Source organism: Mammaliicoccus sp. B-M6, from assembly GCF_022386965.1.
Taxonomy (GTDB): domain Bacteria; phylum Bacillota; class Bacilli; order Staphylococcales; family Staphylococcaceae; genus Mammaliicoccus; species Mammaliicoccus sciuri_A.
On record NZ_JAJNHJ010000004.1, the window covers coordinates 57,672 to 115,342 of the forward strand.

Consider the following 57,671-nt stretch of genomic DNA (forward strand, 5'->3'; position numbering starts at 1 on the left):
CTGAGTTTGAACCTACATCAAATGCTAATCCTGTCTGATGTTCTGATTGTCCTGGTTTAGCACTATATTGGTTAGCTGCTTCTTCACCATCTCTTGCTACATAATCATTATATAGTTGTTTTTGATTTTCATAAGAACGATATCCGCTTCTAAATACTAAGTCTAAACCTTCATTCGTTCCATCTTGTATTAGTTTATTTAATTGATTTCTTGCAGTACTATTTTCACCTGGGGCATAATCATGTGGTAAGCCTACTTTTTTATTTACAAAAACATGCCCATCAACATAAGTGATGCCATCTTTCTTTGTAACTTTATGTTTCTTCTCTTCTTGCTTTTTAGATTTTTGTGCAGTCTCTTTTTTATCTTTTTGAGTATGTTCTTCTTTAGTAGATTGCTTATCTGTATTCTGATCATCACTACATGCGCTTAATACTAAAGTAGATATGCCAATTATTAAAAATAATTTCTTCATGCGTAAAGCTCCTTATTTCATAAAATTTACTATTTATATACTATTTTAACCAATTAAGGCTGAGACATCCATTAATGTCTCAGCCCCTCATACATATTTATGATTATTTTTCGAAGTCAATATTCATTCTTTCAAGAATCATCGTATATGCATCATTACCCCATTGCAATGAGCGTTTAACTCTTGAGATTGTTGCAGTTGAAGCACCTGATTCTTTTTCTATATGAGCATAAGTGTATCCTTGTTTAATCATTTTAGCCACTTGTAATCTTTGTGACAATGACTGTAATTCATTTACTGTACATAAATCATCAAAAAATTGATAACATTCTTCTCGAGTTTCTAATGTAAGAACTGCATCAAATAGTTCATCTAATGCTTTTCCTCTTAATTTTTCAATTTGCAAAAAATCAACCCCTGTTTAATATAAGTTCATTAATTGCATTTTAACGCACTAACCTATTAAAGTACAGTAAAACGTGTCTTATTCTATACCCGCTCTTCTGAATATTGTATCGACTTGATTTAAATGATGTTTCTCATTGAAGCATTCATCTAATTCTTCAGTACTTAACAAGTTTGTAATTTTTTCATCTTGTTCTACTAATGTTCTAAACGGTGTTTGAGTTTCCCATGATTCCATTGCTTTTGGTTGAACGATATCATATGCTTCTTCTCTTACCATACCTTTATTAATTAACGTTAACATAACACGTTGTGAATAAATTAAACCAAATGTTTTATCGATATTACGTTTCATATTTTCTGGATATACTGTTAAACGATCGATGATATTCGTAAATCTGTTTAATGCATAATCCAATGCGATTGTTACGTCTGGTAACATAATTCTTTCAGCAGATGAATGTGAAATATCTCTTTCATGCCATAATGGTACATTTTCATAAGCTGTCGTAATATATCCTCTAATCACACGTGCTAAACCTGTAACATTTTCTGAACCAATTGGATTACGTTTATGAGGCATTGCTGAAGAGCCTTTTTGACCTTTAGCAAAAGCTTCTTCAACTTCACGTGTTTCAGTTTTTTGTAAACCACGAACTTCTACTGCAAATTTTTCAATAGATGTTGCGATTAAACCTAATGTCGCAATGTAATACGCATGACGATCACGTTGAAGTGTTTGCGTAGAAACTGGCGCACAACCTAACCCTAATTCTGTACATACATGCTCTTCAATTTCTGGTGGAATATTTGCAAATGTACCAACTGCACCACTCATTTTTCCAACTTCAATTTCTTCACGAACTCGTTTAAATCTTTCTAAGTTACGTTTCATTTCTGTATACCATAGTGCCATTTTAATACCAAATGTTGTTGGTTCAGCATGTACACCATGTGTTCTACCCATCATTAAAGTTGTTTTATGTTCAATTGCTTTATTTTTTAATACTTCTAAAAATCTTTCTAAGTCTTTTTCAATGATTTCATTTGCTTGTTTAATGACATAACTTAACGCTGTGTCAACAACATCAGTTGAAGTTAAACCGTAATGTACCCATTTACGTTCTTCACCTAAAGTTTCAGAAACTTGTCTTGTGAATGCCACAACATCGTGACGTGTTTCTTGTTCAATTTCTTTAGCTCTATCAACGTCGACCTTAGCATTTTGTCTTATAAGCTTTACATCTTCTGCAGGAATGTGTCCTAATTTACTCCATGCTTCACAAGCTAGTATTTCAACTTCTAACCAAGCTTCAAAACGATTTTGTTCTGTCCAAATATTAGCCATTTCTTCTCTTGAATAACGTTCAATCATTGATAAATTCTCCTAACATATTTTAGTCATTTATAGTATAACAGACTTCTTCGAACACGTACATTGTTTATAAAAAATACAAAATTGTTCGTGATTTATAATTTTATTCCTAATATCTTTCATTATATATTGTAACAGTATGAGAATAAACTAAAAGCAGAAAAAAATCTGGGCCACATTCTCATGTCCCAGATTTATTTTCATTCTTTGTTTTTCTTACCTACGAATTGTATTTCTTGTTTAAGAACTTCGATGTCACCATTTTCTTTCTCAATAAATACAGGTTTTTCAAATCTTTTTACAGGTGTATAACCTTGAGCTTTCATTCTTTTGAGACACATTTCAATTGTTTCATTGTCTTCTACTCTAAACTTCATCCGTATCATACGCCTTTAACTTTTTGCTTCGTACACCTTTAACCCAGAATCCACCGTGTATGTTCTTAGGTTCATAAGCGATTACAAAGGCTTTAGAATCCAATTGTTTAATTGTATCCATTAATTTCAATTCAAATCTACGTGGTGTTAAAATTTGCATCACTAAGCGATCTCCATCTCGTCCTTTAGCAACGTAATGTGTTACACCATAACCTAAATCTCTTAACGTTCTTGGTAAATCCGTTTCATATTCAGCTGTCGTAACATTTACAACGATATATCCTAATGCAATTTTCTCTTCAATTTTCATGCCGACAATGATGCCTGCAGCAAATCCAAGCGCATAAGCTAATATATTCTGAATTTGGTCAAGACTATTGATAACTAAACCTAATCCGATAACATAAACAACTACTTCAAGTACACTAACAGCAGCGGCCACATATCGATATCCTTTTAATGTTAAAATTGTTCTCATTGTTAAACAGGATACATATACTATATTAATGACAAATATAGATAGTACCATTAACCATGGATTATCTAATATAGCTGACATTTAAACCCTCCATAAATCAAAATACTGGAATCATTTTATCAAGCAAACTTATGAAAGTCACGAATTATTTTGGCCATGTGTAACGGTTATAAGGCATTTCTCGTTTATGCGCATTTCTTACATAGTGATTTTGAATAATTTCTTGATCTATTTCACTGATTTTTTTACCTTCTAAGAAGTCATCAATTGCATCATAAGTCACGCCTAATGCTTCTTCATCTGGTAAAGCCGGTTTATCTTCTTCTAAATCAGCAGTTGGTACTTTATTGATTAAATGATCTGGACCACCTAAATATTTTAAAATTGCTTTGCCTTGGCGTTTATTAAGTCCGAATAACGGTGCAACATCACAAGCGCCATCTCCAAATTTCGTATAGAAACCTGTAATATTTTCAGCAGAATGATCCGTACCAAGTACAATTCCACTATTAGCAGAAGCAATTGAATATTGAACTTTCATTCGTTCTCTCGCTTTTTCATTCCCTTTTTGGAAATCAGTTAATTCTACACCCGCTTCTTTCAACGATTGAATACTCGCGTCCACTGCAGGCTTAATATTGACTGTTACACGTTTACTTGGATTGATAAAATCTAATGCATCTTGTGTATCTTGTTCATCAAATTGTTCGCCATAAGGTAATCTTACAGCAATAAATTCATATTGATGATTCTCTTCAGCATTTAATTCATCTACTGTTAATTGCGCGATTTTACCTAATAATGTCGAATCTTGCCCGCCGGAAATACCTAACACTAAAGATTTAACAAAACTATGTGCTTTAACGTAAGATTTCAAGAACCGCTTGATTTCTTCAAATTCCTTTTTGGGATCGATTGATTTTTTAACATTCATTTCTTTGACAATGATTGATTGTAAATCTCTCATGACTCTTCCACATCCTTTATCGCTTCTGCAACTCTTTCTGCCACTTCGAATATTTTTTTATTTTTATTATCCCAACATGCTTTACTTAAATCTACTGGATATTCTTCAGGATTTAAATAACGTTTATTTTCTTCCCATAGTATATCTAGATTGTTAAAAGCAAATTCCCTAATTTCATTTATTTCAGGAAGTGTGTACACACGTTTACCGTCTTTAAAAATGTCTTGATGTAAATCGACAGCTTTAAAATGCTTGATATATTTCATTTTATAAGTATGAACAGGATGGAACATTTTTAATCGTTCTTCTTTATTCGGCTCTTCATCTTCTAAAGTAATATAATCGCCTTCAGATTTATTCGTTTTAGTATTGATAATTCTATAAACATTTTTCTTACCAGGTGTTGTAACTTTTTCAGCGTTGTTAGAAATTTTGATGCGATCTGATAATTCGCCATTTTCTTCTTCAATTGCTACAAGTTTATATACAGCACCTAACGCTGGTTGATCATATGCTGTAATCAGTTTCGTACCGACACCCCATGCCGTTACTTTAGCACCTTGTGCTTTTAAACTTGTAATCGTTTGTTCATCTAAATCATTTGAAGCAAAGATTTTTGCTTCTGTAAAGCCAGCTTCATCTAACATTCTTCTTGCTTCTTTAGATAAATAAGCAATATCTCCTGAGTCTAGTCGAATACCGATAAAATTAATTTTATCTCCTAATTCTTTCGCTACTTTAATCGCATTCGGCACACCCGATTTTAAAGTATGGAAAGTATCTACTAGAAACACACAATTTTTATGTCTTTCAGCATATTTTTTAAACGCTGTATATTCATCATCGTATGTTTGAACCATTGAATGTGCATGTGTTCCTGAAATCGGAATACCAAATAATTTACCAGCTCTAACATTACTTGTAGAATCAAATCCACCAATCATCGCTGCTCTAGCACCCCAAATCGCAGCATCCATTTCTTGCGCTCTTCTAGTACCAAATTCCATTACTATTTCATCACGAACAACTTGTTTAATTCTACTTGCTTTAGTCGCAATTAACGTTTGGAAATTCACGATATTTAAAAGTGCTGTTTCAATAAGTTGAGCTTGAATAAGTGGCGCTTCTACTCTAATGAGTGGTTCATTATTGAAACAAAGTTCCCCTTCTTTCATTGCTCTAATGTTCCCTGTAAATCTCAATGATTTTAAATAATCTAAATAATCATCTTGATATCCAACTTCTCTTAAATACTCAATATCTGATTCTGTGAATTTGAAATGCTCAATAAATTGCACAATTCTTTCTAATCCACTAAAAATAGCATAGCCGCTATTAAATGGCATGCTTCTAAAATACAAATCAAAAATAGCAGTACGCTCATGAATACCATCATTCCAATAAGTTTCACCCATATTGATTTGATATAAATCCGTGTGTAACATCAAACTATCGTCTTCATATTTATACATTATTCAATACTCCTCAGGTTATCTAATTTTATATTATTTTATCATACTTTTTAAATTAAAAATTAAAAAGTAACTTAAATATATCAAGTCATTTACCTCTGTGATAAAATACTAAAGATGTAAAATTTAGAAGGAGGCATACAAATGAAAAATTCTTCATTCAAAAAATTATTTATTATACTTTCAATTATTGTAGCTGTCTCTGGTTTTTCACAAGGAATGCTCTTACCACTTATATCGGTCATCTTTGAACGAAATGGTATTTCAAGTTCATTGAATGGTTTACATGCAACTTCATTATATATAGGTGTATTTTTATCATCATTCTTTATCGAAGGGCTTGTTAGAAAGTCTGGGTTTAAATATATGATATTAGTTGGTGGAGCCATAGTTGCCTTATCTTTATTGTTATTTCCAACTTTAAAGACATTATCTATTTGGTTTATTTTAAGACTATTAATTGGTATTGGTGATAATATGTTACACTTTAGCACGCAAACTTGGTTAACACATATTACACCTAAAGAAAAATTAGGAAGAACGATTTCTGTTTATGGTTTCAGTTTCTCAGCAGGTTTTATGTTAGGGCCCCTTTTAGCTAAACTTGTAGACGTTTCGGAAGCTTTACCATTTATCCTTTCAGCAATACTTTCATTAATAACAATTTCATTAGTCCTTTTAATACACAATGAATTCCCTTCATCAAATGTTAGACCAGTCAGTATATTAAATACGTTAAAAAACTTTGGTGATGTTATAAGAACATCATGGATAGCGTTTATGTTTCCATTATTATATGGATTATTTGAAGCAGGATTACATAGTAACTTCCCTGTTTATGGTTTAAGAAATGGACTTGATGTCACAAGTATTACATTAATCTTACCTGCATTTAGTCTTGGTGCTATTCTTTTCCAAGTACCATTAGGCATGTTTAGCGACATTCATGGTAGAAAGAAAGTATTAACAGGATTAACATTAATCGGCAGCATCGTGTTTATGTTAGGTGACTTTTTACCAACGAGTACATTTATTATGATGGGATTATTCTTAATCGCAGGATTATTCACAGGATCTTTTTATGGATTAGGTGTAAGCTTTATGACAGATTTAACACCAAAGCATAATCTACCTGCTGGTAATTTAATGATAGCCATGTCATTTAGTGTCGGTAGTATCATTGGCCCAATGCTTGGAGGAACGATTATACAATTATCAAACGGCACAATATTCTTTACGATGATTGCTGCGTTTGTATTTATCGTCTTTATTCTATTACTTATTCATAGAACACCTACAAAAGTTGAAGCATAATTTAAGCTATTAATAAAAATTAAAATCGCATCGTTAAAATATAATGAGAACCCATAGACTTTGATCAATTCAAATGTCTATGGGTTTATTTTTTATATATTTTTTTGATATTTTAAATATTCAGAACTTTCAATTGATATGTTTCGTTATGCATGTTATAGTATCATTTATAATTAAATAAATACTTTAACTTGGTAGAGAGTAAAAGCGAGGTTTATAATATGGATTATGTAAAATACAGAGATGACGTTATTCAAAAGAAAGAAAAAGAACTTAAATTTCTAAAATATTTTAGTACTCGAGATTTCGAAGTGATTGATATGAGCTTCATAGAGAAACTTCATTGGAAACAATTAACACAAGATGATTTGAATAGTTTAGATACTAGAAGTATTTGGAAAAATGGCGATGCATTTTATAGTTTAAGAAATGATTGGACGGATCAAATCCAACATTATAGTCGTGAATATAACCTTGATGCACGTTCCGTAACATATGCTGGCCCTATCGCAATTAATGAACATATATATACAAATTTAGGTGTTGAAATTTTCAATCCTAAAAGGAATGACATGTTGCAATGTTATGAATATATACATGACTTTATCCAAAATGAACTTGATTTAAATGTTGATTTTGCTGTTATTGGGCATTATCAATTATTTGATCTTTTACTTTCTAAAGAAGAACAAAACGAAGAATTATTTACGGCTATTAGTGAAAGAAATATTTCAAAAATTTCTAAACTACTTTCACAAAATCATTCACTCGTACAATTACTTAAAACACCTACTCATCAACAATTAGACTTTTTAACAACTTTTGCTGATACTGACCATCCAACTTATAAATCTTTACAATATTGGAAAGCGACATTAGAAGCATCAGGTATTAACCATATACATTTAGATATAACAACAATGCCCCCAAAATCATATTATGTTGGGAGCTTCATTCAGCTTTACGAAAATAACAATAGAAATCCAATCGCTTCAGGCGGGCACTATAACGGTACGTTAGAAGGTTTTGGATTTGGTATTCAACTATCATAGGAGGTCATTATGTTAACAGTTGCATTAAGTAAAGGACGTTTATTAAAAGATTTCATAAAATTTATTGATGAAAATGGTAACCCAAAATGGGCAGACGCCTTAAATAATAGAGAACGTAAACTTCAAATTGAAGTTGCGAACGTTAGATTTATTCTTGTTAAAGGAAATGATGTATCAACATATGTTGAAGAAGGCATTGCTGATATTGGTATTACAGGCAGTGATATTCTAGATGAAAAAGATAAACTCAATGTAAACAACTTAGTTGATTTACCTTTTGGTTATTGTCACTTTGCTGTTGCAAGTAAACCTGAAGTAACAGAATATAAAAAAATTGCGACGACTTATGTTAAAACGACGAAAGCGTACTTTAAAAATAAAGGACAAGATGTCTCAATTATTCCATTATCAGGATCTGTAGAATTAGCAGCAGTAGTGAATATGGTTGATGCTATCGTTGATATCGTCCAAACGGGTACGACATTAAAATCTAATGGACTCGTTGAAAAAGAATCTATTGGTGACATCAATGCTAAACTTATTACAAATAAACATGCATTTTTTAGTAAATCAAATATGATTGAATCATTTATAGAAGAAATTGGGGTGTCGATGAATGCTATCTAAAACGGAATTCATAAATAAATTTGAACAAGATAGATTAACAGACGAAAGTAATACTGAAGATGTTAAAAAAATTATCCAAGATGTTAAAGAACAGCAAGACCAAGCTTTATTTCGCTATAACAAGAAATTCGACAATGTTGATTTAGAGCAACTTGAAGTCCCACAATATGATATAAAAAACAGCATCAACCTTATATCAGATACTTTAAGATCAGCACTTGAAACAAGCTTTGAACAAATTAAAAATTTCCAACAAAAAATTAAACATGAAAATGTAACAACAGGTCAAACTTACCAACTTTATCATCCTATTGAAAAAGTCGGCATCTATGTACCAGGTGGAAAAGCAAGTTACCCATCAACAGTTCTGATGACAGCTACACTTGCTAAAGTAGCAAATGTTCAAGAAATTATTGTTGTTACCCCACCTCAAAAAGATGGTATCGATCCAGCTATACTTGCTGCATGCCATATTACGGGTGTTGATCGAGTATTCCAAGTTGGTGGCGCTCAAAGTATCGCTGCATTAGCTTTCGGTACTGAAACAATTCCAAAAGTAGATAAAATTGTTGGACCAGGTAACCAATTTGTTTCACTAAGTAAACAGTTATTATATGGTGTAGTTGGTATTGATCAAATAGCTGGACCAAGTGAAATTGCACTTATTGCTGATGAAAATTCAAATGTAGATTACATCATTCAGGATATATTAGCGCAAGCAGAACATGATGAACAAGCTAGAACATTTCTAGTATCAACAGATTCTTCTTTCTTAACAAAAGTTCAACAGAAACTACAACAAGCTATAGATCAAGCACCAAGAAAACAAATTATCGAACAAAGTATTAAAAATTATCATTATCCAATTTTAACGCGTGATATTCACGAAACGATAGAAGTCATTAATTATATTGCGCCAGAACATTTATCCATTCAAACGACTGATCCAAGTAAATATATTGGTAAAATTAAATACGTCGGAGCAATGTTCTTAGGTCAATACTCACCAGAAGCAATTGGTGACTATGCTGCTGGACCGAGTCATGTATTACCGACTGATAAAACAGCAAGATTCTCGAATGGCTTAACAGTTAATGATTTCTTAACGAGTCATTCTGTCATTCATTTAGATGAACACACTTATCAAAGTATTGCACCTAGTGCCATAGCTTTGGCTGAACAAGAAGGTTTATATCAACATAAACAATCTTTAGAAGTGAGATTAACAAACAACGAGGAGTCGTGAAACATGATTAGAATAAACAAGAATGAAAGTCCTATTCCTGCATTAGATGATGCAACTTTAAAAAATATTATCGCCAATTCAAATTTTAATTTTTATCCTGATGAGGAATATGATGCCTTTATCAAGTCTTATGCAGACTACTATCAATTATCACCTAACCAAGTTTCTGCAGCTAATGGTTCAGATGAGTGGATTCAAAAATGCATGATTGCATTACCAGATGGACCAGTACTAACGCTTAATCCAGATTTCTTCATGTATACTGCATATGCTCATCAGATTAATCGCCCTATTCACTATGTAGATGCAGAAGATGACTATACATTCTCGTTAGATAAAATTAAGCAATCAATCCAAAAATTAAAGCCAGCATTTTTCATTATGAGTGTGCCTCATAATCCATCAGGCATTCAATATCCTAAAGCATTTTTAGAAGAAATCGCGAATGAAATGAAGGCAATTGGTGGTTATTTTATTATTGATGAAGCTTATTTAGATTTTGGAGATGCATATGATATTGAATTACAAGACCATATCATTCAAATGCGTACGTTAAGCAAAGCATTTGCAATAGCTGGATTAAGAGTCGGCATCGTCATTTCTACTGAGAAAACCATTCAAACTTTAAATCGTATCGCGCATCCTTATCCATTAAACACATTAACTTTAAATATTGCGACTGAAATTTTCAGTAATAAAGAACTTGTACATTCATTATTAAAGCAACAAAGACAATTGAGTATTCAATTAAGAAATATTTTCGAACAACATGTGAGCGATGTTATCCATGTTATACCTTCAAAAACAAATTTCGTCTTAACTTATGGAGATTTAGCAGAATCATTAGGTCAATATATTTATGACCATGGCTATTTACCAAGATTTTATGATGAACCAAACATGCAACAAACTGTTAGATACTCTATTGCTACAGAATCTGAATTAAATGAACTTGAAAAAATCGTTAAAGAATGGAGACAAGAATATGACTTATCAAAAAGAAAGATCAACTAAAGAAACAGATATCAAAATTCAACTACGATTAGATGGAGAAGATTCAAACATTAATACAGGTGTTGGTTTCTTAGACCATATGTTGACGTTATTTAGTTTTCATAGTGGTATTGCATTAAATATAGAAGTTGATGGAGATACACATGTAGATGATCATCATACTGTTGAAGATATTGGCATTGTAATAGGTCAATTACTTCTTGAAGTCGTTAAAGATAAAAAATCATTTACGAGATATGGTTCATTCTATATACCAATGGACGAAACTTTAGCACGTGTTGTAACGGATATAAGTGGCAGACCATATTTATCATTTAATGCGACATTTTCTCGTGAAAAAGTTGGCACGTTTGATACCGAACTTGTAGAGGAATTCTTTAGAGCACTTGTGATTAATGCAAGATTAACGACACATATTGATTTAATTAGAGGTGGCAATACACACCATGAAATCGAAGCGATTTTCAAAGCATTTGCTAGAAGTCTAAAAATCGCATTAACACAAGATGATTATGCAGGTATCCCTTCTTCTAAGGGTGTGATTGAATAATGATTGCAATCATTGATTACGGACTTGGCAATATTAAAAATATTGAACGTGCCCTCTTACATTTAGGATATGATGCCATATTAACTTCAGATGAAGAAACTATAAAAAATAGTACACATGTTATTCTTCCAGGTGTCGGGCACTTCAAAGATGCTATGAAACAATTGACATCAAGTGGTCTAGACAAAGTGATTAAAGATATTAAAGATACACATAAAATCATTGGCATTTGTTTAGGTATGCAAGTTCTATTTGAATACAGTGCGGAAGGTTCAACAAAAGGATTAAATTTATTGCAAGGGAACGTTATACCTATAGAGAGTCCCTACCCTGTTCCACATTTAGGATGGAACAATTTACAAAGTGAACATCCTCTACTTGATGGTGATGTTTACTTTATACATTCTTATCATGTCTCTACTGATTTACCTATAGTTGCTACAGCAGACTATGGACAACCAATCACTGCAATCGTGCAACAAAAAAATATTATCGGTATACAATTCCACCCAGAAAAAAGTGGTGATTACGGACTCAAAATACTAGACCAAGCATTGAAAGAAGGTTTTTTAAATGATTGAAATTTGGCCAGCAATAGATTTAATAGACTCCACTAGCGTGAGATTAACTGAAGGTAAATATGATTCTAAAGAATCTATGCCTAGAACTGCAGAAGAAGCAATTGCTTTCTATTCAAAATTTAAACAAGTTTCTAGAATTCATGTCATCGATTTAATCGGCGCAAAAAATCAACAACCAACAGAAGCAAATTACATAGAACAACTCGTCAATTTAACTCATTTACCAATTGAAGTTGGTGGCGGTATTCGAAGTGTTGAAACAATTGAATCATATTTAAATAAAGGCGTTGAGTACATTATCGTCGGCACTAAAGGCATACAAGACTTAGACTGGTTAAAAGAAGTGACTAATAGGTTCCCTAACAAAATATATTTATCTGTCGATGCATATGTTGAAAAAATCAAACTAAACGGTTGGCTCGATGATGCCGGCATAAACCTATTTGATTTCATTGAAAAAATTAACACATTCCCTCTCGGCGGAATTATCTATACAGATATTTCGAAAGACGGTAAATTATCTGGACCAAACTTTGAATTAACAGGCAAATTAGTACAATCAACATCTATACCTGTCATTGCATCTGGTGGTATAAGAAATAAAGATGACATCAATCAACTGGATGCATTAAATGTTCACGCTGCTATTGTTGGAAAAGCAGCAAATACGGATGCATTTTGGGAGGGTATTGAATGATCAAAAAAAGAATCATCCCATGCTTAGATGTTAAAGATGGACGAGTCGTTAAAGGCATAAAATTTAAAGGTTTGAGAGATATTGGACATCCAGTTGAATTAGCTGAATATTATAATCAAGAAGCGGCAGATGAGCTTGTGTTCTTAGATATTTCTAAGACAGAAAATGGACATCAAATGATGTTAGATATCATATCAGAAACAGCTTCAAAATTATTCATTCCACTTACAATAGGTGGTGGTATTAGTACACTTGAAGATATTTCGGTATTACTTAATCATGGTGCTGATAAGATTTCTTTAAACTCAAGTGCATTGCGTAACCCAGCATTTATTCGTGAAGCGAGTGATAAGTTCGGAAAACAATGTATCTGTATCGCAGTTGATGCTAAATGGGAAGAAGAACATCAAGATTGGTACTGTTATACACATGGTGGTAAACAGCGAACAGATAAACGCGTGTTAGATTGGGTTCAAGAAGTTGAAAATCTCGGCGCCGGTGAATTATTAATTACCAGTATGGATTACGATGGTGTTAAACAAGGATTTGATCATCGTTTATTAACAGAAATAAACCAACTGGTGTCTTTACCTGTTATTGCATCAGGTGGTGGCGGTAATAGTCAGCATTTTGTTGATTTATTTAAACAAACAGATGTATCTGCAGGTCTCGCTGCAAGTATTTTTCACGATAAAGAAACAACGATACAAGCAGTCAAAACACATTTATCTAATGAAGGAGTGAATGTACGATGAGTGAATTAGCACCTGATTTTTCTAAAGGTCTTGTACCAGCAATTTTACAACATTACCAAACTGGACAAGTATTAATGTTAGGTTATATGAATGAAGAAGCTTATAACTTAACCATTCAAGATAAAGTCTGTTGGTTTTATTCAAGAAGTAAAGATCGTCTATGGAAAAAAGGCGAATCGTCCAATCATATCCAGCATGTTATCGATATACAATTAGATTGTGACCAAGATACAATTTTGTTACAAGTCAATCCTGATGGCCCTACTTGTCATACTGGATCTGTTAGTTGTTTTAATACTGAAGAACCATACACGCTTGAATCTTTAGAAATGACTATTCAAGAAAGTGTTGATTCTAATAATCCAAAATCATATACAAATTATTTACTTAATAAAGGTATAGATAAAATTTCTAAAAAATATGGAGAAGAATCATTTGAAGTCGTTATCGCAGCGATGAAAGATGACAAATTAGAACTCACAAATGAAGTCGCTGATGTACTTTATCATTTATTCGTATTACTACATGATAGAAGCGTTAAATTTGAAGATGTGATATCAGTATTAAAAGAACGTCATAAAAAGTCAGGTAATTTTAAAGGTGAACGACAAGACATTAATAATTGGTAAATTGTCATAATTCATATATTGTCAAAAATTAGCAGTCGCTTATACTAGTACATAGAGGTGTATTTATGTTACGAGATAAAGCGACTGCTTTTATTAAAGATATGTATAAAGAATTAGAAATATCAGAATTACAAATGAATAAAAGAATACAAGAAATAGAACATGAAATTTCTAAAACTGGTACTTATACCCACACTACCGAAGAATTAGAATATGGTGCGAAAGTAGCTTGGAGAAATTCAAATAGATGTATTGGTAGACTTTTTTGGGATAAATTGACGGTTAGAGATTTAAGACATATTCAAGATGAACAAACATTTATCGCTTCAATTGAAGATCACATTAAAGACGCTACAAATGACGGAAAAATCAAACCAATGATAAGCATATATAATAACCAAATAGAAATTATGAATGAACAATTGATTAGATATGCAGGATACGAAAATAAGGGCGACCCTAAATCTATCAAAATGACGAAATTAGCACACCATTTAAATTGGCAAAGTCCTCATACTGATTTTGATGTGCTTCCATTAATGTTTCGAATTAATCAACAACGCCCTAAAATCCATCAATATCCACAAGGACTCATTAAAGAAATTAACATCACTCATAAACAGTATCCTAAGTTAGCATCACTACAACTAAAATGGTATGCAGTACCCATCATTTCAAATATGGATTTAGAAATTGGTGGTATATATTATCATACTGCCCCATTCAACGGGTGGTACATGGAAACTGAAATTGGCGTTAGAAATTTTACAGACGAATATCGCTATAATAAATTAAAAGACATTGCAGAAGCATTTGATTTTGATACAACGACAACATCAAGTTACTGGAGAGATAGAGCTTTAGTAGAGTTTAATTATGCTATTTATCATTCGTATAAAGAAGCGGGTGTTGCGATTGTTGATCATTATAATGCCTCTAAACAATTTAAGAAATTTGAAGAAAATGAATGTAAAGCCAATAGAAAAGTGACCGGAAAATGGAGTTGGCTCGCACCGCCCCTTTCACCTTCACTTGTACATAATTATCATAAAGGCTATGATAATGAGATGAGAAGTCCAAACTTTTTATATAGACAAAATCAACAAGGTTGTCCAATGCATTAGAAAGGAAGTCATTTATGAAGTTATATTATTTAGGACCATTAGGTACATTTTCACATATGGCAGCACTTAAATATAAGCCAGATGAAATCAATGAATATATTCCTAAGTCAAATTTATACGAAGTGGTTAAAGCAATTGAAGCTGACCCACAGAACATTGCAATTGCCCCAATTGAAAATTCTATCGAAGGTACAATCAACATCATTGCCGATTCATTAACAGAGCAGAAAATCCACGTTATAGACGAATTACATCTAGATATATCATTTTCTCTTTATGTTCAAAAAGGCGCAAAATTAGAAGATATTAAAGAAGTTGTTTCTATTGCCCCAGCGATCAATCAAACATCTAAATTCATTAAAAATCATAACTTTGCATACAGATATTCTGACAGTACTGTTCAAAGTTTAGATGAAATAGATGCACATACTGGCGCTATAGCACCAATTGGTTTAGAAAAATCTAATGACGATGTTGAAGCATTACATGAACACATCGAAGACTATCCACATAATACAACAAGATTTTTAATTTTATCAGCACAAGAAAAACATGTTGAAAAAGCAACAGATAGTATTTTGTTAATTACACCTGACCAAGATAAACCAGGCTTATTAGCAAGTATATTAAATACATTTGCTTTGTTTAATATTAACTTATCATGGATTGAATCAAGACCACTCAAAACGCAACTCGGCATGTATCATTTCTTTGTTCAAGCAGATTGTAGCGCTGAAGATGTAGAAATGAAAAAAGTCATCACAATCCTAAAAACTTTAGATTTTAATGTAAAAGTGCTAGGTAATTTTGATAAGCGAATTACATAAATAAAGAGTTTGAGACATAATTCCTAACTCAAATTAAATAACACCTCATTATACTGATTTATTCAGTAATAATGAGGTGCTTTTTTATAATCTACGATTTTATGCAAAACACTAATCATTCTCGTATAATTTAAGTAAAAATCACAAAAACTATTATTTTTGATTTCTATGTCCTGATTCATATTTTTGTATCCATTCATCTACAGTGACTTTTTCACTCAACTCACCTATTAGAGTAAAGGGTATGTTTTTATTGTTTGTGAATCTAATACAACTTTTCCCCATATTTAATTTAGTTGGTACTTGTTCTTTGTATCTATTCTCAAACCAATCTTTCAATTCATGCATCCCATATAACCTCATATGATATAAGGCAATATGATTTTTTTGAGCACCAACACTAATGAATGGAAGTGGTTCGTCTACTCTATTTAAATAACCTTTTGGATATTTATCTAAAGGTACTACAAATGTCGGCATACCGTATTGCATGACTAGTTCCTAGCCTGGTGGTAAATGTGTTTTGATTGTATTTAGCAAATGAATATATGTTTCTTTTTTCTTTTCATCAATTTGTTCAATATAACGGTCTATGCTATTCATCATGTCCTCCATTATAATTAAATATGAATAAGGTTCTCAACTTGATCTTGTTTGATATTACTTAAATTACGGTTATTGTATAAATAAATATCTGTCGTCTTAATGAATTTAATATTATTTGAAGACTCTCCTTCAAAATGATTATTATAAATATAAATATCTTTATTCATAACGTCTTCATAACTTTTAATTAAAATACTTGGTTTACTTTTAATATCTTTAAATGTATTTTCACCTATCAATATAGTTGACCCTGCTTGTCCGCCTCTATTTAATTTATGGATATCTAATGAATATTTACCTGTGGGTACAGCTAAATATCTTACGCCACCCTCACAATTTATAAATTGATTGTGTGTAACAGATGAATCTTTTGCTTTTAATAGAGTAACTGCGAAATCCCCTAACCCTTCAAAAGTATTATGTTGAATATTTATATTCTCATAAAATACATCATACATACTTGCATGAGACCCAACTGCTCTATTCCAAGGTAACATGTTTGGATCACCTGAATTTCCAAAATAACAGTTTTCGATTAGTGCATTTTTAGTTATCGTACCATCTGTTGCCCCAAATTTAGGAAATGCACCGTCTGTTTGAATATCTATTTGAACTGCTTCACTAAATAATCTCGTTCCACTATCGTCACGGAATCCAAGAAACTTACATTCATTTACATAAAAGCCATCTAAGCCACATGCATCAATCGCATGTCCACCAACAACATTCTTAAATGTCACATTATGTATTTGAATATTGCGTGCATGACCAATAGACATGATTGTGTTATTTGTATTATTTGTATGTCCATACGCATCAAATGTCCCACCGATAATATTGATATTACCGTGACCATCGTAGCCATAGTATTTTTTTAATCTATGACCGTTTTTCAGCATAGCTGTAGGCGATTTTCTGATTAATACAGCTTCATCATGTAAAATAAGCGTTGTATTCTCATATATCACTAATTCATAAATAATATGATAAACACCTTTAGGTATATAAACTGTTACTGGTCCTTTCTTAGCTTGTAATAAAGCTAATTGAATACCAACTGTATCTGTTATTCCACAACCACCTTTAGCACCATAACGATTTACATTAACAATATGCTTCATACTTCATAACCACCTTAATATAGCGTATACTTGCATGTATATTTATATTACACTGAAAACATTTTATAAACAATTAGGGGGAGTATAATTGAAGAAAGCACTCATTATCGTTGATTATTCAAATGATTTCGTTGCGTCAGATGGTAAGTTAACATGCGGAGAACCTGGTCAAGAAATTGAACAAAATATTCACCATAAAATCGAAACATACAACTCGAATGAAGATTTAATTTTTTATTTAATGGACTATCACCATGAGAATGATCCATATCATCCTGAAACAAAATTATTTCCACCTCATAATATCGTAGGTACAGAAGGTAGAAATTTATATAACTCATTAAAGCCTCAATACGATTCAATCAAGCATTCTAATCATGTATTTTGGATAGATAAGACAAGATATAGTGCATTTTTCGGTACAAATCTTGATAGTTTATTAAGAGAACGACATATTGATACTGTTGAAATTGTCGGCGTTTGTACAGATATCTGTGTGTTACATACTGCTGTCGATGCTTACAATTTAAATTATCAAATTATTATTCCTAAGAATTGTGTCGCTTCTTTTAATCAAGCTGGGCACGATTGGGCGCTTACACATTTTGAAAATAGTATAGGCGCAGTTGTAGAATAGACAAGGTGTTCATGTTAAAATAAAGTGACAGAATATTCAAAGCAAAAGGAGAAATTACATTGGTAAACACATTTATATTTGGACATAAGAATCCTGACACAGATACAATTGCTTCAGCATTAGTAATGGAAGATTTACAAAAAGAACTTGGAAATGACGTTCAAGCAGCAAGACTTGGAGACGTTTCAGACGAAACACAATTCGCATTGGATTATTTCAAAGTTCAAGCACCTGCATTATTAGAAACACCTTTAAAAGGTAAAGACGTTATTTTAGTCGATCACAACGAATTCCAACAAAGTGCTGATGATATTACAGATGCTACAATTACTATGGTTGTTGATCACCACCGTATCAGCAATTTTGAAACAGCAGCTCCATTATATTACAGAGCTGAACCAGTTGGTTGTACGACTACAATCCTAAAAAAAATGTACGAAGAAAATGGTATTGAAATTAAACCTGAAATTGCTGGTCTTATGATTTCAGCTATTATTTCTGATACATTACTATTTAAATCACCAACATGCACAGAACAAGATAAACAAGCTTGTGAAGCATTAGCTAAAATTGCCAATGTTGATTTAAATGAATATGGTTTAGAAATGTTAAAAGCTGGTGCTTCAGTAAAAGGTAAATCACCTGAATTCCTTTTAAATATGGATGCTAAATCATTCAACATGGGTGATAAAGTCGTACGTATTGCACAAGTTAATACTGTTGATGTAAACGAAGTTCTTGAAATTCAAGAAGACGTTGAAAATGAAATCAACGCAATTATTGCTAAAGAACAATATGACTTATTTGTATTTGTTATTACAGATATCTTAAACAGTGACTCAACTGCTATTGCTTTAGGTAAAGAACAACAAGTCGTAACAAAAGCGTTCAACACTGAATTAAATGGAAATGTCGCTGTATTACCTGGCGTTGTTTCTCGTAAGAAACAAGTCGTTCCACCTATTGATGAATTATTAGGTAAATAATTTATAAGGAGTGTGCTTTAAATGGAAATCAAACAAGGTACAAACAAATTTTATGTAGGCAATTCTGAGAATGATTTTGAAGCGGAAATCACGTATCAAGACTTAGATGGCAAGACACTTGTGGTCGATCATACATTTGTAGATCCTTCACTACGTGGACAGGGTATTGCTAGAAAATTGGTTGATGTTGTTATTGAAAAAGCAAGATCTGAAGAGAAAGTAATTGATCCAGTTTGTCCGTACGTTAAAGATGTTATGACTAAAGATGAAAGCACACACGATGTATTAAAGAAATAATCAAAAAATCCTGACGAAATGATATTATTTCGTCAGGATTTTTTATATTTCTGTACTTTCTAATAACCGTTTAAGCAATGATTTATATTGAGGCTTTGCCTTTTCTTCTGTGCACGTATTCATAGGCGGATATTTTAAATCTTGAGCATCTTTATATGTTACTTCATCAATATAATTTGATGCTTTTTCGTAGTCATAACAACTCGGAAATGCATACTTATGATTAAAGTGATCAACGACCACTCTTGATGTCGAAGATGGATTTTGTTTAAACGGCACAAATGCCACGACTAACAATAAAACGATAATAATCACAGCCGTAATGATGAAGTACTTTTTAGACATTAAATTGAACTCCAATTTGCTGTCTAATTTCATCTAATACTTTAATCGTTTCTAATGATCTTTGATGTGTATTAATAGATGACTCTACCTTATGATTCTGTACACAATTAATAAATTCAATTATTTCATCTTTCATTGTTAACGGTGAATCATTATTATATTCTTTCTGTAATACACCTTCTCTATTAAATACTTTTATATTTGAAGGTGCACTTATTTTATCAATTAATACATAACCATTTTCCCCTACTATTTCTGAAGGGCTGGGGCGGTCACATATTTTCGAATAACTAATCGTTGCTTGGAAAGTATGATAATCCAATATCGCATTACCTTGTCCATCTGCACCAGTATCTAATTTAAAACCATTTGCTTTAATACTTTGTGGCATACCAAACAAATGTATCATCGGTGCTACAGCATAAACACCTAAGTCCATTAAAGCGCCGTTACCTAACTCAGGTTTAAACGCATTTTCTATGATGCCTTTTTTATAGTTATCGTATCTTGAAGAATATTGGTGATAATGAAAATCAGCATATCTAATTTCACCAATATCAATTTGATCATTTGTAAATTCTACAAATGGTGGTAATAATGTTGATTTCATCGCTTCCATAACAGTAACATTATATTCATAAGCAAGTTTAGATAATGCTTCAAATTGCTCTTGCACAATTGTCGCTGGCTTTTCGATTAAGACATGTTTTTTATTTTTAATCGCTATTTCTGCTTGTTCAAAATGAAACGCATTTGGTGATGCTATGTATACCGCTTCAAAATTAGGTGATTGACAAAATACCTCTAAATCTGTGAACGTTTCAGTAAGTTGATGTTTCTCCTTATAATAGTCTGCTCTTTCTTCAGTACGTGAATAGACAGCATAAGGTTCAAACGCTTCAACTTCTAAACCATTCTCTATAAATTTATCACTTATCCAATTGGTACCTATAAATCCAAATCTCATATTATTTCACCTTTTCGTTATTTTTTTAAAAATAAAAATTTCATAAATAAACACTTCGCTTTTAATTATAACTATTGTTAAAATATAAACAATAGAAGTATAAAGGAGACATCCATATTGACTATCGCGACTCAATTCGAAAACTTACAATCACTTTTTGATAGTGATGTAACAAAAGATATTAAATTTAGAAAAAAACAGTTAAGAGCACTGAGAAAATCTATTAAATCAAATGAAAGTGCCTTAATTTCAGCATTGCAACAAGATTTAGGCAAAAATTCTGTTGAATCTTATGCTACTGAAATTGGTTACATTTACAAAAGTATCTCTTTCATGCTAAAAGAAGTCAAGAGTTTAGCAAGTAAAAGAACCGTGAATACACCTGTGTTTTTATTTCCAGGTAAAAGTTACACAATTAATGAACCATATGGCACAGTCTTAATCATCGGTCCGTTCAATTATCCGTTTCAACTTGTAATAGAACCTTTAATTGGTGCTATTGCTGCAGGGAATTGTGCAGTTATCAAACCTTCAGAACTCACACCAAATGTTAGTGTTGTGATAGAAAAAATTATACATGAAGCATTTAATCCTGCATATGTATCTTGTATAACTGGCGATCAAACCGTAACTGAAGAACTGTTAACTTACCCATTCGACTTTATATTCTTTACTGGTTCTACTAAAGTAGGACAAATCGTTTACGAACAAGCTAGTAAACAACTGATTCCAGTAGCACTTGAATTAGGTGGAAAGAGTCCAGCAATTGTAGATAAGACTGCAAATATTAAAGTAGCAGCAGAAAGAATCACATTTGGTAAATTCATTAATGCCGGTCAAACATGTGTAGCACCAGATTATGTCATCATCGACGCATCGATTAAACAACAATTTATTAAAGCAATTCAAACAACTATTCGAGAGTTTTATACGTCATCAGCACAAAATAGTGAAGATTATGGCAGAATCGTAAACGAACGTCATACAGATCGATTAGTGAATTTACTTAATCAAACTAATGGTGACATCGTTTACGGTGGTAGCTCGGACAGAGAGAATCGCTATATAGAACCGACTATTGTCGATAATGTTAAATTCGATGATATTCTAATGGAAGATGAAATCTTTGGTCCAATATTACCTATTATGACGTATGAAGCATTCGGCGACGCCATTCAATTTATCAAGAATAAACCAAAGCCACTATCATTATATTTATTTAGTGAAGACGAAAATCATACTGATGAAGTCGTAAGAAGAATATCATTCGGTGGCGGTTGTATCAATGATACACTTTTACATTTAGGTAACCATAACTTACCATTTGGTGGTGTCGGTCATTCAGGAATTGGTAAATATCATGGCAAAGCTTCATTTGAACTCTTTAGCAATGAAAAGAGCATCATGTTTAAAACTACCAAACTAGAAACTGGCGTTCTTTTCCCACCTTATAAAGGAAAAGCTAAATATGTGCGAGCTATGTTTAAAAAGTAATGCAGAAGTGTTACTAACGGCGACATAATTAAATTTAAGCATATAAAATAAGCATATGGTATAGACATTCATTAACGTCTTAACCACATGCTTATTTTTATTTATATTGACTTTCAATGAGCTGCTGCTTTTTATTAAATAAAGTTGGATATGATAAGAAACCTAAAATCACACTCGTCATTGTAGCGCTTGTTAATAACATAAATACGATTAATATTTGAAAGAGTACAGCTTCAATTGGATCTGCCCCACCAATGATTTGACCACTCATCATACCGGGTAATTGGACAAGCCCTATTGTCTTTTGTTGTTCTATTGTTGGTATAACACTAGACTGTATAGAAGTAATAAGTTGCTTATGGATAGCTTGTTTAGGCGTGCCTCCCAAACAAAGAACAAGCTCTATCACATTTTCATTTTGTTTAACTTCTGACATAAATCTATTTAAGAACAATATACTTAATACCATCGCATTACCAACAATCATGCCACTTATCGGTATGATGTATTGTGCTGTTGGTGGTGTTATTTTAAATCCTAATAAGATACCTTGTGTAATGACTTCTATTGCTACAAAAGCCAACAATAATTTCCATGTAATACCTGGTATTTCCAAACCTTTTTTTCGCGCATTTTGTGTTGCCGCACCTATTATGAGCATGATCATTAAAATGATAAAAATATGGCTTTCTTGATCAAATATAAATTGTAATATATACCCTACAATTAACAGTTGAACAAATGATCGAATAGCTGCAATTAATGTATCTTTCTCTAATCCTAAATTAAAACTTTTCGAAATAACTATCGGAATAATTATAAAAATAAACATTAACACAATTGATGTTATACTCATATTAATTTTTCTCCTATAAAGCTTCTGACGTTTGGTTGTTCTGAATTTTTAACATTTTCAGTTGTATCAGCTTGTTCAACTTCTCCATTGATCATGACCCATATGTAATCGCTCATTCTAAAAGCTTGATTAATATCATGTGTAATCCATATCATGGTAACTTCGTGTTCTTTAATAATTTTTTGCAATAGCTGTTCAATTGCACGCTTTGAGTTTCTATCTAATGCCGATGTCACTTCATCTAGCAATATCACTTTAGGTTTATTAACGAGTGAACGTGCTAGTGATAACTTTTGTTTTTCTCCACCTGATAATTCTTTACTATTTTTATTCAAAAAAGTTTCTGGCAAATCGACTATCTTCAAATAATATTTAGCTTCTTCATCTGTCATTTTTTTATTTTGTAGTATTAATGGCAGTTCTAAATTATCTTTTACAGTTCCTTTAATCATCGTTGCTTCTTGAGAAACCAATTGTACTTTTCTTCTAAGTTCCATTGGATTATATGTTTGAATAGATTGTTGATCTATTAATATTTCGCCACTTGTACTTGACTTTAACAAATTAATTAAAGAGAGCAGTGTTGATTTTCCTGCACCTGATGGCCCGATTATAGAAGTGAGTTTACCTTTATAAATGTCACCTGTAACACCTTTTAAAATAAGAGACCGTTCTATTTCATATTCTACATTTTTAAATTGGACTGCTATACTACTTTCCAAATAAATCATCTCCATGCCTTTACAATTTTCTGTCTTATAATTGATTTTATACTTTTTCTAAAAATGTTCAATATGACATTTGTAAGATAATAAGAAGAGACTGGGACAAAATGTAATGTCTCAGTCTCTTTCCACATCTTCCTAATATAAATCTGTTCTTAAACTATTGAAAATAGGAATGGCTTCTCGAATTTTTTCTTGCGAATCAAAGTCTATATCAACGATTAATGTATCTTCATCATAGTATAAACTGTCGATTAGTGTTCCATCTGGTGCATATGCTAAACTGTGTCCACCAAATTCATTATCATCACAAGTACCTACACTATTACAAGCAATAATATATACTTGGTTCTCAATTGCTCTAGCACGTAATAATACTTTCCAATGATCAATTCTTGATTTCGGCCATTGTGCCGAAACAAAAATTACTTTTGCATCTTCTAAAGCTAGTGAACGCGTTAATTCTGGGAATCTTAAATCATAACAAATAATCGTTCCCATCTCTATTTCATCTAACTCATATACAGTAGATTTCTTACTACCTGAAGTTAAGAAATGATGTTCATTAAACATTGGCACAAGATGTGCTTTGTCGTAAGTATTAATGCACTTTCCTTCATTATTGACGACAATTGTTCGATTATAAATTTCATTTCCTTTTTTATATGCAATTGAACCAGCAACAATATGTTTGTGGATTTCTTTTGCTTTTTGCTCTAAGAAAGGTAAAATTCTTTGACCATCTTCATCAGCAAGTTCGGTTAACTCATTTAATCGATAAGAAGTATTCCACATTTCAGGTAACACTGCTATGTCAATTTCATCATCTAACTCATCTAACCATTGATTAATTTTTTCAATATTTTTTTCTGGTTCTCCAGGTATTACATGCATCTGATATAGTGCTATTTTCAACGTTCATCACCTACCATTATATAAATTGAACACAAACGCCTTCTGCAGCTTTTTGTTCGTTCTCTATTTCTGTCAGCTTACCAGTTTCTTTATTTCGACTAAATAATACTAAATTATATGAATGTTCATGTGCAACAACTATAAATGAATCACTTGGTGTGATATTTAAATCTCTAGGCCAAGTTCCACCACTTGTTACAATTTCAACTAATTCAACATTTGCACCATCACCTAATATTTTATAAACAGCTATACTATTATGTCCTCTGTTAGAAACATAAATAAACTGACCATCATGGCTTAATCTAACAGCAGCAACTTGTGAATTTAAATCAAAGTCTTCTGGAATCGTTAATAGTGCTGGACTGATTGTCGCAAACACTCCATTTTTATATGACAACACTTGAATCGTATTGCTCAGTTCATTTACTAAGTATGCGTAAACACCACTTGGATGGAACGCAATATGTCTTGGACCGCTTCCAGCTTGGACTTCTAATGTTTCATATAATTCCAATCCTTCATCAGAGAATTTAAATGTTCTGATCACATCTGCACCTAAATCAACTGTAACGATATAATCTAAATCTGGTGTCTGTTCTGCAAAGTGAATATGGCTACCTTCTTGTCTTGCTTCATTTGGTCCATGACCTTCACCTTTATACACATCTATTAGCTCAATAATTTCGCCATTTTCAGCATTTAATTTATAAAGTCTTACATAACCACTACCATAAACAGCTTCAAATAAATATTGACCGTCTTCAGAAACTGAAATATGACAACCCGTTCCTTCTTGTGAAGCTAAGCAATCATTTATATATGTTAAACTACCATCTTCATTAATATTAAAACTTGCAACACCGCAATCATCGCCATCTCTTTTAATAGCATATAAAAATTGACCATGTTGTGTTAAATATGTAGATGCTTCAACTTCATAACCAACTTCAACCTTCTCGATTGTTTGTTCATTCTCATCAACATCAAAACGATAAATCCCTTTTCCTTCTTTTTTCGTATAACTACCAATATAACCTTTCGTTTTCATAAAATTAAATTCCTCCCTAATTTGTTCTTTAATATCATTCTACATGAAAACGCTCAATAACTATAATAAAAACGCATACCAAATGGTACACGTTACAATATTTATTATATGAATAACCAAGTATCAAACACAGCAGATATTTAAGTAAACAACCCATTAAAAAGTTCCACTAACCAATTAAAAATACTACAAATAGCATTGACGATATCGCCTGCCATAAAGGATCCTCCTTTATATTTAAACTTTTTAATTTATCATAAAAAATTAAATATTCACTAAATATATTATAGTATTTCAATAATAGAATTTTATATTTTCCCTAAGTCGTTAATTTAAGTTCTTAACTGCATTAAAATTATGTTAAAATACAAATATATTATAAATTCAAACAGTTAGGCATTGAAATAATACAGTTAGGCAAAAGAAGTAAAATGTAAATCAATATGTTCTATAATCATAATGAAGGAGGGGCGCTATGTATCAACCTGTCCAAACACAAATAGATAAAATTGCTGCAAGTCTTCAAAATTCAAATAATCTAGATCATGTTAGTTATTTAAAGGTAAAGTATGGACTAGAAGTATTTGTAGGGAATATGATGAAGACCATAGTTATATACGGCGCTGCCCTTCTATGCCATATATTTTTATACACACTTATTGTACATCTTAGTTATTTTGCCATTCGATATTTCGCGTTTGGCGCGCACGCTAAGTCCACATTTCTATGTACGATACAAAGCCTAATCATGTTTGTCGTTGCACCACTTATAATCATAAATACCAACATACCCTATTGGCCATTCTTAGCCATAGCGTTAGTCGGTTATCTTATCATTATAAAGTACGCACCAATGCAAACAAAGAAACACCCAATATTAGGCAAATGGAAAAAAGGACTTAAACTAAGATCAATCCTAGCAGCAACAATTTTGATAGTATTATCTTTATTCCTTAAAGAACCCTATCAACAATTAATATGTTTAGGATTAATCTTTGAAGCAGTATCACTATTACCTATATTTTACAAAGAGGAGGAAACATTATCATGAATTTATTATCTAGCCTATTTTCAAAATCAGTATCAAATATCCTTTCAGCAATCGGTGAAAAAGCGGTAATTAGAGGTTGTAACGTATTCTTAGATGAAACAGAAGTACCACAAGAATTATTAAACGAAAAACAATAAGTAATATATAATTTGGGAAGTGTAAGTATATGGCACAATTATCAATTACAGAGACTATTATATATGGTTTGTTTCAAACATCATTATTTGTAGTTTTATTAGCACTAACTCAAAACTATCGATATTCAAAAAGGGATTATGTCATCCTATTATTAGGGTACATGATCCCTTCTCTTGCTTTATATTTTATAGTTGGTGTAGCATCTATAATATTTGTTATAACTTTTTTGGGAGTCTTTTTCTACTTTAAATTTAGAATATTTGGGATTATAAATACATTACTGGTCATAATCATTTCAGTAGTTTCAGATTATTTATCATCCTTATTAATTAGACTCATCTTTAATATAGAGCCTTCTGCAATATCAACACATGTATTTTATTTTGTCTTTCATTTTATAATCTCAGTATCAATAGCGATTATAATAAGACAATTAATGAATAGACTTAAATTAAGCTATTTATATAACAACCGTATTTACCTACTATTGTTAGCAGCATTCTTAGGTCTTTCTTTTACGGTGTTCTATGTATACATGCCAAAGTCTTACAATACTGAAAAAGAGTTTGAATTCCAAACTTTATTTTATGTGATTTATGTATGTGTTGCTGCTATTTTTATTATTTTAATTTCTTTCACGGTTATTAGAGAGATGGCTTTGCAGCGTACGAAGAAAGAAATCAATCAGTATTATAAGTATACGTTGCAGATTGAACAAATTAATAATGAGATGCGTAAGTTTCGTCATGATTATGTAAATATTTTAGCGACGTTATCTGAATATATTAGAGAAGAGGATATGGATGGTTTGAGAACTTACTTTGACCAAAATATTGCACATCTTCATGATGATATGAAATTAAATGCGATAAAAATTAATGGTCTTCAAAATTTACATGTTAGAGAAATTAAGGGTTTATTAACGACGAAAATTATTCAATCTCAGGAACAGAATATCAATATTAGTGTTGAGATTACTGAACAGATTGATCATATAAATATGAACATTGTTGAATTAAGTAGATGTATTGGCATCATTATGGATAATGCAATTGAGGCATCTGAGTTTGTTGATAATCCAACGATTCAAATTGCATTTATTAAAAATGAGGAATCGATTTTACTTGTATTCATGAATAAATGTTCTAAAGATACGCCTAAGGTACATAAACTATTTGAAAATCATTATTCTACTAAAGGTCGTAAGCGTGGTATTGGGTTAACTACGTTGAAAGAAATTACTGAGAAGACTGACCATGTTTTCTTAGATACTTTTATTAATAATCAATACTTTATTCAAAAGCTTGAAATTTTAAATGATAGCAATGAGGAAGTGATTCAATGAAAATCATCATTTGTGAAGATGACCCGAAACAATTAGAGCGCATGCAGACGATTATCAATAATTATATTATGATTGAAGAAAAAGAAATGTCTATTGAACTTGCAACACGTGATCCGTATGAATTGTTGGAGCACGTTAAATCTTCAAATGATATAGGTTGTTACTTTTTAGATATTCAATTAGACGCTGATATTAATGGTATTACATTAGCAAGTGAAATACGTAAGTATGACCCTATTGGTAATATTGTTTTTGTCACAAGCCACAGTGAACTGACTTATTTAACATTTGTTTATAAAGTTGCTGCGATGGATTTTATTTTTAAAGATGATCCTGATCAACTGAAGACTAGAGTGTTAGATTGTTTAGACACTGCATACATAAGATTAGGTATGCTTTCTAAAAATACAAACGTAGAAAAGATAGAATTAACAAGAGGTAGCAATTCTGTATATGTTCAATATGATGATGTTATGTTCTTTGAGTCATCATCAAAATCACATCGACTAATTGCTCATCTAGATAATAGACAAATTGAGTTTTATGGCAGTTTAAAAGATTTATCTAATTTAGATGACCGCTTCTTCAGATGCCATAACAGTTATGTCATTAATCGTAATAACGTTGATACTATTAACACGAAAGATCGTGCAGTATATTTTAGTAATGGTGAGCATTGCTATGCATCTGTACGAAATATTAAAAAAATATAAATAAAACAGCGTACATGATTTATTTCAAATGTACGCTGTTTTTTTATTAATGATTTACTTTTTATTCATGATTAATAGCATTTCTAAATGATTCAATATCTTCTATGTAATATTTCACTTCGCCGCATTGTAAACATACTGCTGCTTTCGGTATTGCAATCGCTTTGTTTAAAATATCTTCATTCTCTTCTTCTTTTATTAATCTAACATCAACTAGAGTGCCTGGAACATTCGTACGAAGATCATCTACCATTTCTTGATTACAACTTGCACATTTCATATAAGACATCCCCTTTTAGATTATGCTCGTTCTGATTATATTTTACTCTTTTATTTTATCACTTGCAAAAAGATTCAAGCGTCCATCCTCAAAAATTTGAATGACATATATATAGGAAGATTTTAGTTGTGTTAAAAATTTTATATAAAAAGCATAAAATAATAGTGGAATATCTACCGAGTTTATGGCATAATGATATCAGATGATCATCTAATAAATTAAGAGATGAAAGGAGGTCAATATGAAACCTTTTCCAATCTTTTTATTTAGTATTGTTTGTATGGTCGCTACATCATTCAATACGTCACGAACTGCGCACGCTAATAATGATATGACACCTATTGGTTTTCAATTTTATGCTTCTGATAATACCCCGATATCTAATGAAACTTTCCAATTACAGTTAGATCAAGAAGTTAAATCTTTAACAACTAAATCTGACGGTTTAGCATTTATAGAAATTCCTAATAAGAATATTAAACCTCATTACACTTTAACCACTTCAAATAATCAAACTTTTACTGTTGAACCTAATAAGTTATATAGATTGACTTCTTCTAGCAATATCCAACGCAATATAGCAAATACAAATAATCAATCCATTTCTATTAATGTACTTTCAAAGACCTATCACCCTTTAAATAATGTCGAAGTTAAACTCATTGCAAATAACCAAGAACTTTCTGGCATAACAGATCAGAACGGTAATACTTCAATCAATATACCCACTACATTTACTAAGTCCACTAAATTTAATGTGAAGATTAACGGCATAGATAGCCACTCAACGATTTCACTAGGAGAGGATAAATATTATACATTTAATTCTGACGACAAGACCACTTCAACTTTTGAGCAAAATACAAATCAACCTACTCAAATAGATCAAGGTCAACAAAATCAAAATCAAATTACGGATAATTCAAATTCTAATCAAATTCCAAGTCAAAATCAGACATACCAAATCTCAGTCATTAAAGACTCTTTAATTCCTAACCCTAATAAACTTACTAACGATCACACTAATAAAGAAAAAAAGACCAAATCAGAAACAACAAAGCTTCCTGAAACTGGTCAAAGTTCAAAACATTACTTAAATTATTTAATAAGTGCATTACTCATATGTATTGCATCAATTCTATTTTTTATATTCAAAAAGAAGCGGTCTAAACAATAGCATTGTATTTTGAAATGATTTTACCACCCTCGATTATAATTGGTTTACCGAGATGATTGATACTTTTAATATGTTCGAAATACTTTTCACCTACTATTTGAAACATCGTTTGGGACAATAACGCATTTGAACAATATGTTCGATTAGCATCCCAACTATCAAATCTATATAATCTTTTTAACAAATTACAGAAACCTATATGAGACCCTAATATTATCCACGCATCTGGTTCATACTTCATAAATTTATTAACATATTTTTTAGAAGAACCAACATGATTCTTCCAAATGACGATATTAACATATACTTCAGATTTTTTTCGTTCGTGCCACATATACTCTATGATTGCTTTTAAATGAAATGCTGTATTAATCATCTCCTTTTCATTACTCGTTCCAATTGTAATCGATTTTAAAAATGGTTGGTCATATTCAATGCTTTCAAGTATGGCATATAATTCATCTTCGCTTGGTACTTTGAGATTATGAGATAAAGCTTTTAATTGATGACACTTGTCATGTTCTAGTCTTGGGGATATTAAAACATTACGCTCATATCGCAAATATAAACCCTCCTAATTTTTAAATATAAAAAAGGGAGCAATCACAGAAATATTGTGATTGCTCCTTTATTTTAATTATTAGATTCGATTTCAGATACAATTTCTTTTGTTTTTTGTTCTAATTCTTCAAAGTCTTTTTTAAATACAAATGCTAAGACAGCAATACCTGCCCCAACAGCAACTGTTGTTATAGCAATTAAGATGAAAAAGAATTTGAATATCCCTTTAATACAATCCATTGAAGTCACCTCATTCATCATTTTCTACCTCTTTCATCATAACATAATATTTAAAATACATAAAAGATATTATCCTTTTCTAAGCGAGATATTATCGATATATAGATATTTTAGTATAATTTCACTTAATATATGTATCATTTCATCATTAATACGTAAAATAAATAATTAATTCAAATAAAGTATTGAAAATTTTTTGTATTATTGTTAATATTCTGATTATTATTTAATTGGAAGGTGTATATATGAGTAATATTAAGAAGTTCAGTCAGTTTATCAATAAAACATTTGTATTTTGGATGCTTTTAGCAGCAGTGTTAGGCTTTAGCTTTCCAAATGCCATTGCTCAAATAGCACCTTACATTCCTTATTTATTAGGAATTGTAATGTTTGGAATGGGCATGACTATCTCTACAAATGATTTTAAAGAAGTATTTAAATCACCCAAAAGCGTATTAATCGGTGTTATTCTTCAATATACCGTAATGCCTGTTACTGCATATTTAATCGCTAAAGGGCTTAATTTAAGTCCTGACGTAGCATTAGGCGTTATCTTAGTAGGTTGTTGTCCAGGTGGAACTGCATCAAATGTTATTAGCTATTTAGCTAAAGCAAATACTGCGTTATCCGTTTCTATCACAACTGTTTCTACATTATTAGCACCTATTGTTACACCTAGTTTAATATATTTATTTGCAAGAGAATGGTTACAAGTATCATTTGCATCTATGTTTATATCAGTAGTTCAAGTTGTACTGATTCCAATTATATTAGGTTTTATCGTACAAAGATTCTTTAGACCAGTTGCAGAAAAATCTATTGATATTTTACCTATTATTTCAGTTGTATCTATTTCACTTATTCTTGCAAGCGTAGTCGCAGGTAATAAAACACAAATCATTGAAACTGGTCTTATTATGTTCGGCGTTGTCTTACTTCATAATGTCAGTGGTTTAACAATTGGATACTTATTAGCTAAATTATTCAAACTTAATAGACCAGATAAACGAGCAATTTCTATAGAGGTTGGAATGCAAAATTCCGGACTAGCTGTGTCACTCGCAACAGCACATTTCAATCCCCTATCCGCAGTTCCTGGCGCAATATTCAGCTTTATCCACTTAATCACTGGACCTACAATTGCTATTATATGGTCTAACCAAACTAAAAAGACTAACAAAGCGCAATCTTATAGTACATCAACAGATCAAATATAAAGAGTAAAGAGCAAGAGACATTAAATTGTCCCTTGCTCTTTATTTCAAAAATATATATTCTAGATGTTCTATAAGCGTCATTTAATAGATTATCTTCTATACCATTCTTGCCATATTTTCTTTACGTAAATATATCCTTGATTCCACATTTTACATACCCCCTTCTCACATAATCTGTGAGATAATTGGTAATTCAAATATAACATGGTAATAAATTACATAGGTTAAGCTATTATTACAATCTCTTTAACATCATATTTCCAATTATATGAGAGGATTTACGTGACAAAGTACATAAGTTCAATCAAAATAAATATATGAGGAGTGATAATGTGCAAAATGTTAAGATGCAAACATTAGAGTTTAGAGGAAACCATTATGATTATGGCGTTGCTCAAGCAGAATGGTTAAAGTCTACAAAAATGTTGCAAAATAGAGAAAAAGAATGGCGAATTAGAAGACCCCGCTTCGATATTAATATAGATGAAACAAAAAATATATATCAAAAATTCGCACCAAAAATTTGGGACGAACTAATGGGGATTCAAGATACATTAAAATTTCCGTTAGAAACAATCTTGTTAAACTATGGTCATTATAGAGTTTATGCTAAAGATAGTGGTTGTTCTATTTTCTTAGGAGAAGATTATATGGTTAGAAACTATGATTATAGTCCTGCTACATATGATGGGAGATTTAGTTTATTCCAACCTACAGATGGAGGATATGCACAAATCGGTCCTACTTCCAGAGTAACTGGCAGAATGGATGGCATGAATGAACATGGTTTAGCGATGGGCTATAATTTTATGCATCGTAAAAAACCTGGTGATGGATTTGTTTGCTACATGATTGGAAGATTGATCTTAGAAACATGTAAAGATGTCGATGATGCTGTTAGATTATTAAATGAGATTCCTCATCGTAGTTCATTTAGCTATATTTTAATGGATAAAACAAACAAGAGAATTACTGTAGAAGCGACACCAAGAGAAGTTGTGACTAAACAAAACAATTTATGTACCAATCATTTTGAAATATTAAGTCATGAGAATCGAAATTATATTAAAGAGTCTGTTGACAGATATAATCGAATTGACCAAATCACAAATGATCAAATGTCTTTAGAAGATGCTTTTCGATATTTTAATGATCCTCAATATGAAATTTACAGCAAGTTATTCAAAAGTTGGTCAGGTACGATACATACATCAGCATACATACCTAGCCAATTAAAAATGAAAATTGCACTTGGTGAAAATGGCACCATACATACATTTGATTTCAAAGAATGGTTAGATGGTAAATCCATTACACTTCCTACAATAACAGGTCAGATTGATTCAGACATTCTATTTGCTAGTGAATGAAAATAGGCTGAGACATAAATGTCTCAGCCTATTTTTATACTATTTTATATAAATATCTCCGTTATCTGTGTAACTTTCAATAACGTGTTTCCCTTTACCTACTTTTTCGCCATTAAATGCTTTATTTTCAATTTTTGTATTGCCAGATTCAGATTGAAGTTGTAATAAACTATTCTTAGGTGGATTCATATAAGAAATTGAAATATCTCCGTCTTCAGTAGATGATTTAATATCGCATTCATTTTTCAATTGGCTAATATTAATATTACCTAATGATGTAATCATCTCACTATTCACAAGACTACTTTTGTCGACAGATATATTACCTGTTTTGATTTCGCCTGTAAATTCCGTTAAATCTGAATGTTTAACTTTAACACTGCCTAAGTCTGTCATTGCTTTAGCATGTTTTAAGTTTACATTATGGTAAACAATGTCACCTGTATCCGTAATCATATTACTATTGTTGCTTTTAGCGTCACGAACTGAAATGTTTCCAGTATTCGTAGTAATGTTAAATGATTCGTAATTTTTAGGTGGTAGTGTGATCACTAAGTGATTAACGGTCTTTCTAAATGGAATAAAATTAGCATTAAATTTATATTTATTTTCCCTTTCCGTAAAATGCAATAAATTATTTTCTATGCTCGCATTAACATCTTGATTACCATTATATTTAATACCTAAATATTTCCCTTTCTTAACTTCAACATTTGTATTTTGCCCATTCACGATAACTTGTTCAACTTGATTGTTTTTATATACTTTTTCATATGTTTCTTGCTTTTCATATTTATTATTAACTGTAAACCAAAGTATCGTTCCTAAAATGCCAAAAATTAAGAAGATGCCTAGACCAGATAAAAATAACTTCTTCATGATTCAGCACGCCCCTTAACGAGTTTCACACACCATCTTAAATATTTTAAGATACCTTTGTAACTCACTTCTATTAATTTAAGCCCTGCTATTAACAACATCAGTCCTAACCCTAAGAAAGAAATTGAAAAAATGATATTTGTAATATCAACCCAATAAAAACCGTGAACAAATACATTAATCACACTAACGATAGGACCTAACATCATTAAAGCACCGATTACGACTACGATGAGCAGTACAAAGGCAATGATAAGAAATGGAATAATAATAAATATATTAAAAAAGCTTAGTCCTAATGTCGCTAAAATTGCTTGAAATACATTCTTAAAATTGGGTGATAACTCTGCATCATGAATGGCACTTGTTGCATATATTTTCTTGGCGATTGCTTTAGGTTCACCAAGTTCTTGTATTAAACTTTGTTCATCTTCTGATTCAAAAAATTTCGTTTCATATTCGTACATTATTTTATCTCGCTCTACTTTAGGCAGTCGAGATAATTCATCCTCAAGGTAATTAAGGAAGGTTATTTTATCCATAGAAATACCCCTTATATTCTGAAGTTAACCTTACATTATTCATTATTTTACCATTCTTTTTACAAACAAACTTATATTATCATTTGAATTATTTGATTTCAAGTTATACCCATATGCTATACTAATTTCAATATACAAATAAGGGGGTAATGATGTGAAAGAATTAATAAAACCGAGTAAGCTTTCTAAAGGCGATACTGTAGCAATTGTCTCGCCTTCTTCAGGATTAGCTGGCGAAAAAGACATATTATGGAGAACTGAAGTTGGTATACAAAGATTAAAGGATGAGTTCGGATTAAATGTCAAAGTCATGCCACACGCATTAAAAGGCGCTGACTATACTTATAATCATCCAGAAAAACGAGTAGAAGATTTACATCAAGCACTTCAAGATCCAGAAGTTAAAGCTATTATCTGTACATTAGGCGGAGATGATTCTGTTAGATTGTGGCCATACATAGATTTAAATATTATTAAGGATAACCCTAAAATTTTCAGTGGCTATTCAGACACGACTGCACTTCATTTCATGTTTAATCAAGCAGGTGTTTCAAGCTTTTATGGACCATTGTTATTAACTGATTTTGCCGAAAATGTTCAAATGGATGACTACACTGTTCAATCGATCAATCAAACGTGGTTCCAAAATGGTGTTGTCGGTAATGTACCTACTTCACCACAAATTAGAAAATACGGTTTACAGTGGGATGAAAAGAATAAAAATATTAATCGTGAATCTTTTGATAATAACGGATATGAAATTCTAAATGGTTCTGGCAAAGCTACTGGACATCTTATTGGCGGTTGTATGGAATTATTCCATTCCTTAAAAGCTACTGACGTGTTCCCTAATAAAGACGTCTTTGATGGTGCTATTCTTTTCATTGAGACTGCTGAAGTTCATGCCCCACCATGGCTGATGGAAGATTATGTCCGTGCATTTGGTTCTATGGGTATTTTTGATAGAATTAATGGCGTTATTATCGGAAGACCTCAAGACGATATATACTATGAAGAATATAAAGAAGTCTGGGTTAAAATGTTAAAAGAGTGGCATCAAGAAGATATGCCCGTTTTCTATAATGCTAGTTTTGGACATAATGAACCTAAATGCATTATTCCATACGGTGCACAAGCTGAATTAGATGTCGATAATAAGACATTTACAATAATCGATAATGCTGTAGATTAATTATTCATTTTAAAGTATTGTACTTTGCGAAATATTTCAGAATTGTTATAATATTAAGTATATCAAAGGGGGATTTTTACAATGACAAAGTTAGCTACATACTATGAACAGGCACAATCCATTAAAGAATATGTTAATGAGATGACAACAAATAAAGAGCAATTACTCGATATTTATCAATCTTTCCAATTACCTAAAAATGATGAACGATTAGATAAAATTAAAGATAAAAATTATAAAGTACTTGTGATTACTGAAGATTGGTGTGGAGATGCAATGATGAACATACCTGTTCTATTAAACATTGCTGATTACGCTAATATTGAAGTGAAAGCTTTCCATCGTGATGAAGATACAAATTTAATTGATCAATACTTAACAAATGGTACTGCTCGCTCTATACCTATTTTTGTATTTTTAAATGACAAACATGAACAAGAACATGTTTGGGGACCAAGAGCAATCAGCGTCCAAAAATTTGTAGAAAATATTCGTAAAGATTTACCAAGTAAAGACGATCCAACATATGCTGAAAAAGAAAAAGAAGTACATCATAGCATCCATGAAACTTATCAAAATAAAACAGAATTTTGGGATGACGTATACGAATCAATCGTTAGTTCAATTTCATAATTAAACGTATAAAGGCTCGGACTAAATGTCCGAGCCTTATTTATGTATATGCGCCCCTATTCACTTAGGAGAATTTCTCGCCATCCCCATGGCTACTAATATAACTATACTTCAAATCAATAAAAACTGAAAATTCATGTTATTAAAGTTAACATATAAAAATTGGCAAGTGAAAAGCGCTCGTCCGGGAATTAACGAGCGCTTTTCGGGGAAGGGTTATTAATTAAGGAAACATGTATTTTTATAAAGCCGGGAAACTTTATAAAAATATCTTGAATCATTTTATGATCCATTTCAACGTTACAATTACAGATAACTATCAAAACACGTTCTACACAAAGTCATTTACAATCATGAAAAAAACATATACGAAATAGTTTTGAGGAATTGAATGGATTGTGCTTCGTGTTGTGTTATCTATGACTAAAGTATATCAGTGAGATAGGAATTTTTGTTGATTCATTCTTAACTCAAATATTTCATTTCTTAAGTGTATTTTACAACTATTTTTTTAACAGTTAGGCATGCCTAACTGTTAAAAAGACGATGAAATCAACATGCAATCATGCTGCCTAACTGTTCAATACTGTCACTTTTTTTAAATTTTTGATTGCTGAATATTCTGAATTTAGCTATAATGACATCAATTGGACACAATTACTATAGGGGGAATATGATGAACAAGAAAATCAAAAACAGGTGGCTTATTGCAGTTGCAGCTGTTGGAATACATATTTCAATAGGATCTGTTTATTCATGGAGTGTATTCACGAAACATATTCAAAATGATTTAGGCTTTACTTTAAGTGAAGTATCTAGAATATTTAGTATCGCAATATTGTTTTTAGGACTTTCTGCAGCTTTTATGGGACATTTCGTTGAGAAATTTGGACCACGTTTATCCGGACTTGTTTCTACGATATTTTTCATCTCAGGATTGTTACTTTCTAGTTATGCAATTTCCGTTGAGAGCTTGCCCTTACTTTACTTAGGATATGGTGTATTATCAGGTATTGGACTTGGTATTGGTTATATTGCACCTGTATCTACATTAGTGAAATGGTTCCCCGATAAGCGTGGTATGGCTACAGGATTAGCAATTATGGGATTTGGATTCGCATCAATGATTGCCAGTCCAGTTATAGAATTTCTCATAACACATTTTAATCTTGTATCGACTTTTATCATTTTAGCAGTCGTGTATTGTATTATCATGCTGATCTCTAGTTTATATTTAGAAAGACCACCGGAATATTATAGACCTAATAGTTTTAATCCTCAAAAAGATAAAAAGAAAAAACCAGACTTAGTTCAAATGTCTGCTAATGAGGCCGTTAGAACTAAAAGGTTTTATTATTTATGGTTAATGCTCTTTATTAATGTTACTTGTGGTATAGCGATTTTATCTGTCGCAAGCCCAATGGCACAAGAAATTGTAAACTTAACACCTGCTCAAGCTGCCACAATGGTTGGTATTATCGGTGTGTTTAATGGTCTTGGTCGCCTCATTTGGGCAAGTATATCTGATTTTATTGGCAGAACAAATGTCTATACAATTTTCTTTGTCATACAAATCGCATTATTCTTATGGTTACCAATCGTTGATAATTCAATGCTATTTCAAATTATTCTGTTCATCATCATCTCTTGTTATGGCGGCGGTTTCTCTTCTATCCCCGCTTATATCGGTGATATATTTGGTACGAAACAACTCGGTGCCATACATGGCTATATATTAACTGCATGGGCAGCTGCTGGATTAGTTGGACCTTTTATATCAGCAACTGTCAGAGAAGTTACACAAAGTTACATGGCAACGTTATATATTTTCGCAGCATTCTTTGTTGTAGCATTAGCGATTTCATTCTTAATCAGAGTAGATATTAAAAGAATTAAAGAAATGCAAGCACAGTAAACATCAAATAAAAGCACATAACAAAACCTCCAAATCTTTAAATAAACAGATTTGGAGGTTTTTATATTCATATTTAAATAAATTATACAAATAGACTTATAAATAGTATAAAGATAATACCTGAAACTGAGATAACTGTTTCAAGAAGCGTCCATGATAAGAATGTTTCTTTCATCGTTAAACCGAAATATTCTTTAAACATCCAGAAACCAGCATCATTTACGTGTGACGCGATTACACTACCAGCACCAGTTGCTAATACGACTAATGCTAAATTAGCATCTGATGATTCTAATAATGGCATAACAATACCAACTGTTGATATAGCAGCAACTGTTGCAGAACCTAATGCTAATCTTAGTACTGCTGCGACGATCCAAGCTAATAATATTGGAGACATTGCAGTATCTGTAAATAGTGACTCAACTGTTTTACCTACGCCGCCATCAATTAATATTTGCTTAAATGCACCACCGCCACCGATGATTAAGAGCATCATACCGATTGGATAAATGGCATTTGTTAATGTATCCATAACTTCTGTAACTTTATATCCTCGTTTAAGACCCATTGAATAAATAGCGAATAATACTGAAATTAACATTGCAGTACCCGCTTCACCAATAAAACTAATAAAGCCTAAAATACCTTGAGGGTTTTCTGGTGAGCCTGTTAATAAATCTACAATAGTTGAAATAAGCATAATAAATACTGGTAATAAAGCTGTTAAAGCAGAAATTCCAAAGCTAGGTGTTTCGTCTATATTGAATGTTTTTTGTTTACCTAATGAAGCTAAGTCACCAGACTTAGTAAATGCTTCTGGAATTGCTTTTTTCGCAAATTTTGTAAAAATAGGACCTGCAATAATTGTTACTGGTATTGCAACAATAAAGCCGAATAGTAATACTTGACCAATATCTGCACCAAATTCTTTAGCGATCATGACTGGACCTGGATGAGGTGGTAAAAATCCATGTGTAACAGATAATGCAGCTGTCATTGGAATACCTAAGTATAATGTTGAAACTTTAGATTCTTTAGCAATTGTAAAGACAATCGGAATTAATAGTACTAACCCTACTTCGAAGAATAAAGCTATACCAATAATAAATGATGCTGTTACAACTGCCCATTGAATACGTTTTTGACCAAATTTATTAATCAATGTATGTGCAATTCTAGTTGCACCGCCCCCGTCTGCTAGTAACTTACCTAACATAGCACCGAGACCAAATATTAAAGCAATGTGACCGAGTGTAGAGCCCATTCCTGTTTCAATTGTGCCGATAACTTTGCTTAGTGGCATACCAAGCATAATACCAGTTAACATAGCTGTGATAATCAGAGATACAAATGTGTTAAGTTTTAACCACATAATTAAACCTAATAATATAACAATTGCGAGTGCGACAATTAATAATGGTGCAATATCTGAAAACATATAAACATCTCCTTATGAATGTGTTGATTGAAATTCTGAGATTAAATCGTATTCTTCATTTAATTTACGACTTAAATTGATATAAATCGGAATTAACGATTGGTAAATATCGACATTCTCTTGATTAGGTTCATGTTGATATGTTTTACCGACCATTTTGTTTAAAACTTCAAAATCCTCAATTTCCCCAATAGCTTTTAGTCCTAATATGCAAGCACCTAAACATGAACTTTCGTAACTTTCTGGTACTTCAACAGAAGTATCAAATATATCTGCCATCATTTGGCGCCATACCTCACTCTTAGCAAATCCACCTGTTGCTTTAATTTGTTCAGGCGCTTTATCCATCACTTCTATTAAAGCAAGATACACTGTATATAAATTAAGTAGAACACCTTCTAACGCAGCACGTATCATATGTTCTTTTTTATGAGACAGTGTCAAACCAAAGTAACTGCCTCTTGCATTCGCATTCCAAAGCGGTGCTCTTTCACCAGCTAAATACGGATGGAATAACAAACCATTTGCCCCAGGTTTAACTCTACTTGCAATCTTAGTTAAAACGTCATATGAATCAACGCCAAGTCTTTTAGCTGTTTCAACTTCACTTGCTAACAATTCATCTCTTAACCATCTTAGAACGACACCACCGTTATTCACTGGTCCACCGATGCAATAGTGATCTTCCGTTAATACGTAACAGAATATTCTTCCTTTATCATCTGTCTTTGGTTTATCAATAATTGTTCTAATAGCACCGCTCGTTCCAATCGTTACGGCTACTTCTCCTTCACGATAGCTATTAACACCTAAATTGGACAATACGCCATCTGAAGCGCCGATTACAATCGGTGTATCTTCATTGATGCCCATAATATCAGCATAATTCTTTTTAACTTGCTTCATAATATGTGTTGTTGACACTAATTCTGGTAATTGCGTTTCATTAATTTCAAGTAAGTTTAAGACATCTTTATCCCAATTTAATGTATTCAAATTCATCATACCCGTCGCTGAACCAATTGAGTGGTCCATAACGTATGTTTCAAATAATTGATAGAATACATAAGTCTTAATATCTATCCATTTCTCAGTGTTTTTAAATATATCGGCATGTTCATGTTTTAACCAATAAATTTTTGATAATGGAGACATTGGATGAATGGGTGTACCCGTTCTTTTATATATTTCTATACCGTTATGTTCATTATTAATCTTATCTGCGTATTCACTTGCTCTATTATCTGCCCAAGTGATACATTCAGTTAATGGCTGATTGTTTTTATCCATTGCTATCAAGCTGTGCATCGCACTACTGAAACTTAATAATTTGATTTCTTCTGGCTTAGCACCAACTTCTCTAATCACTTTTTTTACTGTAAATAGTACAGCGTCGAATATTTCTGCAGGACTTTCTTCTGCAACGCCAATCTCATGGGTCGTCATTGGATATTCTATATTATGTTTTTTCAAAAAGTTCCCTTCGCTATCATAAATAACAGCTTTAGTACTCGTTGTACCAATATCTACACCAATCATATATTTCATTACAAAATCCTACTTTCTATCTATATTAGTTTGAGAATTCCACAAGACATCAATTTGTTCATCAACGTCATCGAAATTTAAATGAAATGCTTCTTTCATTTTATTTCTGTCTTTATTTTCAATCGCTTCAATATATACTTTATGGTTATGAATAACTCTTTTAAAATCTTCAGGTTCATTCTGCATTCTTTTTCTCATTGAAATTAAAACTAAACATTCCATAACAGGCGTTAAATTATGCCATATCATTTCAATGTATTGATGGTGAATAGCAGTGATCATCGATTCATGGAATTGTAGGTCCAATCTCGTGAATTCATCTGCATCTTCAAATTCAACAGCTACAGTCATCATTTTTAATATTTTATTCAGCTGTTTAATCACTTCTTCATTATTTTCAACGAGTAATCTTTCAAATACAAATGACTCTAACATTAACCTAATATCATATATTTCTTTTTGGTTAGCTTTAGATAACCCCATAACAACTGCTCCCATACGTTCTAAAGATATAAGCCCATCTTGTTGCAGGAGTTTAAGTGCATCTCTTACTGGCGATCGACTCACTTCAAATTGTTGAGCAATTTTATTTTCACTTAACTTATCGCCTTCTTCTATAATCTTACTTATAATTGCTAGTCTAAGTTCACTCGCTACTTGCTCTCCCGTTGAACGATGCTTTAACCATTCGCTTGGATAATGATAATGATGTTTCATAAAATACCTCCAAACTTCGTATACTTGTATACAAGTTATTGTAAACGTTTTCGAATTATTTGTAAACGGTTACTGCTTATTTTTTAAAATACAAAAAAAGAGTTCAGGATTTTTTTAATCCCAAACTCTTATATATATAACGCTATTCTATTGATAATCGATTTAGTACAACTTCCCCTAATGCTTTACTCGCCGTTAATAAAGCATCTTCATTTACGACAAATTTTGGACTATGGTTAAAATGCGCTTTCTCAATTCCATATGGTTTACATCCGACAAAGAAAAATGTACCTGGTATTTTCTCAAGATATATCGCAAAGTCTTCAGAACTCGTTAATTGTTCATGTTCTTTTAAAGATTCAAAATAATCACCTTGACTCGTTGCCAAAATATCTATTAAATAATCTGTTTGTTTATAGTGATTGACTAGTGGAATACAATCTAATTCATATTTAAACTCACATTGAATATTAAATGTATCTTCTAATCCTCTAATTAACTGCTCGATTTCATCATGGATTTGATGACCTATACGGCTTTCCATATATCTTACATCACCAGCTAATTCCACACTATCTTGGATAACATTTAATGATCCTAAACCATTAAATGAACTAATCGTTACAACACCCATATCAAATGGATTCAACCTTCTCGAAACAACGGTTTGAACATTCGTTACGAAAGTACTTGCTGCCATAATTGCATCATTCGCTAGGTGTGGACTTGATCCATGTCCACCTTTTCCTTTAACTTTAAGGTGAAATAATGATCGACCACCCATTGTAGGACCTTTCCTATATGAAATAACATCAGGTGTATAATCAGGGAATAAATGAATACCATAGATTTCGTCCACACCATTTAAATATCCTGACTGCATCATGTCAATTGCGCCACCTGGTGCTAACTCTTCGGCATGTTGATGGATAATTATAATCTTGCCAGGTAAATGCTCTTTAAGTTCAATCAAACATTCCGCAAGTATTAACAAATATGCAGTATGTGCATCATGCCCACAAGCATGCATCCAGCCTTTATTTTTAGAACTAAATGGTAATCCCGTATCTTCAGTAATATTTAAAGCATCAAAGTCTGCTCGTAATGCAATTGTTCTTCCCGGTAAACTGCCTTCAATCTCTACAATCAGTCCGTAATTACCACCAATACGATTATGTATAACGACGTCTTTATTTTCATAAAATGCTTCTATATATTGTGATGTCTTCACTTCATTAAATGACGGTTCAGGATATTGATGTAAATATTGATAATGCTTAATCATATCTTGTTCTTTTTGTTCGAGCTTTTTGAATAGTAAACTACGTAACATAGATTCACCCCCCTCAATTTCATAAAAAGTAACTACCACAAGATGTAGTAGCTACTTTTTTTCATTTTTATCTTTTAATTTATCTGGATGTTCATCAACTTTATCTTCTTTTTCAAACTTTGCTAATACGGCTGTTAGGAAAAATCCTAGTCCAGCTCCGATCATTAATGAGCTAGGTGTACCGTGGAAAAAGAAACTTGCAACAATACATATTATACCAATAATGATATAATGTTTAATAAATTTTTTACCCAAAAATATCCCTCATTCTTATGTCTAATAAGTTAAATTTAACATAGAAATGAGGGATAAACCATTAAATATTCTTATTTCTTATCATGTAATGATTGATACCTGTGAATACAGCAATACATGCTACAGATATCCATATTTGTGATACTTTCATTGTTAGTAAACCTTGATTCAATATTTTAGGTAAAAAGTCTAAAGGATTGTATTTCATCATTTTTGATAAATCTTCCCCTATTTCAGGAATAAAAATCAATGCATCAAAGATGTTAGGTAAAAATAATATCAATATGATGGCAGTAGTATAAACAACTGCTGATTTACCAGTTAATAAATTTAGAATATTTAATAATGTTCCGTAAAATAGCATGATAAGTAGAAATTCACCAAACATTTTGAAATAGTCATATACACTTAATTCGCCTGCATCAATTATAGTTGATGCTAATAATGTAAATAGCGTACCTAAAATCGTAAATATAATAACAATGCCGATAATTGATAGTAACTTACCGTATAAATACTTCACTCTATTTGTTTTAGAATTTAAAAACAACTGAATCGTACCATACTGCATATCACGTACTATCGTTCTAATAGAGAACATTAATAATACAAGTCCACCAAATATGAAGAACATAGCCAATACAACTTGTGCATCAAATGGTCCATCTAACGTTTTAACAGAAATCATGATGGCTATTCCTGGAAACAATGAAATGAGAAATCCTAAATAGCCTAATGGACTTTTAAATATTCTCGTTAAATCATATTTTACATGTTGGGCGATATTCATGATACTTCAACTCCTTTGTTAATATTAAAGTATTGATCTCTTAAAGTCGTTTTATTATTTTGAATAAACTTAGGATAAATATTTTTAGCGCTTAATGCTTTTAACACTTCTTGATAATCTTCCAGTGCTTCTACTGAAATAATCGATTCTTGTTTATTACTTGTTACTACTTTGTAATTCATCGTAAGAAGATTAAGTGCTTCATTATAGTTTGAATGATCAAAAATAAATTTAGTCACGTCTTTAGATTGAGCTTTCATATCATAATCTTCAACGATTGCACCATCTTTCATAAATACTGTTCTATCACATATTAATTCAATATCTTCTAACTTATGACTTGAAATGAGTACTTTAATATTCAAATCTTTACTTACTTTTTCTAATGTTTTTAAGACGTCAATCGAACCGTCTGGATCCATTCCGTTAGTTGGTTCATCTAAAATCAAATATTGTGGTTTATTCATAAGCGCAACTGCAATAGATAGTTTCTGCTTCATACCCATTGAATATTTTTTTACTTTTTTGTCGATATAAGGCTTAATGCCAAATGACTCGATTAACATATTGATATAATTATCATCAACATTAGTCCCTAATACATTTCTAAAGAAGTTTAAATTATAATAGCCTGTTTTATTTAAATATAATTTAGGATTTTCTATTAAATAACCCACTTTGTCACTATTTTCTTTGTTGAAATCCCCTTCATATTTCATAATATTCTGGTTCATAATTTTCATTAAAGTTGTTTTACCTACACCATTTTTACCGATCAATCCGACAATTTGGCTATCCCCAAAATCAAAGTCAATATTCTTGAGGATATGTTGCTTACCGTAATACTTTTGTATGTTATTTAATTTCACGATTATTCACCTCTCCTTTAAATTGTAATTGCATGTTTACGCGCTTTATTGATTGAAATGATATAACTGACGATAAATAGAATGATGGAACAGCCTAAGAATATTGACATATCATGTGTTTTAAATATATGCGATTGTACTGAAAAGAATTTAAGCACATAATCTATAAACTGTATTGAGTTTGGTACAATTGCACCGACTATAATCATCCAAAATATAATAGGAATTTTGATCAATCTTTTATACTCTGCAAATGGTAAGATTAAACTAATCGTCAACAAATTCCCTGCAATGCTTAAACACATGCCTGAAATGTCATATGAAACTTCCATGCCTGGTTCTTGTATTAAAAATGCTACAATCGTACATAAACCAAGTAGTAATTGTGTGAATAAAATAAATATTAATCCTGTTAAATAATGAGCATTAATCACTGTTGATTGCTTAACAGGTAAACTTAAAAATGTATATTCAGAATGATTTTTATTGATTCTATTGAATAGAAAATACATTGGTACTAAGAACACAATATGGATCATAACAACGATTATTCCTAATATACCTATTTTAATAAATCCATTAAGAGGTAATACGACTATTAATGGTAGTAACAATGCTGTAGCTAACATTAAATATAGGTATGATTTTGATAAAATTAAGTTTCTATATAAGATTGCCTTCATTTTATACCTCCATAAACCGTAATTTGATCTTGTTTAGCTAGTTTGATAGCTCTACTAAACTGAATCGACCATACGATTGCAACGATTAACAATATGATTGCTGGTGTATAGTATAAAAATATTTTCCAACCAAATGCCTCAGCAAATGGATAATGTCGATTCGAATATATCCCAAAGTAAAACATTGTGAATATCCCATACATAGCAACTAATATCCAAGCACCTAATTGATTAATATTTAAATGTGCAAATGTTGGATAAACAATGCTTAACGTAAACAAGTTCGTTGCTATAATAAATAACCCTGCTTGTATAAATATTGTGTCTTGCTTTACGAATGCTATGATCATGATCATCATAAATGAAATACCTGTTACTAATAAGTTATATAAATAATGCCCTCTTACAATATCAACTTTAGAAATCGGTAAACTCATATAAAAGATTTGACTACTTTGTTTATTTAAAAATATCGCATGATTAATACTGTGTACTGAAACAACTGCGACAAAATAAACCGCTAATACATTCATGAGTTCTATACTTTGAAAAGACACAGTAAATTTCGTTATAAATACTAATCCGAAGCAGATTAAATAAAGTAAGTAGTATCCTTTCTCATATTGAAAGTTTCGGTAGAAAACAGCTTTCATTTATACCACTTCCTTATCGAATTGATCTTTCTCAATTCTTACCATGATATCCTCTATTGACGGTGTTTCAACGACTACTTCATTTCCAAATAACTCAACAAATACCGAACTTTGTCTTGTTAATCCTGAGAAACCTGTATTCGTTTCTTTCACACTGATTAATAACGATCTTAATTCATCATCAAGTATAGATTGGTCTCCCTTGATGATTCGATAACCATCCGTTAAATCTTCTACACTTTCATTAATAACAATGGATCCATTTTTCAAATAGACAATATAATCAGCGATTTTCTCTAAATCTGAAATAATATGTGTAGAGAAAAAGATTGTTTTTTCTTCATCTATTAATTCTCTTTGTAAAATTTCAAGCACTTCATTACGTATGACTGGATCAAGTCCTGCAGTTGGTTCATCTAGAATGTAAAGTTCAGCATGGTGACTTAATGCGATTGCTAACGACAATTTCATTTTCATACCTGTTGAAAATTGCTTAATCTTTTGTTTATAAGGTAATTTAAATTCATTAATATAACCTTCAAATACATCGTGGTCCCATTCTTTATAATATTTACTGACGACTTTCTCGATTGTTTTAATATTCCAGTTTTCATACATATATAATTCTGAATAGACAAAGCCGATTTTATTTTTAATATCAACTGGGTTCTCACTTAAATATTCTCCAAGTACTTTTAAATCTCCATTTTGTTCTTTAAGTAGACCCATAATAATACGTATAATCGTTGTTTTACCTGCACCATTTGCACCAATAAATCCTGTTACATAACCTTTACGTACTTCAAAGTTAACATCTGATAATTTAAGATTTTTATGATTAAAATTTAAATTTTTAACCTCTATCGCATTGTCCATTTTATTCACCTTCCTCATAAATCAAATTAACGATTTCATTGAGTTCTTTAACATCCATTCCGATTAACTTTGCTTGTTTAGTTAAATCTCTTGCTAAATCCTCTATAACAATAAATTGTTTTTCTTTCATGATTGAGGGATCTTGTGATTTTACAAAAGTACCTTTCCCTCTTATGGTCGTGACAAATTGCTCTTGTTCTAAATCAACATATGCACGTTTAGTTGTTATTAAACTGACACCTAAATCACTTGCTAACTCTCTCATAGAAGGTAATGAAGCACCCGGTTCTACTTTACCTTGTAATATTTGTGCTTTGATTTGTTCTTTAATCTGTTCATAAATAGGCTGATTACTATTATTTTGAAGTAGAATCTTCATGTTTAACCTCCCTCTCTCTAACTGTGTATAAACAGTATATACACTATATACATATTTGTCAAACTCATTTAATAGAAAGCTTATAAATCAACGTTTTTAGGCATAAAAAAACAGAGTGTGTATACACATTGTATATACACACTCTGATTAATTTTATTATTTTAAGTCATTGATTGCTTTAGCGATAGATTCAAATACATGTTCTATATCAGATTTTTCAATACAGCTAAATGCAATACGAATATCAGTTTTATTTAAAGCAATAATACCGATACTATACTTATCAATTAAATGTAATCTCAATTGCTCAGGGTCTACATCTAACACTTTAAGTGCCATAAAGTAACCTGAATTAAATGCATATGGCGTCCATAATGATTTAAATTCATCACGATATGCGACTTCTTTCGTTACTTCATATCTTTCTTTTAGAATATTCACGTTATGATCAACTTGATCTTGGAAAGAAGGATCTTCCATTGCATGAATAATTGCAGTTTGGCTAGGTAAAGAACAACTTGATAAGTTACTTCTAATTAAACCTTTTAATTTAGCAACTAATACATCTTTAACAACATCATTTTGACTACCAAATGTTAAGAAACCAACACGGAAGCCCCATGAGAAGTATTCTTTAGTTGCGCCATCAATTTTAACCGGCATAATATTTTCGTGATTTAACGCTGTTAATGCTGTAAATACAGATTGTTTATAAACATCTTCAAAGAACAATCCATAATAAGCATCATCCACTAATGTAATGACTTGCGTACCTTTATCAGCTAATTGTTTAATAGCTTCAACCATTTCTTTAACTTCTTCAACTACTGGTGTATAACCAGTTGGGTTATTTGGGAAGTTTAACACGAGAATAACTTTTTCTTTATTATATTGTTCTAAAGCATGTTTGAAATATTCTAAAGTGTAACTGCCATCTTCTTCAAAAGCTTTGTAAGTTTCAATGTTAGCACTATGTCTTACACCAAAAGCTAATTTATAGTTACCCCAGTTATGTTCAGGTAATAAAATTGTATCTTGGGCATCTACAAATAAGTCTCCAGCTAAAGATAATCCGTGTGTTAATGCATTTGTTACGACTGGTTTAGAAATATCATCAGCACTTAAATCAGGATTGTCTTTTAAAATTTTCTGTTGCCATAATGTACGTAAACGTTCATCACCTTGTGGCGGTGCATATGGGAATATATCACTTGGATCTTGGTCACCAAATTGATTATATAAAGCATCTGTGTACATAATACCTTCATCAGTAGTTGCCATACCGATTGTTGCATTATACTTTGTACCTTTTGCTTCTCCAGATTGTGATAAAATACCCTTTGGATAATAAATAGATTTACCTAAATCGGAAAGCATATCTAATACAACAGGATATTCTTTTTTCAGTTGTTCATTTAATTCTAATGCTAGTGGGTTCATAGAAAGTCATCCTCTTTCATTGTTATGATACTTCTATACTAGACGAGAATTATGAAAATTAAAAGTGTGTTCACTAAATTTCATCATTTAATTTTAGAAAATCATCCCTTTTTGGATAACAAAGAAATAATTGATATAATAAATAAAGCAAAGGAGCAAAACATATGTCTACAATTACAAAAGTTCTTGTCGGTTTAGCTATAATCTGCTTAATTATTGGAATAGGCATTCAAATAAGCGGCAACTCAGGCATTCAATTTACATTCGCTTCAATATTATTTTTAATAGCCGCATTTATAAGTAGAAATGGCGACCGCAAAAAAGCTAATAGAAAGAAGTAAAAAAATATAGAGACTGGAACATAAGGTAATGTCCCAGTCTCTATATTTATATTATGATTGCTTTGGTATTTTCCAATAATCATCTTTATTTTCTTTATCTAATACTTTCTTAAATCCTTTTGATTGATATGCCTCTTTTATATCTTTAACCCATTTAGCATCTTTATTTTTACTATCTACAACAACTTGTAAATATAAATCTTCTACTAAATCTTCTTTTAGAAGTCCTTTGGCTGGTTCAACTTTCGAAGCGTAAACAATTGAACCTGGTATAACTGCATAATCAACTTCGTCTAAAATTCTAGGAATATTAGCAGAATCCATCGTTTTGATGTTAAGATTCATTGGATTATCAGAAATATTTTTCTTCGTGATTTTAATATCATTCTTATCTGCATTTAATTTAATCCATCCTGCTTTTTCTAATAAACGATAAGCTCTTGCTGCATTTGATGGATCTTGTGGTATCGCAATTGTATCTCCTTCTTTAATACCTTTAAGATTTTTATTTTTATTAGAGAATATTTGTGCAGGTACTGTTGGTATTTTAGTAATATTTGTTAAATCTGCATCTCTTTCCTTATTAAATGTATCCATATACGCTTTATGTTGATCAACGTTAACATCCACACTACCTTCTTGCAAAGCAACATCAGCTTGTAGTAATTCAGTGAAGTCTTTATCTTTAACAGTATAACCTTTCTTCTCTAATTCAGGTTTAATACCTTTCAAAAACAACTCACTATAAGGTCCCGGTGATGTAGCAATTGTAATTTCCTTCTTTTCTTTGTCATCATTATTTCCACAAGCCGCTAGCACAACTGATAAAATAAGTGTCAAAGCTAAAAATATGTATCTCTTCATAAAAACATCTCCCTCAATTCCTGCTAAACTCATCTGTTTAATTATTATATTATCATTTAGTAATCTAAAGTCAATCAAATTTTTATATGTTAAACTTTCTTTAGGAGTGATGATTATGGCTTTATATCAAAAGTTAATTCAAACGAATGCTGGTGAAATGACTGTACCTATAACATAGAAAAAACAGAACTCTTCTATTGAAGAATTCTGTTTAATAGTTCGTTTAATATTTTGGTTTATTTCTATTCATTTTAGTTAATGATTTCCATTGTTTTTTCTTTTCAGCTGTCGCTTTTTTAGATGCTTTCGAGTTGTTATAAGCAATTTCTTTTTTAAGTTTTAGATAGTTGTTATATTGACTTATATCTAAATCACCATTTTTTAAAGCTTCTTGAACTTTACATCCAGGTTCAGTTTCATGTGTACAATCACTAAACTTACAGTTTTGTGAGAGTAATTTAATATCTTCAAAACTGTCTATTATATTATCTTTATCCACTGAAAGACCTAAGCTTCTCATTCCAGGTGTATCAATTATTACACCGTTAGGCTGAATCAAATACAAACCTCTATGAGTTGTTGTATGTCTCCCTTTTTGGTCATCTTCTCTTGTTGAATGAGTTTTTAAAATATCTTTGCCAACTAAATAGTTCGCTATACTCGATTTTCCGACACCCGACGAACCTACTAGTGTTGCTGTCATACCTTTATAGAACCTTTTCGTAATTTGATCCATATTAATATTTTTAAGCACACTAGTTGTGATAATTGGGACATTACTTAATCTTCTACTAACTAATTGAACTTTTTCTTTATAATCGTGAGCAGTGTCCATCTTATTCAATATGATAACAGATAATGCACCACTTTCTTTAATTTGAATCACGTATCTTTCTAACCTGTTTAAATTAAAGTCGCCATCTAGTCCCATTACAATAAACACTTCATCAATATTCGTTGCTATATATTGGTCAAGTGATTCATGTTTTTTAGATTGACGTTTTAGCTCACTAGTTCTTGGTAATATATCAATTATCAATTTAAAATCATCTAGTTCATTAACGACAACCCAGTCTCCTATAGCAGGTATCAAATTTTGATTAACTAATTTTTGTGTAATTTCTGCTTTATACTGACTTGTGGTTGTTATGACTTTAAAATGATTTTTAGAGACGAAAGATATTCTTCCAATTTTAAATTCATCACTAAAATTATTCTTATAATATGATAATTGTTCTTCTTTAATACCTAATTGTTCTATTTTCATTTAACTCCCCATTTATATAAATTAGGAATTATGGCCACCCATACTTAAGTTAACAAGAAACAATTGATTTAAAGCCATCATAATACATCACCCTTTCAAACTTATTACCATAATTGTATATGAACATATATTTTTATTCAAATTCATAAAGTATGAGTTGTCTATATGTTAAACTCTCATTAGGAGTGATGATTATGGCTTTATATCAAAAGTTAATTCAAACGAATGCTGGTGAAATGTTAGCAATTGCTAATAATGAGTATTTATTAATGCTACATTTTACGAATAAGCCTTCGTTAGAAGAGGAATTACAAATTGTACGTAAACAACTTAATTCAGAAAGTAATGATGAAAGTAATCATGTTTTAGATAAACTTGAAGAGGAATTAAATCTTTATTTTGAAGGTAATCTTTCTACTTTTACAACACCTATCCATTTTAATTTTGGTACACCTTTTCAACAAAAAGTGTGGCGTGCTTTATGTGATATTCCATTTGGCGAAACGATATCTTATAAGCAGTTAGCTGAGAATATTGGTAAACCTACTGCTTTTCGTGCTGTCGCAAATGCAAATGGTAAGAACTTTATAACGATTCTTGTACCTTGTCACCGTGTGATAGCTGCCGATGGTTCAATTGGTGGTTATTCTAGTGGCATAGAACGAAAAGAAATCTTGCTTGATATTGAAAAAAATAAAAGTAACATCGGCTAATATTATCAACCGATGTTACTTTTTTAGTTTATTATAAATGTTTAATCATATATTTGTAGTCATGTCCACTTAGTTTTCGATCATATGATGGTTTGAATCCTAATTTCTCATATAGTTTCATTGCACCTTCATTATCAAATTCACAATTTAATGATACTTGTTTAAATCCTCTTTCTTTAGCTCGTACAAATGCATCTTCTATAAGTTTAGAGGCAATACCTCTACCCCTATATTCTGAAAAGACCGCAACTGAATCAATATATAAATCACCATTATCCGCTTCTTGTTCAGGTAACGGCGTTCCTTCTAATTTAAATGAATCTTTAAATTCAATATTGTGCCAATTTTCTTCAAGTTGTTTTTCGTCAGTACCACTATAGCAATTAAGAAAGCCTGCTACTTTTCCATCAATTTCAAATACCTGACTATGTTTATAATGGTTTCTATATTCACTTTCAACACTCGCTTGTTCAAGTAATCTTAAAACAGTTTCTTTATCATTTTGAACAACTAAAGGTAGCTCCATATCATGCCAAATCATAAACATTAACTCACTTAATTTTTTCGCATCTTCTTTAACAGCAGGTCTAATCATATTTTCTACTCCTTTAATACAAATTAGATTCATTTTAACATAAAAATCCCCTTTCCATATGGTTTAATACCATTTAGAAAGGGGATTATACATATCTCTTAGCTAGTAATGTCGGTTATATTCACCGAATTACATCATACCTGGCATTCCGCCCATGCCGCCCATATCTGGTGCTGCTGGTTCTTCTTCTGGAATGTCTGCTACTACTGCTTCAGTAGTTAAGAACATTGCTGCTACAGATGCTGCATTTTGTAATGCTGAACGTGTAACTTTTGTTGGATCGACAATACCTGCATCTAACATATTTACCCATTCGTCTGTTGCTGCATTGTAACCAATACCTTCGTCAGCGTTTTTAAGTTTTTCAACTATAATTGAGCCTTCTAAACCAGCATTTTCAACGATTTGACGTAATGGTGCTTCAAGAGCTTTCAACACAATGTTCACACCAGTTTGTACATCGCCTTTTGCTTCAACTTCAGCTACTTTATTATAAATAGATACTAATGCTGTACCACCACCTGCTACAATACCTTCTTCAACTGCAGCGCGTGTAGAGTTTAAAGCATCTTCAATTCTTAATTTACGTTCTTTTAATTCTGTTTCAGTTGCAGCACCTACTTTGATAACTGCAACGCCACCTGCTAATTTAGCTAATCGTTCTTGTAATTTCGTACGATCAAAGTCTGAAGTTGTTTCTTCAATTTGAGCTTTAATTTGACCAACACGAGCGTCGATGTTTACTGAGTCACCTTGACCTTCAACAATTGTAGTGTCGTCTTTAGTAACTTGAACTTTACCTGCTTCACCAAGCATATCTAGAGTTGTTTCTTTTAAGTCTAGACCTAAGTCATCAGTAATCACTTGACCACCAGTTAAGATTGCTAAGTCATCTAACATTGCTTTACGACGGTCACCAAATCCAGGCGCTTTAACTGCTACTGCTGTGAATGTACCACGTAATCTGTTTAATACTAAGTTTGTTAATGCATCGCCATCAACATCGTCAGCAACAATTAAAATTGGTCTATTTGTTTGTAAGATTTTTTCTAAGATAGGTAAAATATCTTGGAATGAAGAAATCTTTTTATCTGTAATTAAGATGTAAGGATTTTCTAATTCAGCAGTCATTTTGTCTGAATCTGTCACCATGTATGGAGAAGTATATCCTCTATCAAATTGCATACCTTCAACAACTTCTAATTCTGTGCTGAATCCTTTAGATTCTTCAATAGTAATAACACCGTCATTACCTACTTTTTCCATTGCTTCTGAAATAAATTTACCAATTTCTTCATCAGCAGCAGAAATAGAACCAACTTGTGCAATTTCTTCTTTTTTCTCAACTGGTTGTGAGATATTGTGTAATTCTTCTAAAGCTACTTTAACTGCTTTATCAATACCTTCACGAATACCAACTGGATTTGCACCACTAGTTACGTTTTTTAAACCTTCTTGAATCATCGCTTGAGCTAAGACAGTTGCTGTAGTTGTACCGTCACCTGCAACATCATTTGTTTGGTTCGCAACTTCTGCAACTAATTTAGCACCCATATTCTCATATGGATCTTGTAATTCAATTTCTTTAGCGATTGTAACACCATCATTTGTGATTAATGGTGAAGTGAATTTTTTATCTAAAACGACGTTACGTCCTTTAGGTCCTAAAGTTACTTTAACTGCATTTGCTAATTTATCAACACCAGCAAGCATAGAACGTCTAGCGTCTTCTGAAAATTTTAGTTCTTTAGCCATTTATAAAAACCTCCATAAAATATCTTCAAAAATATTATCTAAATTATTCAATAACTGCTAAAATGTCATCTTCTGAAAGGATAATATATGTTTCTTTATCACGTTTAACTTCTGTTCCTGCGTATTGTTGATATACAACTTGATCACCTACAGCAACATCTACAGTAAGTCTTGTACCATCTTCTAGACGCTTACCTGGTCCAACAGCAACAACTTTTCCTTCGTTAGATGATTCTTTAGCTGAATCTGTCAATACAATCCCGCTAGCTGTAGTTTGTTCTGTTTCTGTTTTCTCAATAATAATTCTATCTCCCAATGGTTTTAACATTTATAAAATCCTCCTTGGCGCTAATAATGTTAGCACTCTTTATACTTAAGTGCTAACTACATTTTTATAATAATCAAATTTGGTCAAAATTACAAGCAATATAACTTAAATTTTTCTCTTTTTCTGCTAAATAAGGTACAATGTTTACATGTTTATTTTTGGAGGAATTGAAAATGCAATTTAATCGATTAACTGTTAATATTGCTACCCTATTACTATTTGGCGTTGTACAAACAATCGCAATTATTCCAAATAGTTTATACGCTGATTCAGGATTATCTAAAGTCACAAGGTTAGAAATCAGCTTAACTTGGATGGCAACAACAGCTATCATTACTGTTTTATTATTATGGTATATGAACTCAAATATTAAAAATCCAACTCGATTAGAACAACAGAAGAAAGAACCATGGGTATACGTGATTTTCTGGTGTGTTGCAGGTATTATAATGGCCATGCTTGGACAAATCATCGCCGCTTTGATTAATACATATATATTTAATCAACCAGTAGAAAGTGGCAATACTCAAAATCTCATGAAGATTGCACAACAATCACATATATTAATCGTTTATATCGTATTAGCAGGTCCAATATTAGAAGAATTAATATTCCGTAAATTAATTTTCGGAGAGATATACAATATGATTAAAGCACCTAAGTGGTTAAGCTTTATCGTTGCAGTATTAGTCAGTTCTTTTATCTTCTCATTAGCACATTCAGATCCAGAACATACATTAATATATGTTGTAATGGGAACTGTATTTAGCGGACTTTATGTATTAACGAAACGTATCATCGTACCAATGGTTGCACATATGGGAATGAACGGAATAGTTGTTTTAGGACAAATTGTATTTAAAGATCAAGTAAACGAACAATTAGAGAAACAATCTCAAATTTCACAACTGATATATCATACAATCTTGAGCATGTATAGCTAAGTGTAAATAAATAAGCATATCACCGAACTGAAGAACTCAGTCTTAAGTGATATGCTTATTTTTTTGTATTTGGAGGGTGGCTAACTTCCATTATTTCAAATTCTGACAATTAGATATGCCCCATCTTATGGACATTTCTCAGAATTCTGTCCCTAACATACTCTAATATTGTTTGACGCCCATAATACTTCTTCACATTTTTTAATAATGTATTTGATAACTTCGATTCTAGCTGATTTTTTATTGTCAGCCGGTACGACAAGCCATGGTGCATGATCTGTGTTTGTGAATTTAATCATATCATGACTTGCTTCGATATATTGATCCCATTTTTCTCTATTTCGCCAATCTTCGTCTGTGATTTTCCATTGTTTTTCTGGTGTTTCTTCTCGTTCTTTAAATCTTCTTAATTGTTCATCTTTATCTAAAGTTAAGAAGAATTTTAGAATAATTGCACCTTCGTCTGTCCACATTTTCTCAAATTGATTGATTTCTTCATAGGCACGTTTCCATTCTTTTTTAGTAGCAAATCCTTCTACTCTTTCGACTAATACTCTTCCGTACCAACTTCTATCGAATATTTCAATGTGGCCGCTTCTTGGCATATCTTTAGCAAATCTCCATAAGTAATGATGATTCAACTCAACGTCTGTTGGCGCACT

The 57,671-nt window shown here is 31.5% G+C and carries 67 protein-coding genes (2 of these 67 cut by a window edge); 29 read left to right on the forward strand and 38 right to left on the reverse strand.

What is annotated here, in order from left to right:
• The 7 genes from LQ693_RS02405 to LQ693_RS02435 all read right to left on the reverse strand — a co-directional run.
• Positions 1-475, reverse strand: partial view of a M15 family metallopeptidase gene (locus LQ693_RS02405; RefSeq protein WP_025905128.1) — the 5' portion only. Its footprint begins 224 nt before the window's first position; the window shows 475 of its 699 coding nt (coding positions 1-475); the start codon lies at positions 473-475; its stop codon lies off the left edge, out of view.
• Positions 476-578: 103 nt separating this feature from the next.
• The gene (locus tag LQ693_RS02410; RefSeq protein ID WP_025905127.1) at positions 579-881 is read right to left on the reverse strand and encodes a YerC/YecD family TrpR-related protein; all 303 of its coding nucleotides are present in this window, start codon (positions 879-881) and stop codon (positions 579-581) included.
• Between the two features lie 78 nt (positions 882-959).
• Positions 960-2,255, reverse strand: coding sequence for an adenylosuccinate lyase (purB, locus tag LQ693_RS02415; RefSeq protein WP_025905126.1), 1,296 nt, complete (start codon positions 2,253-2,255; stop codon positions 960-962).
• A 200-nt stretch (positions 2,256-2,455) separates the two neighbouring features.
• On the reverse strand, positions 2,456-2,632 hold the full coding sequence (locus tag LQ693_RS02420) for an NETI motif-containing protein (protein ID WP_239703053.1): 177 nt from the start codon (positions 2,630-2,632) through the stop codon (positions 2,456-2,458).
• The gene (locus LQ693_RS02425) at positions 2,622-3,191 is read right to left on the reverse strand and encodes a DUF2179 domain-containing protein (RefSeq protein WP_025905125.1); all 570 of its coding nucleotides are present in this window, start codon (positions 3,189-3,191) and stop codon (positions 2,622-2,624) included. Before LQ693_RS02425 ends, LQ693_RS02420 begins: the two co-directional genes overlap by 11 nt.
• Positions 3,192-3,255: 64 nt before the next feature.
• Positions 3,256-4,077: an ammonia-dependent NAD(+) synthetase gene (nadE, locus tag LQ693_RS02430; RefSeq protein ID WP_239703054.1), complete on the reverse strand. Its 822-nt coding sequence runs from the start codon at positions 4,075-4,077 to the stop codon at positions 3,256-3,258.
• Complete coding sequence (locus tag LQ693_RS02435; RefSeq protein ID WP_025905123.1) at positions 4,074-5,549, reverse strand: nicotinate phosphoribosyltransferase; 1,476 nt, start codon at positions 5,547-5,549, stop codon at positions 4,074-4,076. The genes nadE and LQ693_RS02435 overlap by 4 nt, the downstream gene beginning before the upstream one ends.
• A 144-nt stretch (positions 5,550-5,693) precedes the next feature.
• Between LQ693_RS02435 and LQ693_RS02440 the strand changes: the two genes are divergently transcribed.
• The 12 genes from LQ693_RS02440 to LQ693_RS02495 all read left to right on the forward strand — a co-directional run bounded on the left by LQ693_RS02440 (position 5,694) and on the right by LQ693_RS02495 (position 15,965).
• Entirely contained in the window at positions 5,694-6,863 is a 1,170-nt protein-coding gene (locus LQ693_RS02440; RefSeq protein ID WP_025905122.1) for an MFS transporter, read from the forward strand.
• Positions 6,864-7,084: 221 nt separating this feature from the next.
• Positions 7,085-7,915 (forward strand): ATP phosphoribosyltransferase regulatory subunit, encoded by an 831-nt coding sequence (locus LQ693_RS02445; RefSeq protein ID WP_025905121.1) that lies wholly within the window; start codon positions 7,085-7,087, stop codon positions 7,913-7,915.
• A 9-nt stretch (positions 7,916-7,924) separates the two neighbouring features.
• Positions 7,925-8,542, forward strand: coding sequence for an ATP phosphoribosyltransferase (hisG, locus tag LQ693_RS02450; RefSeq protein ID WP_025905120.1), 618 nt, complete (start codon positions 7,925-7,927; stop codon positions 8,540-8,542).
• On the forward strand, positions 8,532-9,788 hold the full coding sequence (gene hisD, locus LQ693_RS02455; RefSeq protein ID WP_025905119.1) for a histidinol dehydrogenase: 1,257 nt from the start codon (positions 8,532-8,534) through the stop codon (positions 9,786-9,788). The genes hisG and hisD overlap by 11 nt, the downstream gene beginning before the upstream one ends.
• Before the next feature lie 3 nt (positions 9,789-9,791).
• Positions 9,792-10,802, forward strand: coding sequence for a pyridoxal phosphate-dependent aminotransferase (locus LQ693_RS02460; RefSeq protein WP_025905118.1), 1,011 nt, complete (start codon positions 9,792-9,794; stop codon positions 10,800-10,802).
• Positions 10,774-11,352 (forward strand): imidazoleglycerol-phosphate dehydratase HisB, encoded by a 579-nt coding sequence (gene hisB / locus LQ693_RS02465; RefSeq protein WP_025905117.1) that lies wholly within the window; start codon positions 10,774-10,776, stop codon positions 11,350-11,352. The genes LQ693_RS02460 and hisB overlap by 29 nt, the downstream gene beginning before the upstream one ends.
• On the forward strand, positions 11,352-11,933 hold the full coding sequence (gene hisH / locus LQ693_RS02470) for an imidazole glycerol phosphate synthase subunit HisH (RefSeq protein WP_025905116.1): 582 nt from the start codon (positions 11,352-11,354) through the stop codon (positions 11,931-11,933). The genes hisB and hisH overlap by 1 nt, the downstream gene beginning before the upstream one ends.
• Complete coding sequence (gene hisA / locus LQ693_RS02475; RefSeq protein WP_025905115.1) at positions 11,926-12,630, forward strand: 1-(5-phosphoribosyl)-5-((5-phosphoribosylamino)methylideneamino)imidazole-4-carboxamide isomerase; 705 nt, start codon at positions 11,926-11,928, stop codon at positions 12,628-12,630. The genes hisH and hisA overlap by 8 nt, the downstream gene beginning before the upstream one ends.
• Positions 12,627-13,385, forward strand: coding sequence for an imidazole glycerol phosphate synthase subunit HisF (hisF, locus tag LQ693_RS02480; protein WP_025905114.1), 759 nt, complete (start codon positions 12,627-12,629; stop codon positions 13,383-13,385). Before hisA ends, hisF begins: the two co-directional genes overlap by 4 nt.
• Positions 13,382-14,014: a bifunctional phosphoribosyl-AMP cyclohydrolase/phosphoribosyl-ATP diphosphatase HisIE gene (gene hisIE / locus LQ693_RS02485; protein ID WP_025905113.1), complete on the forward strand. Its 633-nt coding sequence runs from the start codon at positions 13,382-13,384 to the stop codon at positions 14,012-14,014. The genes hisF and hisIE overlap by 4 nt, the downstream gene beginning before the upstream one ends.
• A 65-nt stretch (positions 14,015-14,079) precedes the next feature.
• Positions 14,080-15,138: a nitric oxide synthase oxygenase gene (locus LQ693_RS02490; RefSeq protein ID WP_025905112.1), complete on the forward strand. Its 1,059-nt coding sequence runs from the start codon at positions 14,080-14,082 to the stop codon at positions 15,136-15,138.
• A 14-nt stretch (positions 15,139-15,152) separates the two neighbouring features.
• Positions 15,153-15,965 (forward strand): prephenate dehydratase, encoded by an 813-nt coding sequence (locus LQ693_RS02495; protein ID WP_025905111.1) that lies wholly within the window; start codon positions 15,153-15,155, stop codon positions 15,963-15,965.
• 153 nt (positions 15,966-16,118) lie between these two features.
• Here the strand turns inward: LQ693_RS02495 and LQ693_RS02500 are convergent, their stop codons facing one another.
• Entirely contained in the window at positions 16,119-16,457 is a 339-nt protein-coding gene (locus LQ693_RS02500; RefSeq protein ID WP_325988956.1) for a DUF1801 domain-containing protein, read from the reverse strand.
• 128 nt (positions 16,458-16,585) lie between these two features.
• On the reverse strand, positions 16,586-17,692 hold the full coding sequence (locus LQ693_RS02505; RefSeq protein WP_103360864.1) for a glycosyl hydrolase family 28-related protein: 1,107 nt from the start codon (positions 17,690-17,692) through the stop codon (positions 16,586-16,588).
• A gap of 88 nt (positions 17,693-17,780) precedes the next feature.
• Here LQ693_RS02505 and LQ693_RS02510 point away from each other — a divergent pair, with 88 nt between their 5' ends.
• The 3 genes from LQ693_RS02510 to LQ693_RS02520 are packed head-to-tail and all read left to right on the forward strand — an operon-like array spanning position 17,781 to position 19,612.
• Complete coding sequence (locus LQ693_RS02510) at positions 17,781-18,329, forward strand: cysteine hydrolase family protein (RefSeq protein ID WP_103360863.1); 549 nt, start codon at positions 17,781-17,783, stop codon at positions 18,327-18,329.
• A 59-nt stretch (positions 18,330-18,388) separates the two neighbouring features.
• The gene (locus LQ693_RS02515) at positions 18,389-19,315 is read left to right on the forward strand and encodes a manganese-dependent inorganic pyrophosphatase (protein WP_107565486.1); all 927 of its coding nucleotides are present in this window, start codon (positions 18,389-18,391) and stop codon (positions 19,313-19,315) included.
• Between the two features lie 21 nt (positions 19,316-19,336).
• Positions 19,337-19,612 (forward strand): GNAT family N-acetyltransferase, encoded by a 276-nt coding sequence (locus LQ693_RS02520; protein ID WP_025905106.1) that lies wholly within the window; start codon positions 19,337-19,339, stop codon positions 19,610-19,612.
• 42 nt (positions 19,613-19,654) lie between these two features.
• Here the strand turns inward: LQ693_RS02520 and LQ693_RS02525 are convergent, their stop codons facing one another.
• Both LQ693_RS02525 and LQ693_RS02530 read right to left on the reverse strand, forming a co-directional pair.
• Positions 19,655-19,957 carry a hypothetical protein gene (locus LQ693_RS02525; protein ID WP_025905105.1) on the reverse strand — a complete coding sequence of 101 codons (303 nt, stop codon included), beginning with the start codon at positions 19,955-19,957 and terminating at the stop codon, positions 19,655-19,657.
• Positions 19,950-20,924 carry a Gfo/Idh/MocA family protein gene (locus LQ693_RS02530; RefSeq protein WP_103360861.1) on the reverse strand — a complete coding sequence of 325 codons (975 nt, stop codon included), beginning with the start codon at positions 20,922-20,924 and terminating at the stop codon, positions 19,950-19,952. The genes LQ693_RS02525 and LQ693_RS02530 overlap by 8 nt, the downstream gene beginning before the upstream one ends.
• 114 nt (positions 20,925-21,038) lie before the next feature.
• Between LQ693_RS02530 and LQ693_RS02535 the strand changes: the two genes are divergently transcribed.
• Entirely contained in the window at positions 21,039-22,418 is a 1,380-nt protein-coding gene (locus tag LQ693_RS02535) for an aldehyde dehydrogenase (protein WP_374229763.1), read from the forward strand.
• A gap of 97 nt (positions 22,419-22,515) precedes the next feature.
• On the opposite strand, the gene LQ693_RS02540 is transcribed toward LQ693_RS02535, so the two are convergent.
• The 4 genes from LQ693_RS02540 to pglS form a co-directional block, all read right to left on the reverse strand.
• Complete coding sequence (locus tag LQ693_RS02540; protein ID WP_025905102.1) at positions 22,516-23,274, reverse strand: ABC transporter permease; 759 nt, start codon at positions 23,272-23,274, stop codon at positions 22,516-22,518.
• Entirely contained in the window at positions 23,271-23,996 is a 726-nt protein-coding gene (locus tag LQ693_RS02545; RefSeq protein ID WP_107565488.1) for an ABC transporter ATP-binding protein, read from the reverse strand. Before LQ693_RS02545 ends, LQ693_RS02540 begins: the two co-directional genes overlap by 4 nt.
• Positions 23,997-24,137: 141 nt before the next feature.
• The gene (locus tag LQ693_RS02550) at positions 24,138-24,914 is read right to left on the reverse strand and encodes a carbon-nitrogen family hydrolase (protein ID WP_103360858.1); all 777 of its coding nucleotides are present in this window, start codon (positions 24,912-24,914) and stop codon (positions 24,138-24,140) included.
• A 16-nt stretch (positions 24,915-24,930) separates the two neighbouring features.
• The gene (pglS, locus tag LQ693_RS02555) at positions 24,931-25,965 is read right to left on the reverse strand and encodes a 6-phosphogluconolactonase (RefSeq protein WP_107565489.1); all 1,035 of its coding nucleotides are present in this window, start codon (positions 25,963-25,965) and stop codon (positions 24,931-24,933) included.
• A gap of 475 nt (positions 25,966-26,440) precedes the next feature.
• Here pglS and LQ693_RS02560 point away from each other — a divergent pair, with 475 nt between their 5' ends.
• The 4 genes from LQ693_RS02560 to agrA are packed head-to-tail and all read left to right on the forward strand — an operon-like array spanning position 26,441 to position 29,212.
• Positions 26,441-27,016: an accessory gene regulator AgrB gene (locus LQ693_RS02560; protein WP_107565490.1), complete on the forward strand. Its 576-nt coding sequence runs from the start codon at positions 26,441-26,443 to the stop codon at positions 27,014-27,016.
• Positions 27,013-27,153 (forward strand): cyclic lactone autoinducer peptide AgrD, encoded by a 141-nt coding sequence (agrD, locus tag LQ693_RS02565; RefSeq protein ID WP_107565491.1) that lies wholly within the window; start codon positions 27,013-27,015, stop codon positions 27,151-27,153. Before LQ693_RS02560 ends, agrD begins: the two co-directional genes overlap by 4 nt.
• 29 nt (positions 27,154-27,182) lie before the next feature.
• On the forward strand, positions 27,183-28,499 hold the full coding sequence (agrC, locus tag LQ693_RS02570; RefSeq protein ID WP_107572642.1) for a quorum-sensing sensor histidine kinase AgrC: 1,317 nt from the start codon (positions 27,183-27,185) through the stop codon (positions 28,497-28,499).
• Positions 28,496-29,212, forward strand: coding sequence for a quorum-sensing response regulator AgrA (gene agrA, locus LQ693_RS02575; protein ID WP_037589542.1), 717 nt, complete (start codon positions 28,496-28,498; stop codon positions 29,210-29,212). Before agrC ends, agrA begins: the two co-directional genes overlap by 4 nt.
• Positions 29,213-29,273: 61 nt before the next feature.
• Here the strand turns inward: agrA and LQ693_RS02580 are convergent, their stop codons facing one another.
• On the reverse strand, positions 29,274-29,492 hold the full coding sequence (locus tag LQ693_RS02580; protein WP_025905095.1) for a hypothetical protein: 219 nt from the start codon (positions 29,490-29,492) through the stop codon (positions 29,274-29,276).
• A 241-nt stretch (positions 29,493-29,733) separates the two neighbouring features.
• On the opposite strand from LQ693_RS02580, the gene LQ693_RS02585 reads away from it, so the two are divergent.
• Positions 29,734-30,669 carry an LPXTG cell wall anchor domain-containing protein gene (locus LQ693_RS02585; RefSeq protein ID WP_107565578.1) on the forward strand — a complete coding sequence of 312 codons (936 nt, stop codon included), beginning with the start codon at positions 29,734-29,736 and terminating at the stop codon, positions 30,667-30,669.
• Here LQ693_RS02585 and LQ693_RS02590 read toward each other — a convergent pair.
• On the reverse strand, positions 30,659-31,231 hold the full coding sequence (locus LQ693_RS02590) for a hypothetical protein (protein WP_107565579.1): 573 nt from the start codon (positions 31,229-31,231) through the stop codon (positions 30,659-30,661). The two genes, LQ693_RS02585 and LQ693_RS02590, sit on opposite strands and share 11 nt — an antisense overlap.
• A 71-nt stretch (positions 31,232-31,302) precedes the next feature.
• Positions 31,303-31,470: a hypothetical protein gene (locus LQ693_RS02595; RefSeq protein ID WP_049320466.1), complete on the reverse strand. Its 168-nt coding sequence runs from the start codon at positions 31,468-31,470 to the stop codon at positions 31,303-31,305.
• Positions 31,471-31,715: 245 nt separating this feature from the next.
• Here LQ693_RS02595 and LQ693_RS02600 point away from each other — a divergent pair, with 245 nt between their 5' ends.
• Both LQ693_RS02600 and LQ693_RS02605 read left to right on the forward strand, forming a co-directional pair.
• A complete protein-coding gene (locus LQ693_RS02600; RefSeq protein WP_107565580.1) occupies positions 31,716-32,687 on the forward strand; it encodes a bile acid:sodium symporter family protein in 972 nt (323 codons plus the stop codon).
• 332 nt (positions 32,688-33,019) lie between these two features.
• Positions 33,020-34,057, forward strand: a complete 1,038-nt coding sequence (locus LQ693_RS02605; RefSeq protein WP_107565581.1) for a C45 family autoproteolytic acyltransferase/hydrolase — start codon at positions 33,020-33,022, stop codon at positions 34,055-34,057.
• A 39-nt stretch (positions 34,058-34,096) separates the two neighbouring features.
• Here the strand turns inward: LQ693_RS02605 and LQ693_RS02610 are convergent, their stop codons facing one another.
• Together LQ693_RS02610 and LQ693_RS02615 are read right to left on the reverse strand one after the other, a co-directional pair.
• Positions 34,097-34,936: a DUF4097 family beta strand repeat-containing protein gene (locus LQ693_RS02610; protein WP_107565582.1), complete on the reverse strand. Its 840-nt coding sequence runs from the start codon at positions 34,934-34,936 to the stop codon at positions 34,097-34,099.
• A complete protein-coding gene (locus LQ693_RS02615; RefSeq protein ID WP_107565583.1) occupies positions 34,933-35,478 on the reverse strand; it encodes an HAAS signaling domain-containing protein in 546 nt (181 codons plus the stop codon). The genes LQ693_RS02610 and LQ693_RS02615 overlap by 4 nt, the downstream gene beginning before the upstream one ends.
• 154 nt (positions 35,479-35,632) lie before the next feature.
• Between LQ693_RS02615 and LQ693_RS02620 the strand changes: the two genes are divergently transcribed.
• The 3 genes from LQ693_RS02620 to LQ693_RS02630 all read left to right on the forward strand — a co-directional run bounded on the left by LQ693_RS02620 (position 35,633) and on the right by LQ693_RS02630 (position 39,218).
• A complete protein-coding gene (locus LQ693_RS02620) occupies positions 35,633-36,670 on the forward strand; it encodes a S66 family peptidase (protein ID WP_107565584.1) in 1,038 nt (345 codons plus the stop codon).
• A gap of 81 nt (positions 36,671-36,751) precedes the next feature.
• Entirely contained in the window at positions 36,752-37,303 is a 552-nt protein-coding gene (locus LQ693_RS02625) for a thioredoxin family protein (RefSeq protein WP_107565585.1), read from the forward strand.
• A 676-nt stretch (positions 37,304-37,979) separates the two neighbouring features.
• Complete coding sequence (locus LQ693_RS02630) at positions 37,980-39,218, forward strand: L-lactate MFS transporter (protein WP_103360846.1); 1,239 nt, start codon at positions 37,980-37,982, stop codon at positions 39,216-39,218.
• Between the two features lie 82 nt (positions 39,219-39,300).
• Here the strand turns inward: LQ693_RS02630 and LQ693_RS02635 are convergent, their stop codons facing one another.
• The 12 genes from LQ693_RS02635 to LQ693_RS02690 all read right to left on the reverse strand — a co-directional run bounded on the left by LQ693_RS02635 (position 39,301) and on the right by LQ693_RS02690 (position 50,202).
• Positions 39,301-40,659, reverse strand: coding sequence for a gluconate:H+ symporter (locus tag LQ693_RS02635; RefSeq protein WP_107565586.1), 1,359 nt, complete (start codon positions 40,657-40,659; stop codon positions 39,301-39,303).
• Between the two features lie 12 nt (positions 40,660-40,671).
• Entirely contained in the window at positions 40,672-42,207 is a 1,536-nt protein-coding gene (gntK, locus tag LQ693_RS02640; protein ID WP_103360845.1) for a gluconokinase, read from the reverse strand.
• A 9-nt stretch (positions 42,208-42,216) separates the two neighbouring features.
• On the reverse strand, positions 42,217-42,924 hold the full coding sequence (locus LQ693_RS02645; protein ID WP_025905083.1) for a GntR family transcriptional regulator: 708 nt from the start codon (positions 42,922-42,924) through the stop codon (positions 42,217-42,219).
• Between the two features lie 142 nt (positions 42,925-43,066).
• Entirely contained in the window at positions 43,067-44,257 is a 1,191-nt protein-coding gene (locus LQ693_RS02650; protein ID WP_103360844.1) for an amidohydrolase, read from the reverse strand.
• 51 nt (positions 44,258-44,308) lie between these two features.
• The gene (locus LQ693_RS02655; RefSeq protein ID WP_025905081.1) at positions 44,309-44,512 is read right to left on the reverse strand and encodes a hypothetical protein; all 204 of its coding nucleotides are present in this window, start codon (positions 44,510-44,512) and stop codon (positions 44,309-44,311) included.
• Between the two features lie 61 nt (positions 44,513-44,573).
• Complete coding sequence (locus LQ693_RS02660) at positions 44,574-45,302, reverse strand: ABC transporter permease subunit (RefSeq protein ID WP_107565587.1); 729 nt, start codon at positions 45,300-45,302, stop codon at positions 44,574-44,576.
• Positions 45,299-46,171, reverse strand: coding sequence for a phenol-soluble modulin export ABC transporter ATP-binding protein PmtC (gene pmtC / locus LQ693_RS02665; protein WP_107565588.1), 873 nt, complete (start codon positions 46,169-46,171; stop codon positions 45,299-45,301). Before pmtC ends, LQ693_RS02660 begins: the two co-directional genes overlap by 4 nt.
• 17 nt (positions 46,172-46,188) lie before the next feature.
• Positions 46,189-46,854, reverse strand: coding sequence for a phenol-soluble modulin export ABC transporter permease subunit PmtB (pmtB, locus tag LQ693_RS02670; protein ID WP_103360841.1), 666 nt, complete (start codon positions 46,852-46,854; stop codon positions 46,189-46,191).
• Complete coding sequence (locus tag LQ693_RS02675) at positions 46,851-47,507, reverse strand: ABC-2 transporter permease (RefSeq protein WP_103360840.1); 657 nt, start codon at positions 47,505-47,507, stop codon at positions 46,851-46,853. The genes pmtB and LQ693_RS02675 overlap by 4 nt, the downstream gene beginning before the upstream one ends.
• A complete protein-coding gene (pmtA, locus tag LQ693_RS02680; RefSeq protein WP_107565589.1) occupies positions 47,508-48,383 on the reverse strand; it encodes a phenol-soluble modulin export ABC transporter ATP-binding protein PmtA in 876 nt (291 codons plus the stop codon). It abuts the gene before it with no gap.
• A gap of 1 nt (position 48,384) precedes the next feature.
• Positions 48,385-48,762: a PSM export ABC transporter transcriptional regulator PmtR gene (gene pmtR / locus LQ693_RS02685; protein WP_025905075.1), complete on the reverse strand. Its 378-nt coding sequence runs from the start codon at positions 48,760-48,762 to the stop codon at positions 48,385-48,387.
• A 156-nt stretch (positions 48,763-48,918) separates the two neighbouring features.
• Positions 48,919-50,202, reverse strand: a complete 1,284-nt coding sequence (locus LQ693_RS02690; protein WP_103360838.1) for an aminotransferase class I/II-fold pyridoxal phosphate-dependent enzyme — start codon at positions 50,200-50,202, stop codon at positions 48,919-48,921.
• A 164-nt stretch (positions 50,203-50,366) separates the two neighbouring features.
• Here LQ693_RS02690 and LQ693_RS02695 point away from each other — a divergent pair, with 164 nt between their 5' ends.
• Entirely contained in the window at positions 50,367-50,543 is a 177-nt protein-coding gene (locus LQ693_RS02695) for a hypothetical protein (protein ID WP_037589573.1), read from the forward strand.
• Positions 50,544-50,594: 51 nt separating this feature from the next.
• Here the strand turns inward: LQ693_RS02695 and LQ693_RS02700 are convergent, their stop codons facing one another.
• Both LQ693_RS02700 and rsgA read right to left on the reverse strand, forming a co-directional pair.
• Positions 50,595-51,407: a MetQ/NlpA family ABC transporter substrate-binding protein gene (locus LQ693_RS02700; protein WP_107565590.1), complete on the reverse strand. Its 813-nt coding sequence runs from the start codon at positions 51,405-51,407 to the stop codon at positions 50,595-50,597.
• A 223-nt stretch (positions 51,408-51,630) separates the two neighbouring features.
• On the reverse strand, positions 51,631-52,674 hold the full coding sequence (rsgA, locus tag LQ693_RS02705; protein ID WP_107565591.1) for a ribosome small subunit-dependent GTPase A: 1,044 nt from the start codon (positions 52,672-52,674) through the stop codon (positions 51,631-51,633).
• Between the two features lie 194 nt (positions 52,675-52,868).
• Here rsgA and LQ693_RS02710 point away from each other — a divergent pair, with 194 nt between their 5' ends.
• Positions 52,869-53,387, forward strand: coding sequence for a methylated-DNA--[protein]-cysteine S-methyltransferase (locus LQ693_RS02710; protein WP_107565592.1), 519 nt, complete (start codon positions 52,869-52,871; stop codon positions 53,385-53,387).
• Positions 53,388-53,418: 31 nt separating this feature from the next.
• Here LQ693_RS02710 and LQ693_RS02715 read toward each other — a convergent pair whose 3' ends face one another.
• The 3 genes from LQ693_RS02715 to groES form a co-directional block, all read right to left on the reverse strand.
• Entirely contained in the window at positions 53,419-53,982 is a 564-nt protein-coding gene (locus tag LQ693_RS02715) for a GNAT family N-acetyltransferase (RefSeq protein WP_103360834.1), read from the reverse strand.
• A 129-nt stretch (positions 53,983-54,111) separates the two neighbouring features.
• Positions 54,112-55,737, reverse strand: coding sequence for a chaperonin GroEL (gene groL, locus LQ693_RS02720; RefSeq protein ID WP_037589599.1), 1,626 nt, complete (start codon positions 55,735-55,737; stop codon positions 54,112-54,114).
• 43 nt (positions 55,738-55,780) lie between these two features.
• Positions 55,781-56,065 (reverse strand): co-chaperone GroES, encoded by a 285-nt coding sequence (groES, locus tag LQ693_RS02725; RefSeq protein ID WP_025905068.1) that lies wholly within the window; start codon positions 56,063-56,065, stop codon positions 55,781-55,783.
• Positions 56,066-56,238: 173 nt separating this feature from the next.
• Here groES and mroQ point away from each other — a divergent pair, with 173 nt between their 5' ends.
• Complete coding sequence (gene mroQ, locus LQ693_RS02730; protein WP_025905067.1) at positions 56,239-57,009, forward strand: intramembrane glutamic endopeptidase MroQ; 771 nt, start codon at positions 56,239-56,241, stop codon at positions 57,007-57,009.
• A 152-nt stretch (positions 57,010-57,161) separates the two neighbouring features.
• On the opposite strand, the gene LQ693_RS02735 is transcribed toward mroQ, so the two are convergent.
• Positions 57,162-57,671, reverse strand: partial view of a phosphate--AMP phosphotransferase gene (locus LQ693_RS02735; RefSeq protein ID WP_107565593.1) — the final stretch only. Its footprint extends 927 nt past the window's final position; 510 of the gene's 1,437 nt are visible here — the last part of the coding sequence; its start codon lies beyond the right edge, outside the window; it ends in the stop codon at positions 57,162-57,164.

What these genes read in the sequence shown, in the direction of transcription:
- purB (WP_025905126.1), bottom strand. Translation starts at nt 2,255, where the DNA reads ATGATTGAACGTTATTCAAGAGAAGAAATGGCTAATATTTGGACAGAA.
- LQ693_RS02420 (WP_239703053.1), bottom strand. Translation starts at nt 2,632, where the DNA reads ATGAAGTTTAGAGTAGAAGACAATGAAACAATTGAAATGTGTCTCAAA.
- LQ693_RS02425 (WP_025905125.1), bottom strand. Translation starts at nt 3,191, where the DNA reads ATGTCAGCTATATTAGATAATCCATGGTTAATGGTACTATCTATATTT.
- nadE (WP_239703054.1), bottom strand. Translation starts at nt 4,077, where the DNA reads ATGAGAGATTTACAATCAATCATTGTCAAAGAAATGAATGTTAAAAAA.
- LQ693_RS02435 (WP_025905123.1), bottom strand. Translation starts at nt 5,549, where the DNA reads ATGTATAAATATGAAGACGATAGTTTGATGTTACACACGGATTTATAT.
- LQ693_RS02440 (WP_025905122.1), top strand. Translation starts at nt 5,694, where the DNA reads ATGAAAAATTCTTCATTCAAAAAATTATTTATTATACTTTCAATTATT.
- LQ693_RS02445 (WP_025905121.1), top strand. Translation starts at nt 7,085, where the DNA reads ATGGATTATGTAAAATACAGAGATGACGTTATTCAAAAGAAAGAAAAA.
- hisG (WP_025905120.1), top strand. Translation starts at nt 7,925, where the DNA reads ATGTTAACAGTTGCATTAAGTAAAGGACGTTTATTAAAAGATTTCATA.
- hisD (WP_025905119.1), top strand. Translation starts at nt 8,532, where the DNA reads ATGCTATCTAAAACGGAATTCATAAATAAATTTGAACAAGATAGATTA.
- LQ693_RS02460 (WP_025905118.1), top strand. Translation starts at nt 9,792, where the DNA reads ATGATTAGAATAAACAAGAATGAAAGTCCTATTCCTGCATTAGATGAT.
- hisB (WP_025905117.1), top strand. Translation starts at nt 10,774, where the DNA reads ATGACTTATCAAAAAGAAAGATCAACTAAAGAAACAGATATCAAAATT.
- hisH (WP_025905116.1), top strand. Translation starts at nt 11,352, where the DNA reads ATGATTGCAATCATTGATTACGGACTTGGCAATATTAAAAATATTGAA.
- hisA (WP_025905115.1), top strand. Translation starts at nt 11,926, where the DNA reads ATGATTGAAATTTGGCCAGCAATAGATTTAATAGACTCCACTAGCGTG.
- hisF (WP_025905114.1), top strand. Translation starts at nt 12,627, where the DNA reads ATGATCAAAAAAAGAATCATCCCATGCTTAGATGTTAAAGATGGACGA.
- hisIE (WP_025905113.1), top strand. Translation starts at nt 13,382, where the DNA reads ATGAGTGAATTAGCACCTGATTTTTCTAAAGGTCTTGTACCAGCAATT.
- LQ693_RS02490 (WP_025905112.1), top strand. Translation starts at nt 14,080, where the DNA reads ATGTTACGAGATAAAGCGACTGCTTTTATTAAAGATATGTATAAAGAA.
- LQ693_RS02495 (WP_025905111.1), top strand. Translation starts at nt 15,153, where the DNA reads ATGAAGTTATATTATTTAGGACCATTAGGTACATTTTCACATATGGCA.
- LQ693_RS02500 (WP_325988956.1), bottom strand. Translation starts at nt 16,457, where the DNA reads ATGCAATACGGTATGCCGACATTTGTAGTACCTTTAGATAAATATCCA.
- LQ693_RS02505 (WP_103360864.1), bottom strand. Translation starts at nt 17,692, where the DNA reads ATGAAGCATATTGTTAATGTAAATCGTTATGGTGCTAAAGGTGGTTGT.
- LQ693_RS02520 (WP_025905106.1), top strand. Translation starts at nt 19,337, where the DNA reads ATGGAAATCAAACAAGGTACAAACAAATTTTATGTAGGCAATTCTGAG.
- LQ693_RS02525 (WP_025905105.1), bottom strand. Translation starts at nt 19,957, where the DNA reads ATGTCTAAAAAGTACTTCATCATTACGGCTGTGATTATTATCGTTTTA.
- LQ693_RS02530 (WP_103360861.1), bottom strand. Translation starts at nt 20,924, where the DNA reads ATGAGATTTGGATTTATAGGTACCAATTGGATAAGTGATAAATTTATA.
- LQ693_RS02540 (WP_025905102.1), bottom strand. Translation starts at nt 23,274, where the DNA reads ATGAGTATAACATCAATTGTGTTAATGTTTATTTTTATAATTATTCCG.
- pglS (WP_107565489.1), bottom strand. Translation starts at nt 25,965, where the DNA reads ATGAAAACGAAAGGTTATATTGGTAGTTATACGAAAAAAGAAGGAAAA.
- LQ693_RS02560 (WP_107565490.1), top strand. Translation starts at nt 26,441, where the DNA reads ATGTATCAACCTGTCCAAACACAAATAGATAAAATTGCTGCAAGTCTT.
- agrD (WP_107565491.1), top strand. Translation starts at nt 27,013, where the DNA reads ATGAATTTATTATCTAGCCTATTTTCAAAATCAGTATCAAATATCCTT.
- agrC (WP_107572642.1), top strand. Translation starts at nt 27,183, where the DNA reads ATGGCACAATTATCAATTACAGAGACTATTATATATGGTTTGTTTCAA.
- agrA (WP_037589542.1), top strand. Translation starts at nt 28,496, where the DNA reads ATGAAAATCATCATTTGTGAAGATGACCCGAAACAATTAGAGCGCATG.
- LQ693_RS02580 (WP_025905095.1), bottom strand. Translation starts at nt 29,492, where the DNA reads ATGAAATGTGCAAGTTGTAATCAAGAAATGGTAGATGATCTTCGTACG.
- LQ693_RS02585 (WP_107565578.1), top strand. Translation starts at nt 29,734, where the DNA reads ATGAAACCTTTTCCAATCTTTTTATTTAGTATTGTTTGTATGGTCGCT.
- LQ693_RS02595 (WP_049320466.1), bottom strand. Translation starts at nt 31,470, where the DNA reads ATGGATTGTATTAAAGGGATATTCAAATTCTTTTTCATCTTAATTGCT.
- LQ693_RS02600 (WP_107565580.1), top strand. Translation starts at nt 31,716, where the DNA reads ATGAGTAATATTAAGAAGTTCAGTCAGTTTATCAATAAAACATTTGTA.
- LQ693_RS02610 (WP_107565582.1), bottom strand. Translation starts at nt 34,936, where the DNA reads ATGAAGAAGTTATTTTTATCTGGTCTAGGCATCTTCTTAATTTTTGGC.
- LQ693_RS02615 (WP_107565583.1), bottom strand. Translation starts at nt 35,478, where the DNA reads ATGGATAAAATAACCTTCCTTAATTACCTTGAGGATGAATTATCTCGA.
- LQ693_RS02625 (WP_107565585.1), top strand. Translation starts at nt 36,752, where the DNA reads ATGACAAAGTTAGCTACATACTATGAACAGGCACAATCCATTAAAGAA.
- LQ693_RS02630 (WP_103360846.1), top strand. Translation starts at nt 37,980, where the DNA reads ATGAACAAGAAAATCAAAAACAGGTGGCTTATTGCAGTTGCAGCTGTT.
- LQ693_RS02635 (WP_107565586.1), bottom strand. Translation starts at nt 40,659, where the DNA reads ATGTTTTCAGATATTGCACCATTATTAATTGTCGCACTCGCAATTGTT.
- gntK (WP_103360845.1), bottom strand. Translation starts at nt 42,207, where the DNA reads ATGAAATATATGATTGGTGTAGATATTGGTACAACGAGTACTAAAGCT.
- LQ693_RS02645 (WP_025905083.1), bottom strand. Translation starts at nt 42,924, where the DNA reads ATGAAACATCATTATCATTATCCAAGCGAATGGTTAAAGCATCGTTCA.
- LQ693_RS02650 (WP_103360844.1), bottom strand. Translation starts at nt 44,257, where the DNA reads ATGTTACGTAGTTTACTATTCAAAAAGCTCGAACAAAAAGAACAAGAT.
- LQ693_RS02660 (WP_107565587.1), bottom strand. Translation starts at nt 45,302, where the DNA reads ATGAATATCGCCCAACATGTAAAATATGATTTAACGAGAATATTTAAA.
- pmtB (WP_103360841.1), bottom strand. Translation starts at nt 46,854, where the DNA reads ATGAAGGCAATCTTATATAGAAACTTAATTTTATCAAAATCATACCTA.
- LQ693_RS02675 (WP_103360840.1), bottom strand. Translation starts at nt 47,507, where the DNA reads ATGAAAGCTGTTTTCTACCGAAACTTTCAATATGAGAAAGGATACTAC.
- pmtA (WP_107565589.1), bottom strand. Translation starts at nt 48,383, where the DNA reads ATGGACAATGCGATAGAGGTTAAAAATTTAAATTTTAATCATAAAAAT.
- pmtR (WP_025905075.1), bottom strand. Translation starts at nt 48,762, where the DNA reads ATGAAGATTCTACTTCAAAATAATAGTAATCAGCCTATTTATGAACAG.
- LQ693_RS02690 (WP_103360838.1), bottom strand. Translation starts at nt 50,202, where the DNA reads ATGAACCCACTAGCATTAGAATTAAATGAACAACTGAAAAAAGAATAT.
- LQ693_RS02695 (WP_037589573.1), top strand. Translation starts at nt 50,367, where the DNA reads ATGTCTACAATTACAAAAGTTCTTGTCGGTTTAGCTATAATCTGCTTA.
- LQ693_RS02700 (WP_107565590.1), bottom strand. Translation starts at nt 51,407, where the DNA reads ATGAAGAGATACATATTTTTAGCTTTGACACTTATTTTATCAGTTGTG.
- rsgA (WP_107565591.1), bottom strand. Translation starts at nt 52,674, where the DNA reads ATGAAAATAGAACAATTAGGTATTAAAGAAGAACAATTATCATATTAT.
- LQ693_RS02710 (WP_107565592.1), top strand. Translation starts at nt 52,869, where the DNA reads ATGGCTTTATATCAAAAGTTAATTCAAACGAATGCTGGTGAAATGTTA.
- LQ693_RS02715 (WP_103360834.1), bottom strand. Translation starts at nt 53,982, where the DNA reads ATGATTAGACCTGCTGTTAAAGAAGATGCGAAAAAATTAAGTGAGTTA.
- groL (WP_037589599.1), bottom strand. Translation starts at nt 55,737, where the DNA reads ATGGCTAAAGAACTAAAATTTTCAGAAGACGCTAGACGTTCTATGCTT.
- groES (WP_025905068.1), bottom strand. Translation starts at nt 56,065, where the DNA reads ATGTTAAAACCATTGGGAGATAGAATTATTATTGAGAAAACAGAAACA.
- mroQ (WP_025905067.1), top strand. Translation starts at nt 56,239, where the DNA reads ATGCAATTTAATCGATTAACTGTTAATATTGCTACCCTATTACTATTT.